Source organism: Aeromonas sp. 61P (assembly GCF_051919545.1).
Classification (GTDB): domain Bacteria; phylum Pseudomonadota; class Gammaproteobacteria; order Enterobacterales; family Aeromonadaceae; genus Aeromonas; species Aeromonas veronii.
Genome location: NZ_JBQBEL010000001.1, coordinates 4,364,198 through 4,421,460, shown reverse-complemented (window position 1 = coordinate 4,421,460; position 57,263 = coordinate 4,364,198). Strand labels below are relative to the sequence as shown.

Genomic DNA, 57,263 nt, shown 5'->3' with positions numbered 1-57,263 from the left:
AGCTCCGGAGCGATACGCAGGTACATGTCGATGTCCAGCGCATTGTGGTGAGTGACGAACGGACGCGCGGAGGCACCACCCGGGATGACTTGCATCATCGGGGTTTCCACTTCCATGAAGCGCTTTTCGTTGAAGAACTTGCGGATACCGGCAACCACCTGGGTGCGGATCATGAAGGTCTTGCGAGACTCTTCGTTGGCGATCAGATCCAGGTAGCGCTGGCGGCAGCGAGCTTCCTGGTCGGTCAGGCCTTTGTGCTTCTCGGGCAGCGGACGCAGCGCCTTGGTCAGCAGGCGGATATCGGAAACGTGAACGGAGAGCTCACCGGTCTGGGTCTTGAACAGGGTACCTTCGACACCCACGATGTCGCCCAGATCCCACTTCTTGAACTGCTCGTTGTAGAAACCTTCCGGCAGGTCGTCACGGGTGACGTAGACCTGGATCTTGCCGGCCATGTCCTGCAGGGTGGCGAAAGAAGCCTTGCCCATGATCCGGCGGGTCATGATGCGACCGGCAATCTTCACCCGTTTACCCAGGCTCGTCAGCTCCTCGGCGCTTTTGTCGTCGAACTCTGCGTGCAGATCGCCAGAGAGGCTGTCGCGACGGAAGTCGTTGGGGAAAGGATTACCCTGGGCGCGCAGGGCGGCCAGCTTGGAACGACGCTCGGTCATCTCGTTGTTGAGTTCGAGAGTTTGGTCGACTTCCGGAGTGATGGTTTGTTCAGACATGGTGATTCCTGCTTGTTTACAGACCTGATTTCAGGCTGGCTTCGATAAACTTGTCCAAGTCACCGTCGAGCACCGATTGGGTATTACGGGTTTCGACGCCGGTGCGCAGATCCTTGATACGGGAGTCATCCAGCACATAGGAACGGATCTGGCTGCCCCAACCGATATCAGACTTGGTCTCTTCCAGGGCTTGTTTCTCAGCGTTCTGCTTCTGAATTTCCAGCTCGTAGAGCTTGGCTTTCAGCTGCTTCATACACTGGTCTTTGTTTTTGTGCTGGGAACGGTCGTTCTGGCACTGTACCACGACACCGGTCGGAACGTGGGTAATACGCACCGCGGATTCGGTTCGGTTAACGTGCTGACCACCGGCACCGGAGGCGCGGTAGACGTCGATCCGCAGATCCGCCGGGTTGATCTCGATATCGATATCGTCGTCGATCTCGGGGTAGACGAACACAGAACAGAAGGAGGTGTGACGGCGGCCACCGGAATCGAACGGGGACTTGCGAACCAGACGGTGAACGCCGGTTTCGGTACGCAGCCAGCCGAACGCATATTCGCCGGTGAACTTGATGGTGGCGGATTTGATACCGGCCACGTCGCCTTCGGAGCATTCAATCAGCTCGGGCTTGTAGCCGTGGGCATCGCCCCAGCGCAGGTACATGCGCAGTACCATGTTGGCCCAATCCTGCGCTTCGGTACCACCGGAGCCGGACTGGATGTCGATATAGCAGTCGGAGCCGTCGTGCTGACCGGAGAACATGCGACGGAACTCGAGATCCACCAGCTTGGCTTCCAGCTGTTCGGATTCGGCGATGGCTTCGTTGAAGGTCTCTTCGTCTTCCCCTTCCACGGCCAGGCTCACCAGCATCTCGACGTCATCCACGCCCTGGGTCAGGGTGTCGATGGTGCCGACCACGTTTTCCAGCGCAACGCGCTCTTTGCCCAGCGCCTGTGCGCGCTCGGGTTCATTCCATACGTCCGGCTGTTCCAGCTCGGCGTTGACCTCTTCTAGACGCTCTTTCTTGGCGTCATAGTCAAAGGTACCCCCTAAGAAGCTCGGTCCGCTCAGACAGCTCCTTAAGTTTATTTAATACGGGATTAACTTCGAACATCGTGAAAACTCTCAGGGTCGATGTGATTTAAAAACGGGATATTCTAGCCAATTGTGGAAGGAATAAACAGGGTTGCCTTGGCTTGTGCGGCTCATGCCGTCAATTTCTGGTGCACTTTTCTCCACCTCGGTAGAAAATATCGCCCGCAGACCCATTTTCAGGTTCAGTTTTGGCCATTCGGGTCGCTAATGACTACGTGTAGTGTTGTGCAATTTAGGGAAAAACCCGCTCCTCACCTCAATAAGAAGAACACATGATGAAAAACCTGTCACTCAAGCAGAAGATACTGTTGTCAGTGGTGATCGCCCTTTCGTTGGTGATTTTGTTGCTCTCCTGGCAGAGCTATAGCAGCCAGAAGTCCCTGTTGCTGCAAGGCAGCCAGGAGCAGTTGCAACGGCTGGGTACCCAGCAGGTCGAGCGTGTCAGCGACTGGCTCGCAGCCCGTCGTGACGTGATCCAGGCGCTCGGCAACAAGGCCGGTGCCGAACCCCTCAATGCCTTGCAACAGGCACAAGTCTCCGGCCGTTTCCAGCTCACCTATTTCGGTGAGAGCAGCGGCAAGATGAATGACTCCGATCCCTCCATCAACCGCGATGGCTACGACCCGCGCTCCCGCGGCTGGTATCAGGAGGCGATGAGCAAAGGTGGCCTGATTGTCACCAAACCCTATCTCGACGTGGCTTACAACATCATGGTGGTGACCCTGGCCCAGCCGGTTTCTGGCGGGGTAGTCGGTGGTGACCTCTCCATCGCCTCGCTGGTGGAAGACGTGACCAAGATGCAGCTGCCTGCCGACGGTTTCGCCATCATGATGCACAAGGATGGCACCATCATCGCCTACAAGGATGCCGCCAAGGCGATGAAACCTGCCAGCGAGATCGACAACGATCTGACCAATGCGCTGATCGAGCAGAGCAAGTCGAGCAAGGATCTGGTTCCGGCCTACTTCGACAACGAAGGTCGCGACAAGCTGCTGTGGGCGGCTGATATCCCCGACACGGATTGGGAGCTGGTGCTGGTGCTGGACAAGGCCGCGCTGGAAGCGCCGCTCTCTTCCCTGCTGATGACCCAGCTGGGGATGGCGCTGCTGGTGCTGGTGGGTAGCATCCTCGCTATCTCCTGGCTGGTCAGCATGCTGCTTGGCCCGCTCACCAAGGTCTCCCAGGCGCTGGCCCGCATTGCCGATGGTAACGGTGATCTGACCCAGCGCATCAAGATCGACGCCAACGACGAAGTGGGTCAACTGGCCAACAGCTTCAACCGTTTCGTCGGCAGTCAACATCAGCTGATCGGCAATATCCGTCAGCTGGCCAACGAGTTGAACGCCGATGCCGAGCGCAGTCTGGTGACCAACCAGGCCGCGGTGGACGAGTTGCAGCGTCAGCAGCAGGAGGTGACCATGGTCGCCACTGCGGTCACCGAGATGGCGAGCGCCACCATGGAGATCGCCGGCAACGCCGAGAACACCGCCGCTGCTGCCCAGCAATCTGCCCAGAGCAGTGAGCAGGGCAAGATGCTGGTCAACAAGACCCGCCAGTCCATCAATGGTCTGGCTGAAGAGGTAGGGCAGGCGACCGAGGTGATCGGCGAGCTGAGCCGTCACGCGCAGGCCATTACCAGCATCCTCTCCACCATTCAGGGGATTGCCGAGCAGACCAACCTGCTGGCGTTGAACGCAGCCATCGAAGCGGCCCGCGCCGGTGAGCAGGGTCGTGGTTTTGCGGTGGTGGCTGACGAGGTGCGGGTGCTGTCGCGCCGTACCCAGGACTCCACCCAGCAGATCCAGTCCACCATCGAGACCCTGCAACAGACCACCGCTCGTGCGGTGAGCCTTATGCAGACCAGTCAGGGGCTGGCGGACAACAGCGTGCAGGATGCGGATCAGGCGGTGCGCGCACTGGAAGAGATCACCAGCGCCATCTCCCTCATCTCCGACATGGCGGGTCAGATCGCCACTGCCGCCGAGGAGCAGACCCAGGTGACCGGCGAGATCACCCAGAACACCACCGCCATCAAGGATGTGAGTGACGAGATCACCGCCGCCGCCATGCGCGATCTGGATCAGGCCCACAGCCTCAAAGGGCGTGCAGCTGACCTTAACCAGCAGGTGTCGACCTTTATCCTGTAAGGTGCAATTATCGGCCTGTTCCGGCTGACGTAAACAAGCCCCGCCCTCTGTCGAGTGCGGGGCTTTTTGTTGTTCGGAGGAGTACGGGATGTGGGGACTTCGGGTCTTCTGAGTTGCTCGCGGGTCACCCCGGTGCCGGATACGAGCCCCGGCTCTGCCTGCGTCAGCTGGCGAGTAGAGAACAAACAAAGAGCCCACCGAAAGGTGGGCTCTAATCATATACGTCTGACTGAAAGGGAATTACAGGAATGGCATCGCCATAAACAGCTTGATCACCATGGCGTTGATGATGTCGATAAAGAAGGCGCCCACCATGGGCACCACCAGAAACGCCAGGTGGGAGGGACCGAAGCGCTGGGTAATGGCCTGCATGTTGGCAATCGCGGTCGGGGTGGCCCCCAGGCCAAAGCCGCAGTGACCTGCCGCCAGCACGGCCGCATCGTAATTTTTGCCCATCACCCGGAAGGTGACGAAGATGGCGTAGAGCGCCATCGCCACTGTCTGGGCGGCCAGCAGAATGAAGATGGGCAGAGCAAGGCTAGCCAGATCCCACAATTTCAGGCTCATCAGTGCCATGGCGAGGAACAGCGACAGGCTGACGTTGCCCAGCAGGGAGACCTCGCGATCGCTCACCTCATGCCAGTTCAGCAGGGTCAGGACGTTGCGCAGCAGCACGCCGACAAACAGCACGCAGACAAAGATCGGCAGCTCGAAGGCGCCCCCTTTGAGCGATGCCGAGAGCAGCTCGCCTCCCTTGAGGCTGATGGCGATCAGCGCCAGCGTCTCGATGACGCTGAAAGTGGTGAGGGGGCGCTCCATATCGGGCATTTCGAAGCCCTGGGGGGCCTCATCCTGATTGTGCTCCTCACCGGGCACCTGCACTTTCTTCACCAGATAGCGAGCGACGGGACCACCGATCAGGCCGCCCAGCACCAGACCGAAGGTGGCACAGGCGATGGCGAGCTCAGCGGCGGATTGCACGCCGTATTTCTCGGAGAAGGTAGCACTCCAGGCCGCCCCGGTGCCGTGGCCGCCGGAGAGAGTGATGGAGCCGGCCAGCAGTCCCATGTGGGGATCTAGACCGAGCAGGGTCGCCAGACCGACGCCCAGACTGTTCTGCACCAGCAGCAGGCCGGTGACCACCATCAGGAAGGTAACCACCGCCTTGCCGCCGCGTTTCAGGCTGGCGAGATCGGCGGAGAGGCCGATGGAGGCGAAGAAGGCCAGCATCAGCGGGGTTTGCAGGCTGGTATCAAATTGCAGCTCCATCTGCAGGGTGGAGCGCAGCAGCAGCAGTACCAGCGCGACCACCAGGCCGCCGGCTACCGGTTTGGGGATGTTGAAGGTACGCAGCAGCCCGACTCGGGTAACCAACACCCGGCCAAGCAGCAATACCAGAGTGGCAGCGACCAGCGTTGCGTAGGAATCAAGTTGTAACATTCAGTACTCCCATGTTGATTGGCTGTGTCTTTCATAGCAAAAGACTTACAGATTCAGCCGGGATGAAAACAGTGTGGCTTATGTGCCAGCAAAGAAGGGGAAACATCTCCCCGCCCCAGGAAAGATGGGGCTTGTGCGGGCCTGAAATGCTCAGGCATCCAGATGAGATTTTAGTAAAATCCGGCGGATTGTAGCAAAAAGCATCGTTTAATTCCATCTTCGTCGTATTAATGCTCGTTTTAGTGGTTTATTGTGACATTTAACACTATGTAGGTAGAGGGCAGAAAAGCCGAAAAGGGTGCATGGAACGGCTGTCATTTAGGGCGCCAGTCTCTATAATTCGCCGGTTTCCGCTGCACGCAGAGGCGCTGGCGGGCGTTGACATTGTGGTTCACCCCGACATGGTTCATGTTCCGGCGGTGTTCACTTCATCAAGAGGAGAGGGTGTGAAGAAGTCTATCTACATTGCCTACACAGGCGGCACCATTGGGATGCAGCGTTCCGATCACGGCTACGTGCCGATGGCGGGCTTTATGGAAGACTGTCTGGCGCGGATGCCCGAGTTCCACCGCCCCGAGATGCCGGATTACCATATCCACGAGTATGCGCCCCTCATCGACTCCTCCGACATGACCCCGGCGGATTGGCAGCGCATCGCCGAGGATATTCGCGACAACTACGACAAGTACGACGGTTTCGTCATTTTGCACGGCACCGACACCATGTCGTTCACCGCCTCGGCGCTCTCTTTCATGCTGGAAGATCTGCACAAGCCGGTCATCATCACCGGTTCCCAGATCCCGCTGGCCGAGCTGCGCTCCGACGGCCAGCAGAATCTGCTCAACGCCCTCTACATCGCGGCCAACTACCCGATCCACGAGGTGACGCTGTTCTTCAACAACCAGCTCTATCGCGGCAACCGCAGCAAGAAGGTGCACGCCGACGGCTTCCACGCCTTCGACTCCCCCAACTATCCGCCGCTGCTCAATGCCGGGATCGCCATCTCGCTGGAAGCGGGTGAGCTGGGTGTGCCCTCCGAGCGGCCGCTGGTGCTGCACGACATCACCCCCCAGCCCATCGGCGTGGTGACCCTCTATCCGGGGATCTCCAGCGAGGTGATCGCCAACATCCTGCAACAACCGGTGAAGGCGCTGATCCTGCTCTCGTTCGGGGTCGGCAATGCACCGCAAAACCCGGCCATGCTGGCGCTGCTTTCCGAGGCTTCGGCCCGCGGCGTCATCATCGTTAACCTGAGCCAGTGCCTGCACGGCAAGGTCAACATGGGCGGCTATGCCACCGGCAATGCCCTGTCGCGGGCCGGGGTGATCTCGGGCTTTGACATGACCGCCGAAGCTGCGCTCACCAAGCTCCACTTCCTGTTGAGCCAAGACTTACCCTCCCACCGTATTCGCGAGCTGATGCAGCAGTCCCTGCGCGGGGAGCTGACGCCCTGAGAAACTGTCCGCGACCTTACTGCGAAGCCGTGATCAAGGCTCATGTGCTGCTCGGAATCCTCATGTATGTATATACACTCCGGTTCCTGCGCTGCTCTTCACCTTGCTGACGTCTTCTCGCTACAGGTCGTGAACAGCTTCTGACCTCCCTACCATGGGGAGAGTGGAAAAAGAGGGGAGCCATCATGGCTCCCCTCTTTGCTGTGGTAGCTGCGAGCGGCCTGCCGGGTCAGGTTCAGTGGTTGAGGTCGACCCGCACTATCTCTTCCTCGTCGCGATACTGACGCTTGAGCTCGCTCTTGCTCTTCATCACGATCTCGCCGTCGCGGCCGATGTTCATATGCTCCGGGTTGTCGAGATGCATCGCCTGCCAGGCCATCACGGCTTGCAGGGAGGTGGCCTTCTGCTCGTCGGTGAGGGGCTTGCCATCGGGCCACTTGCCAAGCTCGACTGCGGTCTTGAGCCGCTCGTACACCTCTTGTGGCATCTGCCTGATTGCTTGCAAAAACTCACCCTGTTGAAACGACATTTGGCCTCTCCTTGAACTATTGAGCCATAAACTTCGGGGTCAGCCCGGCAGATCCTGGCGGGCTATGCCGGTAGATCCTGGCGGACTACGCCAGCCATCTGCTCCATCACCCGCACTACCTGACAACTGTACCCGAATTCGTTGTCATACCATACGTAGAGCACACAGTGATCCCCCTCGGCGATGGTCGCCTGGGAGTCGACGATGCCCGCATAACGGGAACCTACCATGTCGGAGGAGACCAGCTCGGTACTGGCGCTGAAGTCGATCTGGCGGTGCAGGGCCGAGCTTAGCGCCATCTGCTGCAGATAGGCGTTGAGGCTCTCCCGATCGGTGGCCTGCTCCAGCGACAGGTTGATAATTGCCAGCGACACATTGGGGGTCGGCACCCGGATGGCGTTGCCGGTCAGCTTGCCCTTCAGTTCCGGCAGCGCCTTGGCCACCGCCTTGGCGGCGCCGGTGCTGGTCATCACCATATTGAGGGCGGCGCTGCGACCGCGGCGCTCGCCTTTGTGATAGTTATCGATGAGGTTCTGATCGTTGGTGTAGGAGTGGACCGTCTCCACGTGGCCGTGGCGAATGCCGTAACGCTCCTGCATCACCTTGAGCACAGGGGTGATGGCGTTGGTGGTACAGGAGGCGGCGGAGATGATCCTGTCACCCGGGCCTATCACTTCATGGTTGACCCCGAACACCACGTTTTTCATCTCCCCCTTGCCGGGAGCGGTCAGCAGCACCTTGCCGGCACCGCGCGCCTTCAAGTGCTCGGAGAGGCCTGCCTCGTCACGCCAGACGCCGGTGTTGTCGACGATCAGCGCATCGTGAATGCCGTAGGCGGTGTAGTCGATGTCGGCCGGGCTATTGGCGTAGATCACCTGAATGAAGGTGCCGTTAGCGATGATGGCGCTGCGCTCCACATCCACCTCGATGGAGCCGTTGAAGGGGCCATGCACCGAGTCGCGGCGCAGCAGGCTGGCACGTTTCTCCAGATCTCCGTCGCGACCGCCACGTACCACGATGGCGCGCAGGCGCAGCGGATTGGCGGCGCCGGTGCGCTCGATCAGCAGGCGGGCCAGCAGGCGGCCGATACGGCCAAAGCCGTAGAGCACCACGTCGGTCGGCTGCGGCATCTGGTTGCGGCCAAGGGCCGGTGCCAGTCGCGCTTGCAGATAGTCCTCGAGCCCCGCCTCATCCTGATGATCCCGCCAGTAGCCGACTGCCAGCTTGCCAAGGTCTACCTCGGCGGCGGTGGGTTTGAGGGCAACGATGGCCTGAAGCAGGGGGAAGCTTTGCTGGATGGGGAGGGGAGCGCCCTGGTGGCGGCGGACGACCCGGTGGGCCTTGAGGATATCGATGGTGGAGGCGTTTTGCAGCGGGCGGCCGTAGAGGGTGATCTCGACCCCTTGTTGTCGGTAGAGGCGACCAATCAAGGGCTGCATGGCTTCGGCGAGCTCCTGGCTCTCCTGCCACGCTTGCAAGTAGTGCTCGTGGGTCATTGACCAGATCCTTTATTTCACGTTGTTGGTGTAAATAGAAAATTCGTCGAATGCAGATCAGTGTAGGGGTGTATATTTCGTTATATTATTCTGCAATCGCGGCCTTATATGGCGCGCGCATTGTAATGGATATGTAACCGGTTTGCTAGCCGGAGGTGGCCCGTAAAGGTGCCAGTTGTTACCAGCCCGCGTTACCAACAAGATGTGAACCATGGCCAATTTCCCCCTGCGACAGACCTTCATCATGCTTTCAGTCGGCCTTGCCGTGGCTGGCTGCAATGACGATCGGATCCACAATATCTGCAGCAACCATGCCGAGCTCTGTCAGGATCTGGTGGACGATGGCTGGTGCCGCTACGAGCGTACCGATGTGATCCGCAGTCGCTTCTATCTCAAGGAAGAGGGGACGGATCGGCGCAAGTATGAGCTGATGCGTAACCTTGAGCGCTATCTCAAATGTGCCGAGCGCTCCACCAACATCGAGTACAAGAATGCCCGTGAGCAGAAGAGTCCACGGGTCGAGGGCATGCTGGCGGCCGGGGATCAGTTGGCCCAGCTCGATGCGGCGACCCGCAATTCACAAGATCCCTACCTGCTGCTCTGGCACTGGACCAACAACACCAACGAGCTGGCTCGCCAGCAGTTTATGGCGCTGGAAGGCACCAAGGCGCTGGATGAACCCGAGTTGCAACTGGCGCTCGGCGGTATCTACGCCAAGAGCGACCCCGAAAAGGCCATTGCCACCCTGCAGCACGGGCTCTCCCTCTATCAGGAGGGGGACAAGGTGAACAGCCGCATATTCACCTCCCTCAGCACCCTCTATATGGGCCAGAAACAGTATGGGCTGGCCTATCTGTGGGGCAAGGTGAGCGAGTCGTTTCAGGATAGCCCCGAGGTCTCAGCCAAGCGTTTTGGCATCTACCACACCCTGAGCAAGACAGAGCAGGATGGTTACGATGTGCGGGCTGCCGAAATTGTCGAGCAGCTCAAGCATGGCAACTACCGGCCCTGATGCAGTGATGACGACGTTCTCTCCGGCCAGCTGCTGGCCCAATCCGTTCGATCTCTCTTTCGTTCATGGCGAGGTACGTACCGATGGCCGTACTCTGGAGCGCCTCACAGTGCGCGCCGTGGTGCCCCGTGGTGACGAGCTGCTGCTGGTGCACTCCCGGGTCAATGGCGATCTGATGTTCCCCGGGGGCGGCATTGAAGCGGGGGAGAGCCACCATGTGGCACTCGCTCGCGAGCTGCTGGAGGAGTGCGGTGCCGAGCTGCGGGAAGTGGGGGGCCTGCTTGGCGAGACCCGTGAATATCGCGCCGCCCGCGAGCCGGGGTTTGATGCCTACTGTATCCGCTCGCTCTACTACTTGTGCCGGATTGGCGATCAGCTGGTGGCCCCGCAGCCGCAGCCCTACGAGATCCGCCTTGGCTTCGTGCCCGGCTGGTTTGCCCTCGACGAAGCGTTGCAGACCAACAAGACCCAGCTGGCGGGGCCCTGTCCCCAGTGGACGGCGCGAGAGACCCGGGTGCTGGCCCAGCTGCAACGCTGGCATCAGCAGGGGATCTTCGACCACGGCTACTGAGTACATCAAGCCGAAACGGTCAGTGATACCAACAAAAAGAGCGCCAATAGGCGCTCTTTTTTATTGTGAGGGTGGCGGTTACTTGGCCACTCTGTCGTGCGAGATCATTTGACCTCTTCGCCCTTGGCTTGCAGATCAGCATGGTAGGAAGAGCGAACGAAAGGACCACAGGCGGCGTGGGTAAAGCCCAGCTCCATGGCGACATCTTTCAGCTCGTCAAACTCTGCTGGCGGTACGTAGCGCTTGACCGGCAGGTGGTGGCGGCTCGGCTGCAGATACTGACCCAGGGTCAGCATGTTGACGCCGTGGGCGCGCAGATCCTTGAGCACCTCGACGATCTCTTCGTTGGTCTCGCCAAGGCCCATCATCAGACCGGACTTGGTCGGTACGTGGGGGTGCATCTCCTTGATGCGGCGCAGCAGCTCCAGCGACCACTTGTAGTCGGCACCCGGGCGGGCGACGCGATACATGCGCGGCGCGGTTTCCAGGTTGTGGTTGAAGACATCCGGCGGGGTCTCGCGGAACACCTCCAGTGCCTGCTCCATCCGGCCACGGAAGTCTGGGGTCAGGATCTCGATGCGGGTCTGCGGGCTGTGCTCGCGGATCTCGCGGATGCAGTCGGCGAAGTGCTGGGCACCGCCGTCGCGCAGATCGTCGCGGTCCACCGAGGTGATCACCACATACTTGAGGTTCATCTCCTTGATGGTCAGCGCCAGCTTCTTCGGCTCTTCCGGATCGAGTGCCAGCGGGCGGCCGTGGGCCACGTCGCAGAAGGGGCAACGACGGGTGCAGATGGCGCCCATGATCATGAAGGTGGCGGTGCCGTGGTTGAAGCACTCCGCCAGATTGGGGCAGGAGGCCTCTTCACACACCGAGTGCAGCTTGTTTTTGCGCAAGGTGCTCTTGATGTGTTCGATCTTCTGGCTGGAGGGGGGCAGCTTGATCCGCATCCAGTCCGGCTTGCGAAGGAGTTCTTCGTTGGGATCCGGCATGAATTTCACCGGGATCAGGGCCATCTTGTCGCCATCGCGCAGCTTGACGCCCGGCTCCATACGAACGGGTTTGCTCATGATTCACTCTCGGTGTTTGTTATTGTTTGATAGCCAATCAGGCGGGCCAACTCGGCCACCAGAATGGATTGCGCCTCGGCCACGCTCTGCGGGCCGCCCAGGGCGCTGGTCTGGGTCATGGCCATGCCCGCATAGCCGCACGGATTGATGTGCAGGAAGGGGGTCATGTCCATGTTGATGTTGAGGGCCAGCCCGTGGAACGAGCACCCCTTGCGGATGCGCAGACCCAGCGAGGCCAGTTTTGCCTCCATGCCAAGGTCATTTTTCACATAAACCCCGGGGGCATCGGCCTTGGCATAGGCCTGGATATCGCTTTTGGCGAGGGTGTTGATGATGGCTGTCTCCAGCGCGGTCACCAGCTCGCGAACCGAGAATTTGCAGCGGCGGACATCCACCAGTACGTAGAGCACCAGCTGGCCCGGGCCGTGATAGGTCACCTGACCGCCGCGATCGCTCTGCACCACCGGGATATTGCCCGGATTGAGCAGGTGTTCGGCCTTGCCGGCCTGGCCCTGGGTGTAGACGGGATCGTGCTCGACCACCCAGAACTCGTCCGGGGTATCGCTGGTGCGGTTGTCGGTGAAGGCTTTCATGGCGTCCCATACCGGCTGGTAGGGGCGGCGACCCAGCTGCCTGACAATCAGGCTGGACTGGGCGGGGATCTGGGATGACATGGCGTCCTCGCGGCGTGCTGCGGCCAAAAACAGTCGCCCCGCAGAACGGGGCGAGAGAGAAATTACAGTACGTATTTCACCAGCTCGATCTTGCCAAGGGCGTGGTACATCGCTTCGATGTGCTCTTTGCTCTGGGCAGTCACGGTCACGCGGACCGAGTGGTAGTTGCCCTTGGAGCTGGGCTGGACTGTCGGGCTGTAGGTGCCGGGGGCGTGCTGCTGCAGCACTTCAACCACCATTTCCGGCAGTGCCGGGTCGGCAACGCCGAGTACCTTGAACGGGAATTTGCAGGGAAACTCCAGCAGTTCATCAAACTTGGTATTCATTTACTCACCTTTTGCGTCATCACCGGGATGACTTCATCTTGGATGGCTAGTGGCCGATGGCCCGTGGAGGCCGCCATTTCAAGTCTATATGGGCACGACTCATAACTATATGGGCGCGGCCCGGACCGGGATCAAGGCCAGGATCGGTCAGACAAGGATGGAAGTGCTGCTTTTTACCACAAATCAGGGTAAGGCGGAACCTGCAGTTTACAGGGTTATTCACTGCTTTTGTCCGTCACAGACAGCAGCGGCGCCTGTTGGCGCCGCTGTTTGGTGAGGATTGTGCGTTGGATTACTTGAACCAGCTGGTGACCAGCAGTACCAGGTAGTCCCACAGACGGCTCATCAAGCCACCTTCCTGCACCTCTTCCAGGGCGACCAGCGGCACCTGCTTGATCTCTTTGTCGCCCTGCTTCAGGAACACGGTACCGACGCGCTGCCCCTTGGCCAGCGGCGCTTTCAGCTCGCTGTCGAGCTGGAAGTCAGCCTTCAGGTTGTTACCCTGACCGCGGGTGACCAGCACGGAGACATCTTTGTCTACGCCCAGTTTCACTTCCGGTTTGTCGCCCATCCAGATCTTCTGGGTGACCAGCTCGGTGCCTGCCTTGTACGGGGTCAGGCTCTGGAAGAAGCGGAAGCCATAGGTTAGCAGTTTTTTGCTCTCGGCGGCGCGGGAGGCTTCGCTGCTGGCGCCCAGTACCACGGCGATCAGGCGCATGCCTTCGTTGTTGGTGGCAGAGGAGACCAGGTTATAGCCGACCTGGCTGACGTGGCCGGTCTTGATGCCATCCACTTGCAGGGATTGATCCCACAGCAGGCGGTTGCGGTTGTGCTGGGTGATGCCGTTGAAGACGAAGGATTTCTGGGAGTAGATCTTGTACTCCTCCGGCAGGTCGCGGATCAGCGCCTGACCCAGACGGGCCATATCGTGAGCGGTACTGTAGTGACCTTCCGCATCCAGGCCGTGCGGGTTCATGAAGTGGCTGTCATTCATGCCAAGCTTGGCGGCCCAGCTGTTCATCAGGCTGGCGAAGGAGTCGGTGCTGCCCGCCAGGAATTCGGCCATGGCGACGCAGGCATCGTTGCCGGACTGGATGATGATGCCCTTGTTGAGATCATCGACGGAGACCTGCTTGCCCACCTCGATAAACATCTTGGAGGAGTCGGAGTAGTTCTTGGACCAGGCGTTCTGGCTGATGGTCACCATGTCGGTGCGCTTGATGTTCCCCTTCAGCAGCTCCTGGCCGATGATGTAGGAGGTCATCATCTTGGTCAGACTGGCGGGCGGCAGACGCTCTTCGGCGTTCTGCTCGGCCAGCACCTGACCTGAGTAGTAGTCGATCAGAATATGGGCCTTGGCGGAGATCTCCGGCGCGGCGGGAACCACCATGGGCATGGCATTCGGGGTCGGTGTCGGCACCGGCGTATTGGCCTGGGCGGTTACGCTGATCAGTGAGGCCAGAAGAACTGAACGGGCAAATTTGGACATCTTGAAATTCCTGCGAGCCAGATGGGGATAAAATGCGGGCCTAACTATACCAGATGCGCCCGCAGGTTATAGCCCGAGATGGCGATCAGAACTGGTTTTTTATCCATCACTCCCTGTCATCACGCCATAAAACGACGTGATGACAGTGAGTAAGCGGTTAGTCACATCCGCAGCAAAGGGGAGCGATCAGGGCACGATAAAGGCCTGTTCCAGCCCGCCCTGACGTACTTTTTCCAGCACACTTGCCTGCTGGTCGGCGGCGACCGGGCCAATCAGCACCCGGAAAATGGCGCCATGAGAATCGATCCGGTAAGGCACGCCGTAACGCTGGGTCATCACCTTGCCCATCGCCTCGGCCCGATCCCGGGAGCCGCTGGCCAGTACCTGGATCATCTTGCCATCACCACTGCTGGCTGGCGCTGGCTTGACAGGTGCCGCTTTGGCGGGCGTGGCCGCGGGCGCCTTGACGGGAGTCGGTTCGGCAGTGGGAGTGGCCATCGCCAGCGCAGTCGGTTCACCCAGAAAACCATCTTGCGACAGTGTGTTGGAGGCCGCAGCTGGGGTGGTCGGAGTCATTTCGATGGGCTTCATCGGCTCCATGATCACCATCTGATCCGGGGTGTCGCTGATCAGTTCCAGCCGTACTCGGGCCTCACCGCTATCGACCATCTCCAGCTGCTTGGCCGCTGCGTAGGAGAGATCGATCAGGCGCGGGCTGTTGAAGGGACCGCGATCATTGACCCGCACTATGGTCTCCAGCCCGTTGTCCAGATTGGTGACTCGCACATAGCTCGGGATGGGCAGGTTGCGGTGGGCGGCACTGAACAGCTTGCTGTCCAGCACATCGCCGTTGGCGGTCTTCTGGCCGTCCAGATCCGGCGACAGCCAGCTGGCGGTGCCCTCTTCGCTGTAGTGTTTGATGTCGCGCCACACCTCATGCTTCTGCTTGCCGATCCAGTAGTCCCGGTTGCCGCTGGCACTCAGGGGCTCGGGGCGCGGAATGGCGCCGGTGGCTTGCGGGATCTCGATAACGGGTGGCTTGCTGACCGGTGCTTGCGGCTCGACGGGGGCGCTCTGTTCCGGCTGGCTGCTACAGGCGGCCAGCAACAAGCTCAGGCTGAGCGGGAGGAGTTTGTGACGAAGATGCATACGCTTCCTGAATGGCTTGGCTAAGTTGATACACCGCCATCGCATAGAGTGGGCTGCGATTGTAACGGGTGATCACATAAAAGTTATGCCGTGCGACCCAGTATTCCGGTCCATCGGCTTGGGCAAACGCCAGCAACTTGACCGGCGTCTGTGGGGCCAGCGGCGTGGCGAGCTCAATCCCTGCCGCCGCCAGTTCTGACCACTGTTGTGTTAACTCGGGCTCAGGCCTGAGTAGAGGTTCGACTGCCATCAACCCGATCTGGGCCGGTTCTACCACGGATTCGCCCCAGCGCCACTGGTGGCTGGCAAAATAGTTGGCCACGCTGCCGATGGCATCGACCGGGTTGGCAAACAGATCCCGCTTGCCATCCCCGTCAAAGTCGACGGCGTAGTGGCGGTAGCTGGAGGGCATGAACTGCCCCATCCCCATGGCGCCGGCATAGGAGCCCTTGAGGGTATCGAGTTGCCACCCTTCCTCTTTGGCCAGCACCACCAGCTGGGCAAACTCCTTGGCAAAGAAGTCCGCCCGCTCCGGGTAGTGAAACCCCAGGGTGTAGAGGCTATCGAGCACCGGATGACGGCCCATCTGGCGACCGTAGAAGGTCTCGACTCCGATGATGGCCACGATGAGCGAGGCGGGCACCCGATAGGTCTGCTCCGCGCGGGCCAGTGTCTCGGCATGTTGCTGCCAGAACTGCTGGCCGTCACGGATCCGATCCGGGGTAACGAACAGCGGCCGGTAGCGATGCCAGGGTTTGGCTTCCCACGGCTTGCTGATGGTGTCGAGCACCTCCTGCCGTAATTGGGCGCGGGCGACGGCCGCCTGCAGCTCCGCCAGCGGCACCTGCTGCTGGTCGGCGAGCAGGGCCAACCGATCCGGCGCCACGGCGGCGGTCGCCATCGTGGTGGCGAGGGAGAGCAGCAATCCAACCCGTCTCATCAGGCGAGCAGTCTTCTATGAGTCTGGATGGACATCAGGATACCGAATCCGGCCATCAGGGTCACCATGGAGGTGCCGCCATAACTCACCAGCGGCAGGGGCACCCCTACCACCGGCAAGATGCCGCTCACCATGCCCATGTTGACGAACACATAGACGAAGAAGGTGAGGGTGATGGCGCCGCCCAGCAGTCGCTCGAAGCTGTTCTGGGCCTGCATCGAGATAAACAGGCAGCGGCTGATGACGTAGAGGTAGAGCACCAGCAGCAGGGCAACCCCCACCAGACCGAACTCCTCGCTGAATACCGCGAAGATGAAGTCAGTATGGCGCTCGGGCAGGAACTCCAGCTGGGACTGGGTCCCTTGCAGCCACCCCTTGCCGAAGACGCCGCCGGAGCCGATGGCAATTTTGGACTGGATGATGTGATAGCCGCGGCCGAGCGGGTCTTTCTCCGGGTCGAGCAGCATCAGCACCCGCTGGCGCTGGTAGTCGTGCATCAGGAAGAACCAGAGTACCGGCATAAAGGCCAGCATCAGCAGGACCGCCAAGCCGATCAGCCACCAGCTGAGCCCCGCCAGGAAGATGACGAAGAAGCCGGAGGCGGCCACCAGAATGGAGGTGCCAAGGTCAGGCTGCGCGGCGATCAGCAGGGTGGGCAGCAGCACCATGATGAGGGCGATCACCACATGGCTGAACTTGGGGGGCAGCGAGTGGCGACTGAGCCAGGCGGCCACCATGATCGGCATGGAGAGCTTCATCACCTCGGAGGGCTGGAACTTCATAAAGCCCAGATCGAGCCAGCGCTGGGCCCCCTTGCCGATGTGGCCGAATACGTCCACCGCAATCAGCATCAGCACCACCACGGCGAACAGCGGCACCGACCAGCGGGCGTAGAGGGAGGGGGGCAGCTGGGCCAGGCCGATCATCAGAGCAAAGGCGAGACCGCCGCGCACCAGCTGGCGCACGATGGAGTCCATATCCTGACCGGAGGCGGAGTAGAGCACCACCATGGAGAGGGTCATCACGGCCAGCAGACCGAGCAGCAGGGGCAAGTCGATATGCAGCTTGTACCAGATGCTCTGCTGGCGGGCAGAATTACTCATTGGGAGCGACCTCACTCGGTTGGGACGGCTTTTCCGGTGCCGGTGGCAGTTGCGGATCAGGGGGCAGCAGATAGGCATCCAGCATCTGGCGAGCAATGGGCGATGCAGCTCGACCACCACCACCTCCGATGGAGTTTTCCAGTACCAGAGCTACCACCGCTTTGGGTGCCTCGAAGGGGGCATAAGCAACGAACAAAGCGTTATCGCGATGCTCCGCCTTGACCGTCTTGATGTTGTAAACCTGATTTTCCTTCAAACCGACTACCTGGGCTGTGCCCGATTTGCCGCCTGAGGAGTAAGGCGCCTTGGCAAACGAGTGACGGCCACTGCCTTCACTGCCATGGTTGACTCGCCACATCCCATCCTGCGCCACTTTCCAGAAGCTGTCGTTCTTGAGCTTGAGGGCGATATTAGGGTTGATGGGGGCATCGACCACCCCCGCCTGGGAGGCGGTGCTCTTGAGCAGGTGCGGGGTGACGTCGTGACCGTTCTGGGTCAGGATGCTGATCGCCTTGGCCAGTTGGAGCGGGGTGGCGCTCCAGTAGCCCTGACCGATACCGACAGAGATGGTGTCACCCTGATACCAGGGCTGGCGCCAACGGGCCATCTTCCAGTCACGGGACGGCATGACACCCTTGGTCTCTTCATAAAGATCGACCCCTGTGTACTGACCGAAGCCAAACTTGGTCATGTAGCTGTGGATCTTGTCGATGCCGACCCGATAGGCGAGATCGTAGAAGTAGGTATCTGCCGAGACCTCGATGGCGCGATAGACATCGAGCCAGCCATGACCCCAGCGGCGCCAGTCGCGAAACTTCTTGGTGGTACCGGGAATGGAGAAGCTCGGGCCGCCGAAATAGCGGTAGCCCGGGGTGATGGCCCCCTCGTTGAGACCCATGATGGACATCATGGGCTTGACGGTGGAGGCAGGTGCATAAATGCCCTGAGTGGTGCGATTCACCAGTGGCCGCGCCGGATCGTTGAGGAGCGCCGAGTAGTTGGCGCTGGAGATACCAGTCACGAACAGGTTGGGGTCATAGCTCGGGCTCGACTCCAGGGCCAGGATGGCGCCGGTTTTCGGGTCCATCATCACGATGGCACCGCGCTGGCCGGCCAGCAGTTGCTGGGCCTTGAGCTGCATCCGGACGTCGATATTGAGGTAGATATCCTTGCCGGGAATAGGCGGCTGGAACTTGAGGGTGCGGACAATCCGGCCGCGGTTGTTCACCTCGACCTCCTGATAGCCCGCCACACCGTGCAGCTCATCCTCGTAATACTTCTCAACCCCCTGCTTGCCGATATCCTTGGTGGCCGCATAGTTGGCGAGTTTTTCTTCCTTCTCGAGGCGCTCCACGTCACGGGTATTGATCTTGGCCACATAGCCCAAAGCGTGGGTGAGAGTGTCACCAAACGGGTAGTAGCGTTTGAGGTAGGCCTCGATGCTGGCACCGGGGTAGTTATGCTGATTGACCGAGAAGAGGGCTACCTGATATTCGGTCAGCTTCTCGTAGAGGGCGACCGGCTTGAAGCGGCGCTGGCGCTTCACTTCGGCGAGGAACTTCTCCTTGGTGCCTTCCGGCAGACCCAGCAGGGTGATCAGCTGGTCGGCGGTTTTTTCGAGATCTTTGGTCTCTTCCGGCACGATTTCCAGACTGTAGACCGGGCGGTTTTCCGCCAGCAGCACACCGTTGGTGTCATAGATGAGGCCCCGTGGCGGTGCCACCGGCACCACGCGGATTCGGTTGGAGTTGGAGCGAGTCTGGTAGGTGTCGTAGGACTCGACCTGCAGATAATAGAGATTGCCCAGCAGCACCAGCATCAGCACGACGATGCCGATGTAGGCTACCAGGGTGCGCCGGAAGAACAGATTGCCCTCGGCACTGTGATCGCGCATTTCGATGCGTTGTTTCAGCATGCCTTTACCTCAAGACCCTTGGGGGCAATAAGAGCAGGAACTGCATTGTTCACTCTCTGTGATAGGGGTGAATATGAGAGGTGAGACTCCAGAGACGCATGGCTCACTCTCTATGATACGGATGATTGGTGGTGATGCTCCAGGCCCGATAGAGGCTCTCTGCCACCAGCACCCGCACCAGCGGATGGGGCAGGGTGAGCGGTGACAGTGACCAGCTCTGTTCGGCGGCAGCCTTGCACTCGGGGGACAAGCCTTCCGGCCCGCCTACCAGCAGAGCAACGTCACGGCCATCGAGTTTCCACGCCTCCAGCTGGGTCGCCAGCTGCTCCGTGGTCCAGGGCTTGCCCGGAATGTCGAGGGTGACGATGCGTGAGCGCCCCGCAGCCGCCAGCATGGCTTCCCCTTCCTTCAGCAGGATGCGGGGAATGTCGGCATTTTTGCCTCGTTTGCCTGCGCCGATCTCGACGAGTTCAAACGGCATGTCTTTGGGGAAGCGGCGACGATACTCTTCGAAGCCATGCTCTACCCAGGCGGGCATCTTGGTGCCCACCGCAATCAACTGGATCTTCATGGTCGTTACACTTGTGCTCTTATTGCGTATTCATTTGAGCGGCACCGCTCCACAGCTTTTCCAGTTGGTAGAAGTCACGATGTTCATCCTGCATCACATGCACGATCACCGAGCCCATATCTACCAGCACCCATTCACCGCTCAGTTGCCCTTCCACGCTCAGCAGATCCAGACCCGCGTGGCGGGCCTCGCTGGCCAGATGGTGGGCAATGGCGCTGACGTGACGACTGGAGTTGCCGGAACAGATGATCATGGTGTCAGTAATGCTGGATTTGCCGCGTACATCGAGGGTGATGATGTCGCGGCCTTTCATGTCATCGATCTTGTCGATGATAAAGGCATGTAATTCTTGGCCTTGCAATGAGTCTCTCCTGTATTCCGGCGCGCAGCGTTTGCGTCAGGGCGGCGGATTATATCATGGTCACTCCCGTTTCCCATCGGGTGGGGCGGGATTACGACAGGGGCTAGCGGCGGTTGGCGCGGTAGAGCCCCTGTTGATCAATATAGTGCGCAACCGACTCGGGCAAGAGGTAGCGGGTGTCTTGCCCCGCATCCAGCAAGGCCCGCAGTCGGGTGGCTGACAGTTCGATGGGCTGGTTGTCCGCCAGCCAGATATGACCGGCCAGACGCTGATGCAGCGCGTTGGCATCCGTGGTGTGATGGCGCGCCAGCAGCTGTGCCACCTCGGCCGGATAATCCGGTTGCCAGCCCGGCCGCACGCTCACCACCAGATGGGCATGGTCGAGCAGCTCCTGCCAGCGGTGCCAGCTTGGCAGGCTCAGCAGGGAATCCATCCCCATCAGAAAACAGAGCGGCGTATCGGGCAGTTCATGACGCAGCTCGATCAGGGTATCGATGGTGTAAGAGGGCTTGTCCCGTCTTAGCTCCCGCTCATCCACCACAAAGTGGTGGTTCTCCGCTGCCGCCAGCTTGACAATGGCGAGGCGCTGTTCGCTCGAGCAGAACGGATTGGCACGGTGGGGCGGGATATGGTTCGGGATCAGCCGCATCTCGGCCAGCCCGAGGGCATCGCGCGCCTCGATGGCCGGGCGAAGATGGCCGATATGGATGGGGTCGAAGGTGCCGCCAAGCAAACCGACAGGCGCCTTCAGCACGGGCTGCTCTCCATCACCAGCGGCAGCGGGGTGCCATCACGAAAGCCGAGGGCAATGGTCTGCAGCATCAGCCACGCCTGTTCGGTATCGAAGCGGCGCTGGGCATCGTCCAGCTGGGCCATCAGTTGCCACAGTTGTTGCAACTTGGCAAACGGAAGTCGGGTCAGCGCCTGCTGGATCAGTTGCTGGCGGCTCTGCCAGATACGCAGGCGGCTGAAGTGCTCCCCCAGCGGCTGGCCGTTGCGCATCGCCAGCGACAGCTCGGTCAGCTGCTCCAGCTCGCGGCAAAGGGTCCAGGCCAGCATCCCCGGCTCGGTGCCTTCGGCCCGCAGGGCGGCCAGAATGCGCTGGGCCCGGTTCACCTTGCCCTCCAACAGGGTATCGACCAGCTGGAACGGGGTGAAGTGGGCGTGGCGGATAATGGTCTCTTGCAGATAGGTGACGCTGATGGGCTGGGGCGGCGAGAGCAGGGTCAGCTTCTCGATCTCCTGGCTGGCGGCCAGCAGGTTGCCCTCGTAGGAGTGGCACATGAAGTTGATGGCATCCGGCAGCGCCTTGAGGCCGAAACGCGCAAAGCGGGCGCTCATCCAGCGCGGGAAAAACTTGGGCTCCGGATGGTTGACCGGCACATAGGTGCCAATCTGGTAGAGCTTGTCGAACCAGGCTGCCTTCATCTGGGTCTGGTTGAGGCGACCGCCACTCAGCACCAGCAGCAGGTCGGGATGAAGCTGTTTGCCGATTTCGCTGATACGGGCAGCGAGATCCTTGTCCACCTTGGCGGGCAGCTCCAGCTCGATGATCTGGCGGGCGGAGAAGAGGCTCATGGCCTGACAGGCATCGTAGACCTGATTCCAGTCCAGCCCCTGTTCCACCACGAAGGTGTGGCGCTCATCGAAACCCTGCTTGCGGGCGACCTGACGGATGGCATCGATGGCCTCCAGTCGCAACAGGGGCTCGTCGCCAAAAACGAGATAGCAGGGCCGAAGCCCTGCTTTGAGGTGGTCACCAAATTGCTCCGGGTAGATCCGCATCAGAAGCTGACCTGACTCAACTGCCGGATCACCTGATTGGCCGCCTGCTCCTGCATTTCGGTTGAGCTGCTCCTGCTCACGGGAGGAGGCGAGCGCGGCATCCGGCTTGTTGAGGAAGCTGCGGTTGAAGTTGATGGGGAAGACCTGAGTTGGCTTGCCCGGTACCGAGATGGTGAACTGGGTACCAAAGCCCAGCACATATTCGGTGTCCGTCCCCAGCGCGTTGACCGAGGCGACCTGACTGGTGCTGCCTACGCCGCCCAGAGTGAGCACCGGAATGCCCTCCTTGTCGGCCAGGGTCACGCCAGAGGCCTTCAGACGGGTGGTAACCATCCGGTAGAAGTCGCTCTTGTTGTCGCCCACGACCTTCATGGTCATCAGCTCGCTCGGAATGCCGTTGCCGCGCATGTGAAAGCCGCAGCCTTGCAGCAGCAGACCTGCCAGCACGATGGCCATCCAGCGGGTGAAGATGGTGCCCATAGAAAATCCTCTTTGCATTAAGGGAAAGCGGCGGGCGCAGGGCCCGCCGTTATCATCCGTTTGCTGTTACAGATTGGCAATGATCAGTTGGCAGCCAATTAGTTAGCGACAATGTTGAGCTGTCATGGGCCGGTACGTCGTTACCCATGAGTGGCCACACAGTCAGCCAAGGTCGCCAAATGGTATGACATCAGTTGGCAACCGATCAGTTAGCGACAATATTGAGCAGCTTGCCTGGTACATAGATCACCTTGCGCACGGTCAGCCCGTCGGTGAACTTCTGGACGGAGGCATCGGCCATCGCCAGCTTCTCGACGTCGGCCTGGCTGATCTCGGCTGGCACGGTCAGCTTGCCGCGCATCTTGCCGTTGATCTGTACCACCACCAGCTTCTCGGTTTCGACCATGGCCACTTCATCGGCCACCGGCCAGGCAGCGTGATCGATGTCGTCGCCCTTGCCCAGCATCTTCCACAGCTCGAAGCCGATGTGCGGGGTGATGGGGTAGAGCATGACTACCACAGCTTCCAGCGCTTCCTGCATCAGGGCGCGGTCCTGCTCGTCGTTGCCCAGCTTGGAGAGATTGTTCATCAGCTCCATGATGGCGGCGATGGCGGTGTTGAAGGTCTGACGGCGACCCACGTCATCGCTTACCTTGGCGATGGTCTTGTGCAGTTCACGGCGTACCGCTTTCTGCTCGTTGGTGAGAGCAGCTACATCGAGTGCGGCAACGGCGCCACCGGAAACGTGTTCGAAGGTGACGCGCCACAGGCGACGCAGGAAGCGCTGGGCACCCTCTACGCCGGAGTCGGACCACTCCAGGGTCATCTCGGCCGGAGAGGCGAACATCATGAACAGACGGACGGTATCGGCGCCGTAACGCTCGACCATCAGCTGCGGGTCGATGCCGTTGTTCTTGGACTTGGACATCTTGGTCATGCCGGAGTGCATTACCTCACGGCCTTCGTTGTCGATGGCCTTGGTGATGCGACCCTTCTCGTCACGCTCGACCTTGACGTCGGTCGGGCTGACCCAGACGTTGCCGCCCTTCTCGTCTTTGTAGTAGAAGGCGTCAGCCAGCACCATGCCCTGGCAGAGCAGGCGCTTGAACGGCTCGTCGCTGTTGACCAGACCCGCGTCACGCAGCAGCTTGTGGAAGAAGCGGGCGTAGAGCAGGTGCATACAGGCGTGCTCGATACCGCCGATGTACTGATCCACCGGCAGCCAGTGGTTGGCAGCCGCCGGATCCAGCATGCCCTTGTCGTAGTCCGGGGAGCAGTAGCGCGCGTAGTACCAGGAGGACTCCATAAAGGTGTCGAAGGTATCGGTCTCGCGGAACGCTTCCTGACCGTTGTAGGTGGTCTTGGCCCACTCGGCATCAGCTTTGATCGGGCTCTGGATACCATCCATCACCACATCTTCCGGCAGCAGCACCGGCAGTTGGTCTTCCGGCGTCGGCACCACGGTGCCGTCAGCCAGGGTCAGCATCGGGATGGGGGCGCCCCAGTAACGCTGACGGGAGACACCCCAGTCACGCAGACGGTAGTTGACGGTGCGCTTGCCCTTGCCGAGCCCTTCCAGCTTGCTGGCGATGGCGTCGAAGGCGCCCTGAAAGTCGAGACCGTCAAACTCGCCGGAGTTGAACAGCACGCCCTTCTCGGTATAAGCGGCTTCGCTCACGTCGACGTCGCCATCAACCGGCTTGATGACCGCCTTGATGTCGAGTCCATATTTGGTGGCGAATTCGAAGTCACGCTGATCGTGGGCCGGAACCGCCATCACGGCGCCGGTGCCGTAGTTCATCAGCACGAAGTTGGCGACCCAGACCGGTACCTTGCGGCCATCCAGCGGGTGAATGGCATAGAGGCCGGTGGCCATGCCCTTCTTCTCCATGGTGGCCAGCTCGGCTTCGGCGACCTTGGTGTTCTTGCACTCTTCGATAAAGGCGGCCAGCTCCGGATTGTTCTGGGCTGCTTGCAGCGCCAGCGGGTGACCGGCAGCGATACCGACATAGGTGACGCCCATGAAGGTGTCCGGACGGGTGGTGTAGACCTCCAGCTGCTCAGCCTGATCCTCGATGGCAAAGCTGATGTTGACCCCTTCGGAGCGGCCAATCCAGTTGCGCTGCATGGTCTTGACCATTTCCGGCCAGCCTTCCAGATTGTCGATGTCGCTGAGCAGCTCTTCTGCGTAGTCGGTGATCTTGATGAACCACTGGGGGATCTCTTTCTGCTCCACCGGGGTGTCACAGCGCCAGCAGCAGTTGTCGACCACCTGCTCGTTGGCCAGTACGGTCATGTCGTTCGGGCACCAGTTGACGGAGGAGGTCTTCTTGTAGACCAGACCCTTCTCGTAGAGCTTGGTGAAGAACCACTGCTCCCAGCGGTAGTAATCCGGTTTGCAGGTGGCGACTTCACGATCCCAGTCATAACCCAGACCCAGCATCTTCAGCTGGTTCTTCATGTATTCGATGTTTTCGTAGGTCCAGGGCGCCGGCGCGGTATTGTTTTTGATCGCGGCGTTCTCGGCCGGCAGACCGAATGCATCCCAACCTATGGGTTGCAGCACGTTCTTGCCATTGAGGCGTTGATAACGGGAGATCACATCACCTATGGTGTAGTTACGAACGTGCCCCATGTGTAGTCGACCAGACGGATAGGGGAACATGGACAGGCAGTAGAACTTCTCCTTGTCTACCTTCTCCACGGCCTTAAAGGTTTTCTTGGCATCCCAGTGCTTTTGCACTGCTGGTTCGATTGATTGGGGAACGTATTGCTCTTGCATTGGTGACATCCGGATCTGTGAAATGAATAGATAAATCAGCTGGGAAATCGCAATAGAATACCCATATCCTGCGGCGGCAACAACCGCCAGCGTCCCTTGGGCCTTAAGCCGGGCCAGATCAGGGTTTAGTAGAGGAGTTAGAGCCATGGACAAACGTCAAAAAGGGTACGAAGCCTTCATTGCCGAGCTGCAAAAGCAGTGGCAAGAGACTGAAGAGTTCCAGGGGGAGCGCCTCAACCGGATGATTGCCAAGGTGCAGGCCTATCTGGAGGCGGCCAGCGACCTCACTCAGGACGAACTGGCGCTCATCGCCGAGTACGTGAAGCGGGATCTGGGCAACTATGACGAGGGGCGCCATGACGATAGTGCGCAGGTGGAAGAGTCTGCCTTTATGCTGGCCCTCAAAGACACCGCGTGGTCCTGGCTGGCGGATGTGACCGACCGCGCCCAGGTGGAGTGGCGCGAGCTGGCCGACGAGCTGGAGCACAAGGGTGTTTACGAGGCGGGTGACTGGGTGGGGCTCGGGGTCATGGTGTGCGACCAGTGTGGCTGGCGCCATACCGTGCTGCATCCCCAGCAGCTCGATACCTGCCCCGAATGCGGCTGCGCCGAGTATCACCGCGAGCCGCTCTCGCCCTGAGTCATACCATCAATGTGGATGAGATATGTCTAGTCCTGAAATATGTTTACACATTTTCAACTAGCATTTCTCCACTCAGAACCCCCTATGTACCGCATCGGGGGTTCTGTATTTCAACGCATGATGCGGTCGCTCCTCGTTGTAAATATCCTGTAGTGGTCTAATCATCCCGGAGACCCTTTTAGGTGGTACAGTCGCCACCATGACCTGAGGTGTCCAATGACAAGATTACGTCGCTCATTTACTGCCGAATTCAAACTCGAAGCCGCATCCCTGGTGCTCGACCAGGGATATTCTGTCCCTGAAGCCAGCCGTTCACTGGACGTTGGTGAAACCGTACTGCGCCGCTGGGTTCAGCAACTGCAATCCGAACGCGGTGGTACAACCCCCACCGGAAAAGCACTGACTCCGGAGCAGTAAAAAATTCAGGAGCTGGAAGCCCGCATCAACCGGCTCGAGCGCGAAAAGGACATTCTAAAAAAGGCTACTGCTCTCTTGATGGCGGACGAGTTCACACGTACGCGCTGAATAGACCGATTAAGGGAGCAAGCCCCCATCACCTTGGTCTGCTGCGCTTTCGATGTTCCCACCTTCTGTTTTTACGATTATCTGGCTCGCAGGCGGACGATTAACCGTGAGCGCATGCAGCAACGCTTTGAGTTGCGCCGGTTGTTCAAAGCGAGCCGGAACTCAGCGGGCAGCCGTGCCTTGATGTCGATGATGCGGGAATTGGGGTATCAGATTGGTCGATTCAAAGTACGTAAGCTGATGAAGGAGGGCGGGTTGGCATCCAAACAGCCGGGCGTACACACGTTATAAGGTGGCACGGTCAGAACGACCGAATATACCCAATCTGCTGGCCCGCGAATTTGATGTCCAGCAACCCAATCAGGTGTGGTGTGGCGATATCACCTACGTCTGGGCCGGTGGTCGCTGGCATTACCTGGCAGCGGTTCTTGACCTGCACACCCGGCGGGTCGTGGGCTGGGCGATGTCTGACAAGCCTGATGCAGAGCTGGCCATCAAAGCACTGGTGATGGCCTATCAGCAGCGGGGTTGCCCATCCGGTGTGCTATTTCACTCCGACCAGGGCAGCCAATATGGTAGCCGGGCATTTCGGCAACGACTGTGGCGTTATCGCATAACCCAGAGCATGAGTCGGCGTGGAAACTGCTGGGATAACGCCCCGATGGAGCGACTGTTCAGGAGCCTGAAGTCAGAGTGACTGCCGGCTATGGGATATATGAGCTTGCGAGAAGCGAAACGAGATATCAGTTATTACCTGATGGATTACTACAACTGGCGGCGTCCACATTGCCACAATGACGGGATGCCGCCAGCAAAAGCCGAAGATCGGCCTAACCAAGTGTCCGGATTTAGTTGACCACTACACGTCTGGGCTGCACCAGCAGGCGGTGCTCGGCCAATATCCGAAACAGCCTGTCATGCCCTACCTTGAGCCCGCCATCCTCCTGACCCTGCAGCAGATAATGCAGCTTGCGAGTGCCCACCCGCGGTTGTCGCAGTCGAACCTGACGCACAAAGCGCACCACCTGCAGCCCTTGTGCATGGCGCTCGTCGGCGACCCGATTGCGCTTGTAGTAAGCCTGCCGGCTTATCCCCAGAAACAGGCAAGCCCTGACAATGGTCAGCCTTTCGACTTGCCGCTGCGAGAGGACTTGCCGGGTCGTTTTTTTACGATGGAGACGCCGTAGTCATTCTTCAGTACATCGACGACGGCCTCAAAGAACTGGGCCTTCTGACTCATCAGCGCCAGCTGTTGCTCGAGCTCTTTGATACGCTGTTCGGGCGTCTGGTTGTCGGGGTCAGGCATGGTGATGTTCCTGCCGGCACGTACAGAAGCCCCCTGGCTCCAATCTTGCCGACCATGTTTACGCAACCATACCAGAACGGTGGAGCTGCCCTGAATGCCATAACGCACCTGAGCCTGTTTGTAGGTGAGCTCGCCTTTTTCAATCTGCTCGACCAGTACCAATTTAAAAGTCAGCGAGTAATCGCGCTGTGTCCGTTTCACACCTTGTCCCATCGGGTTCTCCATTTATGTCGGGGAAAGGTGTAAACCATATTCAGGACGGGACAGTTGAATGAAGAAGCCGCCTCGCAAGAGGTAATGCCAGTCAGTTAAGCACTCTTATGACTAAATATTCGAGATATTGAATATCAAAAGTAGCTCCATGATTAAGGAGTCAAGTTGGCTCCAACCCTTGCTCTGACTGGCATGCAATAAAAGAGGGAGGCATCATGCCTCCCTCACTCGTTAGCCCTTATACCCCGCGGGTTGGGACTCAAATTCTCTTAACTGACTTGTATTACCTCGCAAGAGGCGGCTTTTTTTATGGCTGTTTGGGGCGCAGAGCGGATGCGGTATCGCTATTTCATCAGCTTCTTCACCTCGTCGCTGGCCAGCGCCTTGTTGAATTTGTCCCGCGCCTCTTTCCCCTTGGCGGAGTTGGTAAAGCAGACGTGGAGGGACTTGTCCTCGAGGATCTTGCCGTTGAAGCCGAGGTTGGCGGCAACGTCCTTGAGTTGGGGATCGCTCTCCAGCAGATAGGTCATCACATTCTGGTCGATGACCGCCAGATCGAGCCGACCGTTGCCGAGCTTGAGCAGGTTCTGGCTGTCCGAGCTGGTGGCGTCAGCCGAGAGCGCCTTGCTGGCCACTTTTTCGTCGAACTCGGTGGTATTCACATAGCCGGTGACAACACCAATTTTCTTGCCCTTGAGGTCATCAAGGCTCTGCCAGGTGATCGGCTGATCGGCTCGCTGGGCAAAGCCGAGGGGGCCGTTACCTATGGGGTCGGAGAAGAGGCAACTGCTCTTGGGGTCGAGATACTCGGGGAAATAACCCAGCACCTCTGGGTTGTTGGTCGCCTCGTCCACGGCCCGTTGCCAGGGATAGAACTTGATGGTCAGCGGGTCGCCAGCCAGGGCAAAGGCTGCGGTCACCACCCGACTGCTCTTGCCCTGTTCAGGCAGGCTGGCGCTGGTGTAAGGGGGCCATTCAAGGCTGGTCAACACCACCGCCTGAGCGGCCGACATGCCGAGCAGGGGAAGAGTGGCCAGGGCGAGGTGCTTCCATTTCAGGCTCATAGAGATAACTCCTTGTGGTCAAACACCCCTTAAAGATAGCCCCCGGTGTCGATTGCGGATGCCAGCCATGGCTGACCGGCATCCGTGCCAGCTATTTATTGTCGATATTCTCCGACTGCCAGAGGGCATAGCCCTTGCCAGAGGCCGTGGTGGGCAGATCAATCTGCATCAGGTCGTTGCCGAGGACAAAGGTGCCCGAGTAGCGGGCGCGCAGATCCTGCGCCAGATCCTTCACCCTGATCTTGCCGTTGAGGCCGATATGGCTGAACACGGTCAGCGCCGGTTTGGCTTCGTTCATTACCCGGGCCGCCTGCTCGGGGGAGGCGAGGTGACCGGCGATCGCCTTGTAGCCGGGGTTGGCCTTCATCTGCTCGGCAGAGGTCATGGAGACGCAGTGCACCAGCAGATCGGCCCCTTTGGCCTGCTTCACTACTTCGGGGCTGTAGCGGGTATCGCCGGAGAGCACCACGCTGTGGCCGTGGTAGTCGATGCGATAGCCGAATGACGGCTTGATGTTGACCCCGTGGTCGTTGTCAAAGGCGGTTACCTTGACCCCGTCATGGTTGTAGACCACCCCGGCGGTGACCTCGTGGCTGTTGATCTCCACCCCGTCCAGCGGCGTTCCCTCATCCTTGACCCGGGTGGCGATGTCGGTGGCGTAGGCCTGCTGCAAGCCACGGGCGAGAGCTGTGGTGCCTTTGGGGCCGTAGAGTTCCATCGGCGCGTGGCGCTGGCCATAGGCCGGTTGCAGCCAGCCGGTCAGCCAGAGATCCGCCAGCCCGTTGGTGTGGTCTGAGTGAAAGTGGGTAAGGAAGAAGGCGTTGACCCGGCCGATGGGGATATGCAGCTGCCACAGGCGAGTGGCGGAGTTGCGGCCAAAATCGAACACCAGCTTCTGGTTGCCCGCCTCGACCAGAGTGCTGTAGCCGCCTCGGCTGATCTGGGGCACCGGAGTGCCGGTGCCGAGCAGGCTGACCCGAAAGATATCGGGCCGGGCCTGAGTTGCTGAGGCAGGGGCATGGTCGTGGTTGCTGATAAAACTGCTCTCGGCAGCCTGACTGACACCGGTAGCCAGCAGACCGACCAGCAGGGCGGCCAGATAGGTGCTTTTCATGGGAATTTATCCTGTGGGGAAGGGACGGCATCACTGTATTGGTAACTAAAAGCTGAATAAATTGGCTAAAATCCATTTCTTACTAAACTTTTGGTTGTGAATCAGGGCCCTGGTCGCGGGCCAAACGGCCTTGAAACGGGCAAAAAGGAGGGGTTGTGGACCGATTGACCAGCATGCGTATCTTCACCCGGGTGGTGGATCTCGGCTCCTACAGCGCGGTGGCGAGCGAAGAGGGGATCAGCGCCCAGATGGTGGGCAAGCATGTGTTGGGGTTGGAGCAGTGGCTGGGGGGCAAGCTGTTTCACAAGACCACCCGCCAGCAGACTCTCACCGAACTGGGCCAGCTGTTTTTGGCTCGCTGCCAGCGGGTGCTGGAGGAGCTGGCACTGACCGAGTCGCTCACCCAGAACCTGCTGGCCGAGCCGGCCGGACGGCTGCGCATCGCCGCTCCCCTCAGCTTTGGCCACCACCGGCTGGTGCCGCTGCTGCCCGCTTTTCTCGACCGCTACCCCAAGCTGGATCTGGATCTGCAGCTCACCCCACGCTGGGTTGATCTGGTGGAGGAGGGATTCGATGCCGCCATCCGCACCCTGCGCCCGCAGGATGAGGCACTCATTGCCCGTCCGCTGCTGACCCAGCACTACCGCCTCTGCGCTGCCCCTGACTACCTCAATCGCCACGGCGTACCCCGTCATCCGGCCGATCTCGCTCGCCACCAGTGCCTGCACGGCAACTGGGGGGAGCACGAGCGTTGGCAATTTGTTGGCGAGGATGGCCAGAGCGAGGAGGTGCGGGTCGCCTCGCGCCTGCGCATCAACCACTGGCCGGCGCTGCTGACGGCGGCGCTCTCGGGGGCTGGCATCACCTTGCAGCCAGCCGAACAGGTGAGTGACCATATCGCTGCGGGGCGTTTGCTGCCGCTGCTTGGCCGCTATCAGAGCCCGGCCAAGACCCTCTACTTCATCTATCCGGCGGCGCGGCGGCAGGTACTCAAGATCACCCTGTTGGGGGATTTTCTGGCCGAATCCCTGCAAGCTGAGCCCGAGCCTGAATAAAAGGCTGCATATTCTCGCCGCCGCGCTTAACCATCGTGCTTAACAAAGGGGCGGAGCAGGCCTAACATGGCGGGATGTTTTTCTAGTCGGGACAAAAGGATATGTCTGGGTTGAAAAAGGATCTCGGGCTCTGGCAGGGGATGGGGCTGCTCGCCACCTCGCTGCTCGGCACCGGGATCTTCGTGGTACCGGCGACCGCCGCCTCGCTGGCGGGCGGGGCCTCGCTCTGGGCCTGGTTGCTGCTGATTGCGCTGGTGCTGCCCATCGCCTTTACCTTCGCTCGCCTCGGCCGTCGCTATCCCCATGCGGGCGGTGCGCCGCACCTGATTGGCCTCGCCTTTGGCAACGGCGCCGAGCGCTTCTCCGCCTTCCTGTTTCTGGCTGTGCTGCCGGTGGGGCTGCCCGCCGCCCTGATGATTGCCGCCGGCTTCTGGCACGCCCTGTTCGAGATGGGGGAGTGGACCCTTTGGGCCATCCAGTTGCTCACCCTGCTCGGGGTCTTTCTGCTGGGGCTGCGCGGGGCGCGCTCCTCCGGCAACCTGCAACTGTTGATAGCGCTCGCCATTCTGGGGCTGACCCTGCTGATCTGGTTCAAGGGGGAGGTGAGCTGGCGCGATGCGGCCCGGCCGCTACCGAGCGCGGATGAGTGGCCCGCCATGGCCACTGCGCTGGCGGTAATGTTCTGGTGTTTCGTCGGGCTGGAAGCCTTCGCCCACATGGGGGAGGAGTTCAAGCGGCCGGAGCGGGACTACCCCATCGCCCTGCTTGGTGGGGTGCTGCTGGCGGGGCTTATCTACTGGATCCACTCGCTGGTGGTGCTCAAATATGGCCTCTACGGCGATGAGGCGAAAAACGCCACTGCCATCCCCTCCCTGCTGGCGCTGTTGTTCGGCCCCACCGCCAAGTGGCTGGTGGCGGTGCTCGGCTACCTCTCCTGCTTTGCCAGCATCAACATCTACATTCAGGGCTTTGCCCGGCTGATCTGGAGCATGGCGCGGGAAGGCAAGCTGCCCGCTTCGCTGGCCGTGCTCACAGCCCGCGGCGCACCGCTGCGGGCGCTCACTCTGGTGCTCGCTATCTGTCTGCTCTGCATCACCCTGATCATCTGGCTGCGACTGCCCCTTGATGAGCTGATCCGCTACGCCAACGGCAACTTCGTGCTGGTCTACCTGCTCTGCATGGCGGCGGGCTGGCGTCTGCTTGGCGGTGTGGGCAAGGGGCTGGCGGGGGTGAGCGTGCTGCTCTGTGCTCTGGTGCTGGTGGCCCTCGCCACTCAGGTGCTCTATGCGGTGGCGCTGAGTCTTGGCTACGGCGGCTTCTCGTTGTGGCGGCGTCATCTGCGCCGCAGTCGTCAGCAGGATGCGCTCCCGCTGGCGAAGTAACGTCTCCCCGATGGTCGAAGAAATGAGAAAGCCCTGATGTTCAGGGCTTTTTGATTCCGGCATATGGGATGTTCATATGAATACTGGTTGGCACGCTATTTGCCGAAAAGTGCGGTGTCGGATCAACTCAACGGCGATTTATAGCCAAAAAAAGTGGGATCCAGCTCCCGTTTTGCTTAAAGTGATCCCTTCCGATCCCGGTGGTCGGAATGCCCGCAAGGATGCCCTTCAGACGTCAACAGGATGGCCTGGCCAGACTGGCTCACAGAGATGTTACTGCTTCGGTTCTCTTCTTCTCTGTCGCCCTTGCGTGACAGCGCTTCGTTCCGTTCAGTCAGCCCAGGTCCTGCGTCACTCTCATCGAGCATTGTCTCCATCTGCTGCGAGTGAATCATGAGCGAATCGGTTTTTGAGATCCATGACTGGACCCTGAGCGTTGACGACAACACGCTCTGTCGTCCCGACCGCGAGGTCTACCTCGAACCCCGGCTGGTCAACCTGTTGCGGTTTCTGGCCCGCAATGCCGGCACCGTGTTTGGCCGCGACGCCCTGATCAACGAGGTGTGGGATGGCGCCGAGGTGACCGATCAGGTAGTGACCCAGTCCATCTTTGAACTGCGCAAGATCCTCAAAGATGGTCGCACCGATGCGACCGACTATATCGTCACCGTACCCAAGCGCGGCTACAAGCTGGTGGCGCCGGTGCGGCCGCAGCAGGTGGTTGCTGTGGTGATGGCGGACGAGCAGCCCGCGTCCGCGGTCAACCCGACTCTCTCTGATCTGAGCCCGCCCACGGCTGATAACGACGATGATGCTCTGCCCAATGTCGCCCCTTTTCCCGCCGGGCCCCTGACCCGCGCCATCTCCACCCATGCCAAGGATGCCCGCAGCCGCTGGAAGATGGTGAGTTTCGATATCTTCGTTGCCATCGTGCTGATCGCCATTGTCAGCATGCTCAGCTACCAGCACACCAGCCCCCAGGTGCATGCCATGCTGGATCCCAATCTGCTGGTGTTCCGCTTCCACTCCGGCATGGATGACAACAACGAGAACGTGCGCCTCGCCGATGGCATTACCCGCGCCCTGATGGGAGAGGTGGCGGTGGCTACGCCGCTGCGGGTGCAGTACGGAGCCACCACTCTGATGGGGGGCATCATGCCCGGCAAGGAGCTGAGTGTGCGGGTCACCCGCCAGCCCCGCGGCACCTATCTCGATCTGGAGTATCGCAATATCAACACCAACCGGGTGCTGTTCAGCCATCAGTACCAGCTCAGTCGCCACAGTGTGCACGGCGTGTTGCAGGCGAGCAGCCAGGATCTGCTGCGCGCCCTCGACCAACCCGATGCCGAGCCGGGGATGGGCTGGCCGACCGATGATGCCTCCCTGATGGCGATGATGGAGGCGCAGTACTACATCAACAGCCGGGATCCGGTCGCCCTCAAGCGCGGCATCGATCTGCTGGAGCAGGCGCTGATTGCCCATCCGGATCAGCCGCTGCTGTTGGCGGAGCGCTATCTGGCGGGCGAGGCGCTGGCCACCCTTGCGGGCAAATCCGAGAGCGAGCGGCTGCAGGGGATTGGCACCCATCTCGCCAGCGTGGTGCAAAACAGCGGCGCCCTGCCAGCCCGGGTGTGGGAGGCGTTGACCCTGCAGGCGATCCTCAACGGCCAGCAACAGCAGGCCAACTATCTGCTGGAGAAGGCGGCGAGTCGCGGCCGCTCGGTGCTCTACTACATACTGCAGGGCAAGCTGGCGGAGCTGGACGGTCGCCCCGAGGCGGCGGGTGATGCCTACAGTCAGGCCTTCCTGATGGAGGCGACCGAGCAGACCTATCTGCTCTGCCAGCAGCTCGGTTTCTACAGCAATATGGAGAGCCTCACCCCGGCTCTGTTCAATGCGCTGGGCCAGAGCAAGGTGAAGCTCTTCTAACACCGCAGTGTTGGTTTTCCCCCGGTCGGTGCGGTTGCCGACCTCATCCACAGGCTGCCTTCGGGCGGCCTGTGCTGTTTCTGCTCGTCTCAATCTGCTTCTTTGCCACCGGGGATAGCCGCTCTGGTACGGCCCGATTTATCCCCCGCAGCTCCCCACTATCTACATCTGCCTTTGTCTTGCCCGCGGCATTCGCTGCACTCGCGTTTGTTCGGCTTCACGCCGCGCACGCAGCTTCTGACATCTGCTCATGGTTGGCGGCGGGATAAGCTGTCCGTCACGACCCATTTCTCATTGCTGACCGGTTATCGCCGTTGCGCTTTACCTCTGAGTTTGGATTGTGATGAGCCGAGCGAAGGGGAAAGCAGGAGGTGAGCGGCCACTCAGGGTGATGATCAGCAGGGCTTCCAAATGGCCGCAAGGGGAGGGGGCGCAATGGAAGCTGCTTTATCCCGGGTTTATCTGGCCAAAAATATCAAGACGGCGAGATAAGGGGGTTATCAAGGGGAAAAAATTGGGCGGAAGGATATCAAGGTTTTATCAAGATGGCTGTGTGATGTGATGTCAATTTACTGTTTTTAAATGGTTTTTATCAAAATCGATGAGACAGCGAAAAAAGTTGGCTCATATTTTTATCCGTTAGCTGGTCTTTATGTTTTCCGGGGATGAGAGGCCTAGTCTGTGCCCATTCTTTGGCGGGGCGTTCCGCCAAATGTGTATGTGACGACCCGACCTTTTATAGAACCGGAGATCTTATGTCCCTAGATACGAGCAAGAAGATTGGCCTTATCGCCTGTACAGGTGTGGTGGCCGGCAACATGATGGGGAGTGGTATTGCGCTGCTGCCTTCGGCACTGGCCACCATCGGCTCCATCTCTGTCTTTAGCTGGGCAATCTGTCTGGTAGGCGCCATGGGCCTCGCCTTTGTCTTCGCCCGCCTGGCTACCAAGAACCCGCAAGAGGGTGGCCCCATTGCTTACGCTGGCGAGATCTCTCCGGTGTTCGGTTTCCAGACCGGTGTGCTTTATTACCACGCCAACTGGATCGGTAACCTGGCCATCGCCATTACCGGCGTCTCCTACCTCTCGGTCTTCTTCCCCATTCTCAACAGCCCAATTCCGGCCGCCGCAGCCACCATCGCTGCCGTCTGGATCTTCACCTTCGTCAACCTGCTTGGCGGCAGCTGGGTGAGCCGACTTTGTACCCTGGGTCTGGTGCTGATCCTGCTGCCGGTTGTCGGTACTGCGGTGATGGGTTGGGGTCATTTTGATGCCACCGTCTACAGCCAGAACTGGAACACTACCAGCGGCAGCGACCTGCATGCGGTCATCAGCGCCGTGCTGATCTGCCTCTGGTCCTTCGTCGGTGTTGAATCTGCCGCCGTCTCTTCCGGCATGGTGAAGAACCCCAAGCGCACCGTACCGCTCGCTACCATGCTGGGTACCGGTATCGCGGGTGTTATCTACATCCTCTCTACCCAGGTGATCAGCGGCATGTTCCCGGCCGGTGAAGTGGCAGCCTCCGGCGCCCCGTTTGCCATGGCCTCTTCCGCCATCTTCGGTAGCTGGTCTGCACCGTTTGTCTCTGCCTTCACCGCCCTGGCCTGCTTCACCTCGCTGGGCTCCTGGATGATGCTGGTGGGCGAGGCGGGCAAGCGTGCCGCCAACGACGGCAACTTCCCGAAAATCTATGGCGAAGTGGACAAGAACGGCGTAGCCAAGAAGGGTCTGATCCTGGGCTCCCTCAAGATGACTGCCCTGATGGTTGGCCTGACCGCCTTCACCTCCCAGTCCGCTCATGCTGCCGATCTCTTCAACGTGCTGACCACAGATGCAGTGCTGCTGACCATGCTGCCCTACTTCTACTCCAGCATTAACCTGATCCGCTTCGAGGGCATGACCTCCCGCAGCATCGGCGCGATGATCTTCTCCGGTGTGGCTTGCGTCTTCTGTCTGGTGGCCCTGATGGGCGCCAAGGGTTCCAACCTCACAGCTACCTTCGTGGTGTCGCTCATCATCCTGATGTTCTACGCCAAAAAACAGGGTCTGCGTCAGCACGACGCCCTGCTGAGCGAACAACCCAGCAACTAATTCCCCCTTTTATCTTCCAAGCGCTCTTCACTCACCATCCCTGATGGAGAGCGCCCCTTTACGTGTGGAGCATTACGATGAATATCATTGCCATCCTCAACCACCTGGGCGTTTTCTTTAAAGAAGAACCCATTCGCCAGCTGCAAGCCTCCCTCGAGCGCAAGGGTTTCGAGGTTGTTTATCCGGTCGATGTGGCCGACCTGCTGAAACTGATCGAGAAGAACCCCCGCGTTTGCGGCGCCATCTTCGACTGGGACAAATACTCTCTGGGCCTGTGCAAGGAGATCCACGATCGCAACGAGAAGCTGCCGATCTTCGCCTTCGCCAACGACCAGTCCACCCTCGATATTCACCTGACCGACCTGCGTCTGAACGTGCACTTCTTCGAGTACCGTCTCGGCATGGCCGATGACATCGCCCTCAAGATGGGTCAGGCCACTCAGGAGTATCAGGACGCCATCCTGCCGCCGTTCACCAAGGCGCTGTTCAAGTACGTGGAAGAGGGTAAATACACCTTCTGTACTCCGGGTCACATGGGCGGTACCGCCTTCCAGATGAGCCCGGCCGGCAGCATCTTCTATGACTTCTACGGCCCGAACGCGTTCAAGGCTGACGTCTCCATCTCCATGCCGGAGCTGGGCTCCCTGCTGGATCACTCAGGTCCGCACAAGGAAGCCGAAGAGTACATTGCCCGTACCTTCAACGCCGATCGCTCCTATATCGTCACCAACGGCACCTCCACTGCCAACAAGATCGTCGGCATGTTCTCCGCGCCAGCAGGCAGCACTGTGCTGGTTGACCGCAACTGCCACAAGTCGCTCACTCACCTGATGATGATGAACGACGTGACCCCGATCTACTTCCGTCCGACCCGCAACGCCTACGGCATTCTGGGCGGTATCCCGCAGAGCGAATTCAGCCGCGACACCATCGCCGCCAAGGTTGCCGCGACACCGGGTGCCCAGGCTCCCCGTTACGCCGTCGTCACCAACTCCACCTATGATGGCCTGCTCTACAACACCGGCTTCATCAAGGAGAGTCTGGATACCCCTTACATCCACTTCGACAGTGCCTGGGTGCCTTACACCAACTTCAGCCCGATCTATGAAGGCAAGTGCGGCATGAGCGGTGAAGCGATGCCGGGCAAGGTGTTCTACGAAACCCAGTCCACCCACAAGCTGCTGGCGGCCTTCTCCCAGGCCTCGATGATCCACATCAAGGGTGACGTGGAGGAAGAGACCTTCAACGAAGCCTTCATGATGCACACCTCCACCTCGCCGCAGTACGGCATCGTGGCATCGACCGAGATCTCCGCTGCCATGATGCGTGGCAACACCGGCAAGCGTCTGATCAAGGACTCCATCGATCGCGCCATCTCCTTCCGCAAAGAGATCAAGCGTCTGCGTGATCAGAGCGAAGGCTGGTTCTTCGACGTATGGCAGCCGGACAACATCGACACCGTCGAGTGCTGGAAGCTGGATCCGAAAGATGACTGGCACGGCTTCAAGGACATCGATGACAACCACATGTACCTGGATCCGATCAAGGTCACCCTGCTGACTCCGGGTATGGGTCGTGACGGCCAGCTGCTGGAGAAGGGCATCCCTGCCTCTCTGGTCTCCAAGTTCCTGGACGAACGCGGCATCGTGGTCGAGAAGACCGGCCCTTACAACATGCTGTTCCTCTTCTCCATCGGTATCGATCAGTCCAAGGCGATGCAGCTGCTGCGCGCCCTGACCGAGTTCAAGCGCGGCTACGACCTGAACCTGACCATCAAGAGCATCCTGCCGAGCCTCTATCGTGAAGACCCGAGCTTCTACGAAGGGATGCGTATCCAGGAGCTGGCCCAGCGCATTCACGAGCTGACCAGCAAGTACCGTCTGCCGGAGCTGATGTTCAAGGCGTTCGACGTACTGCCGGAGATGAAGATGACTCCGCACGCCGCATGGCAGCAGGAGCTGGCCGGCAACGTGGTGGAAGTGCCGCTGCGTGACATGGTTGACCGCATCAGCGCCAACATGATCCTGCCGTACCCGCCGGGAGTTCCGTTGGTACTGCCGGGCGAGATGGTGACCCAGGATTCTCTGCCGGTGCTCGAGTTCCTCGAGATGCTGTGCGAGATCGGTGCCCACTACCCGGGTTTCGAGACCGACATCCACGGCCTCTATCGTCAGGCCGATGGCAGCTACACCGTCAAGGTGCTGCGTTAATCGACAGTGACAACAGTCGAAAGTGACAACAACGGGCCGCAAGGCCCGTTTTTCCCTCCGGAATTCCTGTTCTTATTGCGTGAGTCGCCAATCATGAAGCGAGTGCTCTCCATTCAATCCCACGTAGTCTTTGGCTGTGCCGGCAACAGCGCCGCCGTTTTTCCCATGCGTCGCCTCGGGATCGAGGTGTGGCCGATGAACACGGTGCAGTTCTCCAACCACACCCAATACCGCGAAGGCTGGCAGGGGATGGTGATGCCCGGCGGCCATATCCGTCAGCTGGTAAACGGCCTGGCGGAGATCGGTGTGCTGGCCGAGTGCGATGCGCTGCTGAGCGGCTACCTCGGCTCAGCCGAACAGGGGGAGGAGATCCTGGCGGCGATGGCTCGGCTAAAGGCGCTCAATCCGGCCGCCCTCTACTTTTGTGACCCCGTGATGGGTCACCCCGACAAGGGGTGCATAGTGGCACCCGGCGTCGCCGATTTTCTGAAAACCAGGGCACTGGCCTGCGCCGATATGCTGGCCCCCAATCTGCTGGAGCTGGAACAGCTCACCGGCCGCGATATCCGCAATGTGCCGGAGGCCATCGAGGCGTGCCAGCAGCTGCGCGCGCAAGGGGTCAAGCTGGTGATGGTCAAGCATCTGGGCAAGGCCGGTTTTGCCATGGACCGCTTCGAGATGCTGCTGGTGTGCGATGAGGGGACCTTTCACCTCTCCCGCCCGCTCTACCCTTTTGCTCGCCATCCCATCGGGGTGGGGGATCTGCTGAGCGCCACCCTGCTGGCCAATCTGCTGGCCGGTTGTACCCCGGTAGCGGCGTTCGAGCTTACCAACGCCAGCGTGGATGCCGTGCTGGCTCGCACCTGGCTGGCGGGGGCCTACGAGCTGCAACTGGTGGCGGCCCAGCACGAGATGGCGCTGCCACAGGTCTCCATTCGGGCGACCCGCCTCTAGGCTATTTGCGTCAACAGCAGAAACAACAAAGCCCTGATCATCAGGGCTTTTTATATTTCAGATTCGGGGAGAGGGCTTAGTCCTGCGGGCTTTTGAGCGCTTTGACCACATCCTCTTTGGGCTCCAGCTCCTTGACCTGATTGAAGATCTCCAGCTCCCCTTGCGGACTGACAGTGTAGGCATCGGCATCCTGATAGCTGCCGCTGCCCGCGCTCTCGATGATGACCACCAGCTCGGGCTGCTTGTCGCCATTCAAATCGACCAGTTTCAGCTCCCGGATAAAGCCGTTGCGAGACATCACCTTGCCATCCTGAAACTCATCCAGTGGAAACTGGGCGTTCTGACCCGAATAGAGTCGCACGTCATAGCTGCCGATGGAGGCGGGCTCACCGGCCCCCTGCGCTACCCTGATCACCTGCCCAGAGGGGAGGGTCAGTTGCTTGCTAAATCCCTCTTCGGCTTGTGTTTGTGCCGCCAGCGGCAGGGTCAGCAGCCCTGCCATCATCAATGCTCTGTTCATCTTGCAACCTCTTGCTGTCTCTTGAGTGCGGGCTCCCGGGGAGCCTGCCGTGATGTTGCTACCAGATCTTCACCCGCTTCTGGGGCGGCAGATAGAGCTTGTCCCCCGGCTGGATGTTGAATGCCTCGTAGAAGGCGGGAATGTTCGGCACCACGCCGTTGACCCGGTACTCGGGCGGCGAGTGGGGGTCGGAGCGCAGCAGCATCTGCATCAGCTCGGGGCGATACATCCCCTTCCACACCTGCGCCCAGCCGAGGAAGAAGCGCTGTTCGCCGGTAAAGCCATCCAGCACCGGCGCCTCCTTGCCATCGAGCGACAGCTCGTAGGCCTTGTGAGCTATGGTGAGGCCGCCCAGATCGCCGATGTTCTCCCCCAGGGTAAACTGGCCGTTGACGAACTGGCCGTTGATGGGCTCGAAGCGGTTGTACTGGGCCACCAGACGGCTGGTGCGGAAGCGGAACTCCTTGAGATCCTGCGGTGTCCACCAGTCGCGCATCATGCCGTCGCCGTCGGATTTGGCCCCCTGATCATCAAAACCGTGGCCCATCTCGTGGCCGATCACCCCGCCGATGGCGCCGTAGTTGACCGCATCATCCGCCGTCATGTCGAAGAAGGGGGGCTGCAAAATGGCCGCCGGGAAGACGATCTCGTTGTTGCTCGGGTTGTAGTAGGCGTTCACTGTTTGCGGCGACATGTGCCACTCGTCCCGGTCGACCGGCTTGCCGAGGCGCGCCAGACTGTCTGCGTATTCAAAGGCTTGCGAGCGTTGCAGGTTGCCCACCAGATCATCCGGTTTGATGGTGATGGCGCTGTAATCCTTCCACTTGTCGGGGTAGCCGATCTTGGGGCGGAACTTGGCCAGCTTCTCAAGGGCCTGCGCCTTGGTCTCGGGCGACATCCAGTCGAGCTCCTTGATGCTCTGGCCGTAGGCGGTGCGCAGGTTCTCCACCAGCTGCTCCATCCGCTCCTTGGCCGCAGGCGGGAAGTAGCGGGCCACATAGAGCTGGCCGACCGCTTCACCCAGATGATCGTTCAGCACCCCGAGCGCCCGCTCCCAGCTGGCCCGCTGCTTGGGCGTGCCGCTCAATGTGGTGCCGTAGAAGGCGAAGTTGGCGCGGTCGGTCTCGCTGTCAAGATAGGGGGCGTAATCGGTCAGCAGTTGCCACTTGAGGTAGGCCTGCCAGTCGGCGATGGGAGTCTGGGCCATCACCTGATCCAGCGCGCTCAGATAGGTTGGCTGACCGATAATGAGCTCCGGCTGGCCAGCAATGCCCGCGGCATTGAGATAAGCCTGCCAGTCGAGATGGGGGGCGAGCCCTGCCAGTTCGCTGGCGGGGCGCTTGTTGTAGTTCTTCTCCCGATCCCGCAGGGCGACGTTGTCCCACTGGATGGTGGCGAGCCGGGTTTCGAGGGCCAGAATCCGTTTGGCCTTGCCGCTCGGGTCAGACTCACCGAGGCGGCTCAGCATGGCGGCGATATGCTGCTGGTACTTCTGGCGCAGGGCCTGACTCTCGGGATCCTGCTTGAGGTAGTAGTCCCGATCCGGCAGCCCCAGTCCCCCCTGATAGAGGTAGACCGCATAGCGGTCGGGGGACTTGGCATCGGCGTCGATCCAGATGCCGAACGGCGCGCCGCCGCCCATGCGGCCCGACTGGGCAAAGGCGCGGGCCAGCGCAGCCTGATCACCGATCCGGTCGATATCGGTCAGCGCCGTTGCCAGCGGGGTGAGCCCCTTGGCGTCACGGCCTGCCTGATCCAGATAGCTGGCGTAGAGATCGCGGATCTGCTGGGTCGGCGTGCCGGTGGCGGCCTCCTGCTTGGCCAGCCCCTCGACCAGCACCCGCACATCGGCGAGGGATTTGTCCCGCAGCATGTAGAAGGCGCCATCGGCGGGGCGATCGTCGGGGATCTTGGCGGTGGCGAGCCACTTGCCATTGACGTAACGGAAGAAGTCATCGCCGGGTTTGACCTGGGTGTCCATATTGGCCAGCGCCAGCCCGGAGTGTTTGGGGGAGTCTTGCGGTGCCTGACTGCAGCCAGCCAGCAGTGCCAGTCCAATCAGGCCGGCCAGTAAGCTTTTCTTATTGTTCATCTTGTTTGATTCCAATTCGGATTGTTTGCTTCCCTGCCCATCTTCCTTGCTCCAACCGGTTGTGCGACCGCCTTGCGGCCAGCTTGGTGGAGAGGGCGGGCGAGCCTCACTCTAGCAGCAGGGTTGCAGCTTGATAAGCCCGACTCTGCTAAGATCGGCCGGTCCGTTTTGGGGAAGCCTATGATTTCTCATCTTTATTCTCGCTTTTGTCTGACTATGCCAGCGCCGGAAGGTTCCACCGGTCTGCTGGTGGCCTTCAGTGGCGGCCTCGACTCCACCCTGCTGCTGGTACTGGCGGCGCAGTATGCCCGCGAGCACAGCCTGCCACTTCGCGCCCTGCACGTGCACCACGGCCTCAGCCCCCATGCCGATGAGTGGGTCGCTCATTGTGAAGCCGTGTGTCAGCAATTGGCGGTGGAGCTGCTGGTCGAGCGAGTGACTCTGGCCCGCGGCAATGGCGAGAGTCTGGAGGCGCAGGCCCGCACCGCCCGTTACCAACGGCTGACCGCCCGGATGCGGGAGGGGGAGTGGCTGCTCACCGCCCACCATCAGGACGATCAGCTGGAGACCCTACTGCTGGCCCTCAAGCGCGGCGCCGGTCTGCGCGGGCTGGCGGGGATTTTGCCAAGCCAGCCCTTTGCTGGCGGCCTGTTGCTGCGGCCGCTGCTCGATATGAGTCGCGCCGAGCTGGCCGAGGCGGCAGCGAGCCTCCCCTTTGGCTGGGTGGAGGATGAGAGCAATCTGGACGTGAGTTATGACCGCAACTTTTTGCGCCAGACACTTATCCCCCAGCTCAAGGCGCGCTGGCCAGCCATGGCCCAGACCGCTGCGCGCAGCATGGCCCTGTGCGCCGAGCAGGAGGCGCTGCTGGATGAGCTGGCCGAGAGCGACTGGCAGCTGGCGGGCGAGGGGGAGGCGCTCCATATCGGCCCCTTACACGCCCTTTCACCGACTCGGCGCAACAACCTGCTGCGCTACTGGATCCGCCGTCAGGGGGGCGAGATGCCATCCCGTGAGCAGCTTGCCCGGCTGTGGCAGGAGGTAGCGCTGGCGCGCGGCGATGCCAATCCCCGGCTCAACTGGGGGCGCCAGAGCTGCCGCCGTTTTCAGGAGCGGCTTTATCTGGTGAGCCCTGACCTGCAACCCTGTCATCAGGTGTTGCCGCTGACCGTGGGTGAGCCGCTGACCCTGCCGGACGGGCTGGGTGAGCTGGTGGTACGCATGGCGGAGTGCGGCGATGGGCTGTTGCGTTCCCCCCGAGCGGACGAGCCGCTCTCGGTGCGCTTTCAGGTGGCGCCCGGGATCCCCCTCAAACCGGTGGGACGGGGCGGTAGTCGGCGGATGAAGAAGCTGCTGCAGGAGTATGGCGTGCCTTCGTGGCAGCGGGGGCGCATCCCCATCCTCTACTATGGCGAGCAGGCGGCGGCGGTAGTGGGGCTCTTTGTCTGCGACGGTTTTATGGCGCAGGGGGCCGGGCTGGTGTGCCACTGGCAGGGAAGCGGTGCCGCCCCGGTTTTGCCCGAGCAGGATCTTTCCTGAGGTGATCGGTGTGAGCGGGGACCCCAAAAAAAGAAGCTCCGGTCACATGGCGCGCATGTGCCGGAGCAAAGAAGAGTTCGGGATTATTCGTTAGGGCTGGCCTTGCCTGCTTTCTTGCGGGCGTAGAGGTGACTGTCGGCCGCCTCGTAGAGGCTCGGCACATCGACCCCGGATTGCCAGCTGGCGGCGCCAAGGCTGCATCCGACCGAGAAGGTGCTGAGCTCCTTGTTGGTCATCAACATGTGCTGCAGTCGCAGCCAGACCGGGCGCCACGCCTCGGGTTCGGCCGGTTGCAGCAGCAGGGCAAATTCATCTCCCCCGAGCCGGAAGGCTTGATCCGTGCTGCGGATACACCCCTTGAGCAGCTGGGCGAAGCGGCTCAGCACCAGATCCCCCACCGGATGACCCCAGGTGTCATTGATCTGCTTGAAGCGATCGAGATCCAGCAGCACCAGCACCAGACCGTGGGGCTCGCGGCTGTGCTGTTCGATGGCGCGACCGATGGCCTCGTCAAAGTAGGAGCGGTTGCCAAGGCCGGTCAGGTGATCGAGCCGGACCAGCTGATCCAGTTTTTCCAGCCGCAGATAGAGGGGGAGCAGCAGGCAGAGCAGCTGATGGTATTGCATCAGTACCCGTTGCTGGCTGCCGCTCATCGGATGTTCCAGCTCGTAGTGGAGCTGGCCGAGCAGCTGGCCATGCTGACCGCGCAGTTCGAACGGATAGTTGTGCAGGTTGAGGGTGGCCAGCGGCGGGTGCTGGATCAGCACATGGGGCTGGCCACAATCGAGGTAGAGACCGTGGATCCTGACAATTCTTGCCGCACGATCGGCAAAAGTTGTCAGCAGATCGCCGAGATCGCTCTGCCCCAACAACTGCTCGAGCAACTGGTTGCGTTCAACGCTGGGCAACGGCGTGAGCCGCTCCATCTGGCGAACCCACTGCTCGATGCCATGGCTAAAGCCATTAAGTGACGACGTATTTTCCATGGTCTTCCACCTGTAACACCTGACTACTGTCTCCTCCCTGCAATTGGCATGCCCAATATATCTTTCCTGCCCGCCAGATCGGCTGACTAAGCTTAAGTCGATAAAAGGAGAGGGAAATTTGTACACCGACCTGTTGATCCTGCTGTTCGCCGCCGTCCTGCTGGTGGCAACTTTCCGGCGCCTCGGCTTGCCGGTCATCCTCGCCTACCTGATTGCCGGCGTATTGCTCGGCCCCCACGGGCTGGCGGTGATCACCGGCCAGTCGATCATGCAGACCATTGCCGAGCTCGGGATCGTCTTTCTGATGTTCTCGCTGGGGCTGGAGTTCTCCCTGCCGAAATTACTGGCGATGCGCCGATTGGTGTTGGGGGTCGGGATGTTGCAGGTGCTGCTCACGTCACTGCTTTTCTTCGCCATCGGCTGGTGGTGGGGGTTGGGTCTGGCCCAGTCGCTGGTGGTGGCGGGGACGCTGGCGCTCTCCTCGACGGCGGTGGTGATCAAGCAGCTCGGCGAGCAGAAGCAGCTCCATACCCGCCGCGCCCAGCTGGGGGTGAGCGTGCTGCTGTTTCAGGATCTGGCGGTGGTGCCCCTGCTGGTGATGATCCCTATCCTCGCCCAGCCGGAAGTGCAGGGCAGCGCTTTGGCCGCCGAGATCGCCTGGGCCACCCTCAAGGGGCTGTTTGCTCTCTTCACTCTGCTGGCGGTGGGCAAGTGGTTGCTGCCGCTGCTGTTTCACGAGGTGGCGCGGGCCCGCTCCGACGAGCTGTTTGTACTGAGTGCCCTGCTGGTGGCGCTGCTGGCTGCCTACATGACCCATTCGCTCGGGCTGTCGATGGCGCTGGGGGCGTTTCTGGCGGGGATGATGTTGGGGGAGTCCCACTACCGTCATCAGCTTGAGGTAGACATCAAGCCCTTTCGCGATGTGCTGATGGGTCTCTTCTTTATCACCATCGGCATGGCCATGGAGTGGGAGCTGGTGGCGCGGGCTTGGTGGCAGGTGCTGATCTGCGTGGTGCTGCTGGTGCTGTGCAAATCCCTGCTGGTACTGCTGGCCGGGCGGCTGATGGGGGAGCGAAAGCGCGACAGCATGGCCGCCGGCATCATGCTCAGTCAGGTGGGGGAGTTCGGCTTCGTGCTGCTGGCGCTGGCGCTCCACCACGGCTTGCTGGATCAGCAACTGGTCTCCCTGCTGATCGGCATCGGCATCATCTCCATCGCCATGACCCCTTGGCTGGTGACCCAGGCCCATTCGCTGGCCCGCAGCCTGACCGATCCGGCGCTGCTGACTCGCTCCGAGGTGGCACAGTCGGGCCTGAGCAAAAACCAGCATGTCATCATCGCCGGCTTTGGCCGAGCGGGGCAGACCTGTGCCCGCTTTCTCAAGATCGAGGAGATCCCCTTTCTGGCCCTAGACCTCGACCCCGAGCGGGTGAGCGAGGCCAAGCTGGCGGGGGAGCAGGTGGCCTTCGGCGATGCCAGCCGCCGCGATATTCTGCTGGCCGCCGGATTGCTGCGGGCGCGGCTGGTGATCATCACCTTCGATGATCGCAAGCGGGTGGAGGCGATGCTGGCACTGATCCGCGAACTGGCGGGGGATCTCAAGGTGCTGGTACGTACCCGGGATGACAGTTTTCTGGAGCAGTACAAGCAGGCGGGGGCGTTTGAGGTGATCCCCGAATCCCAAGAGGGGGCCCTGATGCTGGTCTCCCACCTGCTGCTCAACTGCGATATCCCCATCGGTCGGGTGATCCGCCGGATGGAGCTGGAGCGCAGCAGCCAGTATCGCTTCCTGCACGGCTTCTACTGGGGGGATCAGAGTGCCAGTAATCTGGAGGCAGATCAGCTGCTCGAACGCCTCCATCCGCTTTTGCTGCACGATCAGGCGTGGGCGGTAGGCCGTGAAGTGCGCGAGTTGCCGCTTGATGAGGTGCGGATCAAGGAGGTGCAGCGCGGGGATCAGAGTCTGGAACCCAGACCCGAGCTGGTGCTGGCGGCCGGTGATCGGCTGATCCTGTTTGGTACCGTGGTGGCGATGGAGCAGGCGGAGCAGCGTTTGCTGGAGGGGCGCTGAGTCCCCTCGCACTCATCGGCCGCCCCCTTTACTCCCGCTCTTTTGGTAGCCCTTCGATATCGAGGAAGGCGACGACTCTCTCCCGCTCCCTCAGAGTGTCCTGATAGCCCAGCTTGATCAGCTGTTGGCAATAACCCGGATAGAACATCAGAAAGCTCGCCAGACTGCTGGTCTCATCCCCCTTCACGCCCAGCACCCGCAACAGGCGGCGCAACTTTAGCGGCAGTTTGCGCAGGTAGGCCAGTGCGATGGTGTCGAGATCCTGACTCGGTTTCAGCACGCAGGTCTCCACCCGTTTCAGCTTGAGGCGATTGCGCTCTCGCTCAGGGATAAGATCCAGAGTCTGGTTGATGCGCCACAGCCGCTCCAGATCGGAGTTGAGGGTGTCGGTAAAGACCGTATCGAGCAGATGGCTGGCGATATTGGAACTGGTGAGATGGCCGTGGTGATGGGTCGGTGCCGAGTGCGCTGGCGGATCCAGGGTGATCAGCAGGATTCGCTCCGCACCCAGATGGATGGCGGGGCTGAGCGGGCTCAGCTGGTGGATGGAACCGTCGCCGTAGAACTTCTCGCCGATCCGGGTGGCCGGAAAGACAAAGGGCAACGCCGAGGAGGCGAGCAGGTGCTCCGATGTAAGCACGGTGCGCACCCCGCGACGTCTGGCCCGCTCCCAAGGATGGTGGTCGGCCCGCCCCTGAAAAAAGGTGGTGGATAGGCCGTCATCGTAATCCGACGCCGTGATGGCCAGCGCCTCCAGACTGCCGTAGAGGATGTTGTCATCGATGCGGTGATAGTCGATGAGTTGATCCAGCAGGCGGTGCAGCGGCGCGTTGTCAAAGAGGTGAAAGGCGTGGTTGGTATGGGGATTGATTAGCCCCGCTGACCCCTCGTACATCAGCCGCCACAGCAGGCGCCCCGGGTGAAAATCGAAGATGTGGTGAGTCTCGAAGCGGCGCCAGACCCACTCCAGCTTGCGCACCCCCAGATGGAAGCAGGAGGCGTAGCAGGCCAGTGCGGTGACATTGATGGCCCCCGCCGAGGTGCCACACAGGATGGGAAAAGGGATGCCGAGATTGCGCGGGTAGAGCTCCGCAATCGCTTTGAGGGCGCCGACCTGGTAGGCGGCGCGAGCACCGCCACCGGTGAGCAACAACGCTGTATTGGGTCTGGCCATATGCTGGCGCCTTATCGTGTTCTGACAAGAATGTTCCCACTGACAAGTTAACTATAAGGCGCTGTATCAAATATAAAAACGGGCGCTTGCCCGTTTTTTTCATGGCCCCATGTCAAAGGGCTTGGTGAGGATTTTCCGGCCGCGCCAGCTGATCGAAGGCGGCGAATACCGGGGCACTGGCAAGAATGCGACCGTGGCCCAGACCCCGGGTGCTTACCAGCCGGGTATGACCATCCTGACTGGCCCGCAAGGAATCGCCGTGCGGGGCAAATCTGTCCTCCTCGTCATGCACGATTATTGCCGCACCGCTGCGACTGGCGAGGCGACCCAGCGGGTCGACCGTGCTCAAGGGGTGCTGGTACTCTTGCTCAATCTCCTTGACCACCGCATCGAACAACCGGATGGAGTAGCCGGAGCGCGCCACCATGCCGTAGAGCTGGGGCACATAGTCGAGCACCGGCGAAATCAACAGCAGCGGCAGGGTATCGATACCCGGCTGACGGCTGGAGAGGGTGACGGTGCCCCCCATGCTATGGGCGATGACCCCGTGCAGCTGACCTGCTTCGCTGGCCAGCCTGGTTGCCAGCTCGTCGAAGGCGCGTACGAAGCGGGGCAGGTGGCCTGTGTTGCCTGCGCTCTGGCCGTGGGCCGGATGATCGTAGGCAATGGCGGTGAAACCCTGCGCGGCGATATGGCTCATCAGCGGATAGAACTGGCTGGCGCTGCCGGACCAGCCGTGCATCAGTAGCCACAGCGGCCCCTGACCGAGCCGATAGCTCATCAATACCCCTTCGCTGGTATGGACGGCCTGCTTCACCAGACCGGCAGGTTCGTGGTCATCCCGCTGGTTGCGCTGGGGGGTGAGCAGCAACTTGCTGGCGGTACGCTTGGCATGGGTGGGGGCGAGTCTGTGGTACAACCGGGTGCCTATCCCCAGCAGCCATTTGCTCGGGCTGAAGCGGCGGGTGTTGAAGTAGATCTTGCTGCTCATGGTCATCCTGTGGTTTTTATGTGCGAACGGTCGTGCTTTTTTGTCGGTTTTTAAAAATTAGTGTTGAACGGATGCCAAAACATCAGCGCCAGCTGCTCAGCAGAGCGTCCACCTCGGGCCAGAAGTGGCGGGCCGGATCCTGACACAGTTCGAGATCGTTGAACACCTGATCCGCCAGATAGAGGCCATAGAGACGGTAAACGGCGCGCCAGGGATCCATCCCCTGTCGCCACTCGCCTGCGGCCTGACCTTGCTCCACCTGACGGGCCAGATAGTCGAGCCAGAAGCGCACCAGTTGCCGGGCGGCTTGCTGCACTAGGCTCTTTTGCTCATGGCCATCCTGCGCCGAGGTCCAGGCATCGAGGAACATGCAGCGTCCGGCGAAGCAGTGGTTCCACGCCTGCCAGGCCCGCAGCAGGGCGATCAGCTTGTCGTGCTGGCTTTGGTGCTCCTGCTGGCGTACCGGCTGGATCACCCGCAGCCGGAACACCTCTGCGGCGTACTCCAGCACGGCGATCTGCAGATTGTCGCGGGATTGAAAGTGGGCAAACAGGCCGCTTTTCGACATTTCGCAGGCGCTGGCCAGCGAGCCGATGGTCAGGCTCTCCAGCCCTTGCTGGCTCGCCTGCTCAAAGGCAGTCTGCAAAATGTTTTCCCGGGTCAGGCGCCCCTTGCTCATCACTCTCTCCTCGTTGATGCTGGCAGCATAAAGTACGATCGTGCTAATTGTCGAGCAACAAATAGCCAGCATGGCTGGCTATGTCGTCTCGTGCGTGTCATTGCGCGCGGGTTTCAGCTCTCCTTGATATCGAGCTGTTGCAGGGCGATAACCGCCTGAGTGCGGTTCTTGACCCCCAGTTTTCTGAAGATGGCGGTGATATGCGCCTTGATGGTGGCCTCGGAGACGTTGAGCTCCCAGGCGATCTGTTTGTTGAGGCTGCCGTCGCGCAGCATGATCAGCACCTTGTATTGCTGGGGGGTGAGGCTGGCCAGCTTGCTGGCGAAATCGGGGCCATCTTCCGATTCGGGATGGAGCGAGATGCCTTCCGGCACCCAGTTATCCCCCCCGATCACCGTATTGAGGGCGTTGACCAGCTCCTTCATCGGCACCGACTTGGGAATAAAGCCGAGCGCTCCGAGCCGCAACACCTGCTGGATGATGGCCGCATCTTCCGAGGCGGAGACCACCACGATGGGCAGGTCGGGATACTGGCCGCGCAGGTGGGCCAGCCCCTCGAAGCCGTTGGCCCCCGGCATCTTGAGATCGAGCAGCAACAGGTCAACTTCGGGGTGCTCGCCGAGCAGGCTGGTCAGGCTGTCGATGGAGTCCGCTTCCAGCAATTGAGCGTCGTTGATGGCCATGTGCACCGCTTGGTAAAGGGCGCCCCGAAACAGGGGGTGGTCATCTGCGATGACGATGGTAAATTGGCTGTCCATATTTCGGTTAATGGCTCACATTGTTGCTAACTGATTGTTTTGAAAAATCAAACTAGCATCGCTCACCAAGAGGGTCAAACCCGCCGGTGTGCAAATGTGAAGCGACCATCGGATGTTTTGCCATCAAGGGCAGACCGGCCGGTCGCAGGCAACTCATGCAGGAGGCAACAGATGGGATCCTTGGTATTGGCGGTGGGCACCGGCTCCACCTGGGCGATGCGGGCAGCACTGGTGCTCGCCATGAGCGGGCTGACATGGCAGGAGCAGGTGTTCGATCTGGAGGATGCCAAGTCGCTGGCGCGGCTCAAGCGGCTGGCACCGGCCGGTTTGGTGCCCTGGCTCGAACACGATGGCGTGCGGGTTCACGACTCGCTGGCCATCGCCGAATATGTTCACGAGCTCTGTCCCGACCGTCAGCTCTATCCCGTTTTCCTGGCCGAGCGGGCACTGGCTCGCAGCCTCTGCGCCGAGTTGCACGCGGGATTTCGGCAGATCCGTTCTCTGCTCCCCTTTTTTCTTGGGGCGCCAACCCGTATCGATCCCCCGGTGGAGGCGGTCGGTGAGCTGGCTCGCTTGCAGGAGATCTGGTCGCAGGCGCGGGGCCCCTTCTACTTTGGCGAGGCGGGCATTGTCGACGCCTTCTATGCCGTGATGGCCTATCGGCTGGCCAGCTACGGCATCCTGTTGCCCGGTCAGTCCGGAGCCTATCAGCAGGCGCTGCTCTTTTGGCCTCTGTGGCAGGAGACCCTGCTCAAGGCGCGGTTGCAGTGGCCGGTGGCGGCGCGCCAGTCACAGTGAACCTTGGCAGATAGATAAACGAGAGAGGAGAGCCAGTGGCTCCCCTCTCTGTTGCTGGTATATATGGCCCAAGAGTTACTTCTGCCGACCGGCAAAGACCACCACCACCTTGTCATCCCCCTTCTCCCGCACGAAGGCGTAGGGGGCATCCGAGAGTTTCTGGTGGCTGCCTGCCGCAATGGCCGGATGGGCGGCGCGGAACTGGCCCAGTTGCTGCCAGTGCTTGACCAACTCGGCCTTGTCTCCGCTGGCCAGCTCCTGCCAGTTCATGTCGGAGCGCAAGCCTTGATCGAACACCCCGCCATCCTTGGCGAGCCCGCGGCCGGACTCGTCGCCGTAGTAGAGCTGGATGCCGCCCGGCAGCAGCATAAAGCTGTTGGCGACCCGGCGCTGTAGCGGCACATCCTGATAGTCGCCAAAGAACAGCTTGGTGTCGTGGGAGCTGATGTAGCTCAACACGTTGAACTCGGGATCCTGATTGATGCGGCTGGCGTAGCTGGCATAGGTGGGCTCGGCGCTGGCCATGCACTGGGCCTGGGGCAGGGCGAACTCGCGCTGATAGTCGAAGTTGATCAGGGAGTCGAAACCGTTCTGATACCAGAAATCCTTGGCCACCCCGTGATCCCACACCTCACCCACCATGTAGAAGGGCAGATCGTCGAGGGCCTTGCTCGGGTTGTTGGTCTTCCACTCCTTGAGTGCAGCGGTGCCCGCCTGCTTGAGCTTGGCCCACACTTCGGGCTCCAAATGCTTGACGGTGTCGGCGCGGAAGCCGTCGATGCCAAAGCGGCGCACCCAGTCGGTGTGCCAGGCGATCAGGTAGTCGCTCACGGTAGCATCGGGCAGTGCCTTGGCGAGTGTATCCTTTTTCGCCGCCAGCAACGGCGGCAGCCCTACCGGTTTGGTCGATTCGGTGAGAAAGTCCGGCAGACCCGCCACCGAGCCGGTCACATCGTCGGTGCCTGGCTGTGGGTAGCCGGGCAGACCGGCGCGCACCCAGTCACCACTCCACCACTTGTTCCACGCGGGTGATTGATAGTCGATGAACTGGTTGTAGCCATGCCAGTTGAGGCCGCCGCTCGGTCGCCACTGGTTCCAGACGGTCGGCAGTTTGCCGCTGTTCTGGGTGAGATCGGTGAGCCCCAGATCTTGCAGATCGGCGAGGGTGGCGTAACCGGCGTGGTTCATCACCACGTCGAGGATGATCCGCATGCCGCGCTTGTGGGCCTCGTCCACCAGGGTTTTCAGGCTCTCTTCATCGCCGTAGTTGGGGTCAATCTTGGTGAAGTCGAGCGCCCAGTAGCCGTGGTAGGCGTAGAAAGGGAAGTTGCCTTGCTCGCCACCGCCGATAAAGCCGTGAACCTGCTCCACCATGGGGGTGATCCAGATGGCGTTCATGCCGAGGCTCTTGATGTAGTCGAGCTTCTCGGTCAGCCCCTTGAAGTCGCCGCCGTGCCAGGTGGCCACCTCATCCTGTCCATCCTTCTGGCGGCCGAAGCTGTGGTCGTTGGCGGGGTCACCATTGTGGAAGCGATCGGTCAGCAGGAAATAGACGCTCGCCTGATCCCAGCTAAATGGTGCTGGCTTGGCTGCCTTGACCGGCTCGAGCAGCAGCAGGCCGCCGCTCTCTTTGCTCGGGGTCAGGGTCAGCTTGCCCTGTTTGACCACCGCCTCCTGTTTCGAGTAGACATCCCGCAGTCGGGTGCCGTCGGGCCAGACCCCTTTGAGCGACACCGTGACCGGGCCGCCATCCCAGCTGATGCAGGGCTCTTGTGGTGGCTGGCGTTTGAATTCGCTCTTCTTGGTCGCCCGCAGCACCTTGAGGCTGGGGGTATCTGGGTTGAAGCTGAACTGATACTCCCCGGCCAGCATCACCCGCAGGGTAAAGCTTTGATCCTTGCTGCATTTGTCCATGGGCTGGGCGGTGCCGAAGGGGAGTGGCTTGCTCTCGTTCGGGCCAAAGCTGGTGCCGCAACTGTTGCCTGCGTCGCTGATGCGGATCTGGTGGCTCCCCTTGGCAAGGGGATGGGTCAGCTCCACCGTGCCCTTGTCCAGCGCGATCGGGGTCGCGACCGGTTGACCATCCACATAGAGGCGAACCTCGGGAGCGGCCAGCGCCTGTTGGGTGAACAGAGGGGCGGCCAGCAGGGCGAGCCAGAGAGGGGATAAGTGATGAGCACGACGCATAAGCCATTCCTTGAGCAGGGCAGTTCGGACAAGGGCCCATTCTAGGAGCAGCAAAGCGCGCCTTGGATCGGCAAAATGCCGATTTGTGACATCAGTTCAAATGGTTACGTTTTCAAGCCGAGGAAAGTGTGACGGAGAGGAGAGGGACGCTCTGTCGATAAAAATAGCGGCCATAAAAAAATGCCGGTCAGGTGACCGGCATTTGGTGTGTCAGGCATCGTCGTCACATCAGACGGTGAAGAACTTGAAGTTGACGAAGGCCACCGCGATGAAGGAGGCCACCATGCCGCTGATGCAGAGCACAGCAGGGCGGATAGCGGGCCAGCGATGGGTCAGCAGAATGATGGCCAGCAGGGTCGGGTAGAGCCCGAACATATAGCGCGGCATGGCGTTGAGGCCGGTCATCAGCGGGATGGTGCAGCAGATGAACATCAGGGTCGCTTCGGCCCAGCGCTTCTGGCTGAACAGGTAGCCGTTCAGGCACCAGCCGAAGATCACCATGATGGAGAGGTAAGCCTTGCGGCCGCCCAGCTCGAAACCGCTCAGCCACCAGTCCAGCGGGCTGTCCATGTAGCGACCCCAGGCCACCTGAATGTGCTTGAACGCCATCGCATCACCGGTCAGGTGATAGAGGTAGACCATGTAGGCGAACAGGCCAAAGGGGATCATCCAGAGGGTGAACACCACCTTGAAGGCGCGCTCGGTGAAGCGGAAAAATTCCCGCCAGCCGTAGGCCTGCAGCGCCAGGATCAGCACCGGGAAGACCATCATCACCCCCAGGTTGCGGGTGGCGGAGATACAGACCCCCAGCACGGCCACCATCAGCCACTGCTCTCGATAGGCGAACAGGAACATCCCCAGCATCAGCGCCATAAAGGTCGACTCGGTATAACCGGAGACGAAGTAGGCGGAGAAGGGGGAGAAGGCGAGCAGCCAGACGCCGAAGCGGGCGGTATCGTCCCCCAGCTTGAGCTGACGCAACACCAGCAGCATCAGCGGCAGGCTGGCGAAGAAGGAGATATTGGTAACAATAATGAGGCCGATCAGGCTCTCGACATTGAACAGGTTGGAGATGGCACCGGAGACCATCGGATAGAGCGGCATAAAGGCCCAGTTGGCCGCATTGCCCTTGCTCAGCCAGCGCGGGTAGAGATCGTAGCCATTTTCGATGATGCGCTGGAACCAGACGCAGTCGAACTGACAATAGGCCTGCAGCGGGCCGATGTCGGGGGAGCCATAGAGCTGGACACCGAAGTAGCCCATGCCATACAGCGTCACCCGGCTCAGCATGAAGGCGGCGATGATCATCAGCCAGTCACGACCGCTGATGCGCAGTGACGGGCGATAGGGGAGTGCAGCCCCGGTTAGCGGGGCAGTATTGGTCATATCATTCATCAGGCAAAAACCCAGACTCGAGAGAGAACGTAAGTGAGGACGGTAACGGTCAGGGTGGCGATGACCACCGGCAGCAGACCGGAGAGCCCCGCAAACAGCAGGCCGCTCAGGATCAGGTTACACACCGCCAGCGAGAAGAGGGCAACCAGCAGAAACTTGCTGGCGGCTCCCTGCTTCTGGAAGGTGATGTAGCGGTGACCAAAGAAGGAGAACCAGAATGCGATGGCAAAAGCCAGCGTGGTAACCAGGTGCTCCGAGATGGTGGGCCAGGTATGAAACAGTGCGATGGAGGTGCCAAGGTCGACGAGGGTAGCACCCCCGCCGACAAAACCGAAACGTACCAGCCGCCAGAATTCCTCGCGGGAGATCATTGAGGCGCCTGCTCCTGCTGATCTTGCGGGTTGCTGTCAGCGCTCTGCGGTTTGGCCGCATCCTGCTTGGCATACTGGCCATAGACCCCTTCAATGAGGTAGACCGGGCGCTGTTTCACTTCCACGAACATGCGGCCGATGTACTCGCCGATGATGCCGAGCGACAGCAGCTGGATACCGCCGAGGAACAGCACTACGGACATCAGGGAGGCGTAACCGGGCACGTCGATGCCGAAGAAGACCACCTGGGTCACGATCTTGAGGATGTAGAGGAAGGCGACGAAGGAGACGCCGACACCCACATAGCTCCAGACCCGCAGCGGCCAGCTGGAGAAGCTGAGCAGACCGTCGAGCGCGAAGTTCCACAGTTTCCAGTAGTTGAATTTGGTTTCACCGGCGTGACGGGCCGGGCGCTCGTAGGGGACGCCAACGGCACGGAAACCGGCCCAGGCAAACAGACCCTTCATGAAGCGGTTGCGCTCGGGCAGCAGCTTGATCGCCTCGACCACGCGACGGTCGATCAGGCGGAAGTCACCGGCGTTCTCCGGCAGCTTGGTGCTGGTGGAGAGGGCGTTGAAGAAGCGGTAGAAGCCACCGGCAGTCAGGCGCTTCATCGGGGTATCGGCACTGCGATCGACGCGGATGCCGTAGACGGTGTCATAGTCACCGGTCTGCCACAGTTTGACGAACTCCAGGATCAGGGCGGGCGGGTCTTGCAGATCCACGTCCATCGGCACGATGGCATCCCCTTTGGCCTGATGCAGACCGGCGGTCAGGGCCGCTTCTTTACCGAAGTTGCGTGCCAGGTTGACCAGGGTTACGCGCGGATCGCGGGCGATGGCCTGCTCGACCACTTCACGGGTGCGGTCACGGCTGCCATCGTTGACGAATACAATTTCAAGCTGGTCTTTCAGCGGGGCCAGTTCGTTGTCTATCGCGTTGATGAAGGCATCGATGCTCTCTTCCTCGTTGTAAACGGGAACGACCAGAGAGAGTCGAAAATCTGGATGCGACATAAGAACGTCCTTATTTGGGATAGTTGTTTTTATAAAATGGTATTCGGGGCAAGGATCACTGGGCTACGGTCAAACGTACCGACTGCACATTGATGGGAGTAGGTGCCGAGAGCGCCAGAAAATTGGGGCGCTTGGGATCTGCCGTGAGCGAGTCGCCGGGCAGACTGAGGCGGATTTCGTTGATGCCCGCTTTGGCCAGTTTCACCGTGGTGGTGAAGTCGTGACCCAGCGCCACTTTCAACAGAGCACCGGCTTCCGGGCTGTTGATGCGGGCCTGTACGGTCAGCTGATCCGGATTGGCCGCCTGCTTGGGCAGCACAAAGTAGAGACCGCCCTGACCGCTGAGCAGGGTACCTTCGTCGCTCGGCTTCTTGGCCCAGCCTTCGCTGGATAGAAAGCGGCTTGGCTTGGTCAGATTGAGCTCGTTACCCGGCTGATAGGTCATGCTGGAGTTGTGTTCCCAGAAGCGGGTCTTGCCTTCCAGATAATAGAGTTTGTAGGCCAGGCTCACGTTGGGGTGAGCAGCCAGATAGAGGGTGTAAAGATAAAAACCGCTTAACGCCAGAATGGCAGTCAAAAAACCGAACTTTTTGTACGTCATATCACTCTCTATGCCTGACAGAATGGGTAGGCCGATGTCGCGCATATGCTAATCCAATTGCAAAAAAAGCATAGTGGATCACAAAAAAATATTTGGTCACATATTAACCCCTTTTTACCCCTGTTCCAAACGTTGCTGTTTCCCGGTTAAACAGGTCTGGCGGGGCGCAGGTTGCCAGTGGCGCTCCGGCAGGGCAATTGGTAAATAGAAGCGCTTTGCTGCGTCATTTTCTAGCGGATGCGATAGTCATCTGGCCTCTATCGCCATTTTGCAGGGGGCGATTTATGATGACTCACCTATTCGTCAAGGATGACATATGAAGTGGCTCTCTTGCTGTCTGCTGCTTGGATTATGGGCGCCAATGGCATTGGCCAAGGCCCTGTGTCCCGAGCCCATTCAGGTCGGTTACGATAACTGGCCCCCCTACCATTATTACGAAGCCGACTCACCGCAAGAGGTGCGCGGTTATGCCGCCGAGGTGC

General features: G+C 60.5%; 47 protein-coding genes and 4 pseudogenes (2 of these 51 running past the window's edge). 16 read left to right on the top strand and 35 right to left on the bottom strand.

From position 1 onward, the window contains the following. Both lysS and prfB read right to left on the bottom strand, forming a co-directional pair. A protein-coding gene (gene lysS, locus ACTG2O_RS20490) for a lysine--tRNA ligase (protein ID WP_005335201.1) crosses the window boundary here: on the bottom strand, window positions 1-728 show its start. Its footprint begins 808 nt before the window's first position; 728 of the gene's 1,536 nt are visible here — the first part of the coding sequence; the start codon lies at window positions 726-728; the stop codon falls past the left edge of the window. Window positions 729-744: 16 nt separating this feature from the next. Then, window positions 745-1,843, bottom strand: a protein-coding gene (prfB, locus tag ACTG2O_RS20485; RefSeq protein ID WP_100645262.1) for a peptide chain release factor 2 whose coding sequence is annotated in 2 segments (ribosomal slippage) — window positions 745-1,767 and window positions 1,769-1,843 — 1,098 coding nt in all. Because the reading frame shifts where the segments join, the coding sequence is not laid out codon by codon here. Between the two features lie 256 nt (window positions 1,844-2,099). Here prfB and ACTG2O_RS20480 point away from each other — a divergent pair. Next, entirely contained in the window at window positions 2,100-3,971 is a 1,872-nt protein-coding gene (locus ACTG2O_RS20480) for a methyl-accepting chemotaxis protein (protein WP_439976679.1), read from the top strand. A 240-nt stretch (window positions 3,972-4,211) separates the two neighbouring features. Here the strand turns inward: ACTG2O_RS20480 and gltS are convergent, their stop codons facing one another. Beyond that, window positions 4,212-5,411 (bottom strand): sodium/glutamate symporter, encoded by a 1,200-nt coding sequence (gene gltS, locus ACTG2O_RS20475; RefSeq protein WP_005348115.1) that lies wholly within the window; start codon window positions 5,409-5,411, stop codon window positions 4,212-4,214. Between the two features lie 446 nt (window positions 5,412-5,857). Here gltS and ansA point away from each other — a divergent pair, with 446 nt between their 5' ends. Further along, window positions 5,858-6,865, top strand: coding sequence for an asparaginase (gene ansA / locus ACTG2O_RS20470; RefSeq protein WP_005354141.1), 1,008 nt, complete (start codon window positions 5,858-5,860; stop codon window positions 6,863-6,865). Between the two features lie 235 nt (window positions 6,866-7,100). Here ansA and ACTG2O_RS20465 read toward each other — a convergent pair whose 3' ends face one another. Both ACTG2O_RS20465 and ACTG2O_RS20460 read right to left on the bottom strand, forming a co-directional pair. Further along, window positions 7,101-7,394, bottom strand: coding sequence for a YeaC family protein (locus ACTG2O_RS20465; protein ID WP_042061025.1), 294 nt, complete (start codon window positions 7,392-7,394; stop codon window positions 7,101-7,103). A 62-nt stretch (window positions 7,395-7,456) separates the two neighbouring features. After that, a complete protein-coding gene (locus ACTG2O_RS20460; protein WP_088868630.1) occupies window positions 7,457-8,890 on the bottom strand; it encodes a glyceraldehyde-3-phosphate dehydrogenase in 1,434 nt (477 codons plus the stop codon). Between the two features lie 211 nt (window positions 8,891-9,101). On the opposite strand from ACTG2O_RS20460, the gene ACTG2O_RS20455 reads away from it, so the two are divergent. Together ACTG2O_RS20455 and ACTG2O_RS20450 are read left to right on the top strand one after the other, a co-directional pair. Next, on the top strand, window positions 9,102-9,902 hold the full coding sequence (locus ACTG2O_RS20455) for a DUF2989 domain-containing protein (RefSeq protein WP_040066801.1): 801 nt from the start codon (window positions 9,102-9,104) through the stop codon (window positions 9,900-9,902). Window positions 9,903-9,909: 7 nt separating this feature from the next. Next, a complete protein-coding gene (locus ACTG2O_RS20450; protein WP_139409040.1) occupies window positions 9,910-10,473 on the top strand; it encodes an NUDIX domain-containing protein in 564 nt (187 codons plus the stop codon). A 104-nt stretch (window positions 10,474-10,577) separates the two neighbouring features. Here ACTG2O_RS20450 and lipA read toward each other — a convergent pair whose 3' ends face one another. The 14 genes and pseudogenes from lipA to leuS form a co-directional block, all read right to left on the bottom strand. Continuing rightward, window positions 10,578-11,543, bottom strand: a complete 966-nt coding sequence (gene lipA / locus ACTG2O_RS20445; RefSeq protein WP_005335190.1) for a lipoyl synthase — start codon at window positions 11,541-11,543, stop codon at window positions 10,578-10,580. Further along, on the bottom strand, window positions 11,540-12,217 hold the full coding sequence (gene lipB / locus ACTG2O_RS20440) for a lipoyl(octanoyl) transferase LipB (RefSeq protein ID WP_040066806.1): 678 nt from the start codon (window positions 12,215-12,217) through the stop codon (window positions 11,540-11,542). The genes lipA and lipB overlap by 4 nt, the downstream gene beginning before the upstream one ends. Before the next feature lie 62 nt (window positions 12,218-12,279). Continuing rightward, window positions 12,280-12,543: a DUF493 family protein YbeD gene (gene ybeD / locus ACTG2O_RS20435; RefSeq protein ID WP_005335178.1), complete on the bottom strand. Its 264-nt coding sequence runs from the start codon at window positions 12,541-12,543 to the stop codon at window positions 12,280-12,282. A 292-nt stretch (window positions 12,544-12,835) separates the two neighbouring features. Continuing rightward, the gene (locus ACTG2O_RS20430; RefSeq protein ID WP_005335176.1) at window positions 12,836-14,032 is read right to left on the bottom strand and encodes a D-alanyl-D-alanine carboxypeptidase family protein; all 1,197 of its coding nucleotides are present in this window, start codon (window positions 14,030-14,032) and stop codon (window positions 12,836-12,838) included. 186 nt (window positions 14,033-14,218) lie between these two features. Next, a complete protein-coding gene (locus tag ACTG2O_RS20425; RefSeq protein WP_439976562.1) occupies window positions 14,219-15,181 on the bottom strand; it encodes a septal ring lytic transglycosylase RlpA family protein in 963 nt (320 codons plus the stop codon). Then, window positions 15,123-16,121 (bottom strand): lytic murein transglycosylase B, encoded by a 999-nt coding sequence (gene mltB, locus ACTG2O_RS20420; protein WP_201994425.1) that lies wholly within the window; start codon window positions 16,119-16,121, stop codon window positions 15,123-15,125. Before mltB ends, ACTG2O_RS20425 begins: the two co-directional genes overlap by 59 nt. Then, on the bottom strand, window positions 16,121-17,224 hold the full coding sequence (gene rodA / locus ACTG2O_RS20415; RefSeq protein ID WP_005335170.1) for a rod shape-determining protein RodA: 1,104 nt from the start codon (window positions 17,222-17,224) through the stop codon (window positions 16,121-16,123). The genes mltB and rodA overlap by 1 nt, the downstream gene beginning before the upstream one ends. Next, window positions 17,217-19,139, bottom strand: a complete 1,923-nt coding sequence (gene mrdA, locus ACTG2O_RS20410; protein ID WP_005335168.1) for a penicillin-binding protein 2 — start codon at window positions 19,137-19,139, stop codon at window positions 17,217-17,219. Before mrdA ends, rodA begins: the two co-directional genes overlap by 8 nt. A 103-nt stretch (window positions 19,140-19,242) precedes the next feature. Then, window positions 19,243-19,710, bottom strand: a complete 468-nt coding sequence (gene rlmH / locus ACTG2O_RS20405; protein ID WP_236285482.1) for a 23S rRNA (pseudouridine(1915)-N(3))-methyltransferase RlmH — start codon at window positions 19,708-19,710, stop codon at window positions 19,243-19,245. Between the two features lie 19 nt (window positions 19,711-19,729). Continuing rightward, the gene (rsfS, locus tag ACTG2O_RS20400) at window positions 19,730-20,071 is read right to left on the bottom strand and encodes a ribosome silencing factor (protein ID WP_005335165.1); all 342 of its coding nucleotides are present in this window, start codon (window positions 20,069-20,071) and stop codon (window positions 19,730-19,732) included. Window positions 20,072-20,174: 103 nt separating this feature from the next. Further along, window positions 20,175-20,825 carry a nicotinate-nucleotide adenylyltransferase gene (gene nadD, locus ACTG2O_RS20395; RefSeq protein WP_439976561.1) on the bottom strand — a complete coding sequence of 217 codons (651 nt, stop codon included), beginning with the start codon at window positions 20,823-20,825 and terminating at the stop codon, window positions 20,175-20,177. Then, entirely contained in the window at window positions 20,819-21,856 is a 1,038-nt protein-coding gene (gene holA, locus ACTG2O_RS20390) for a DNA polymerase III subunit delta (RefSeq protein ID WP_042054737.1), read from the bottom strand. Before holA ends, nadD begins: the two co-directional genes overlap by 7 nt. Continuing rightward, window positions 21,856-22,336 (bottom strand): annotated as a pseudogene (locus ACTG2O_RS20385) (LPS-assembly lipoprotein LptE). The gene holA and the pseudogene ACTG2O_RS20385 overlap by 1 nt, the downstream one beginning before the upstream one ends. Window positions 22,337-22,541: 205 nt before the next feature. Further along, window positions 22,542-25,118 carry a leucine--tRNA ligase gene (leuS, locus tag ACTG2O_RS20380; protein WP_439976560.1) on the bottom strand — a complete coding sequence of 859 codons (2,577 nt, stop codon included), beginning with the start codon at window positions 25,116-25,118 and terminating at the stop codon, window positions 22,542-22,544. A gap of 145 nt (window positions 25,119-25,263) precedes the next feature. Between leuS and ACTG2O_RS20375 the strand changes: the two genes are divergently transcribed. Then, the gene (locus tag ACTG2O_RS20375) at window positions 25,264-25,758 is read left to right on the top strand and encodes a zinc ribbon-containing protein (RefSeq protein WP_005335155.1); all 495 of its coding nucleotides are present in this window, start codon (window positions 25,264-25,266) and stop codon (window positions 25,756-25,758) included. Between the two features lie 75 nt (window positions 25,759-25,833). Here ACTG2O_RS20375 and ACTG2O_RS20370 read toward each other — a convergent pair. Next, a pseudogene (locus ACTG2O_RS20370) lies at window positions 25,834-25,926 on the bottom strand (integrase core domain-containing protein); the annotation flags it as partial. 51 nt (window positions 25,927-25,977) lie between these two features. Between ACTG2O_RS20370 and ACTG2O_RS20365 the strand changes: the two are divergent. Next, a pseudogene (locus tag ACTG2O_RS20365) lies at window positions 25,978-27,142 on the top strand (IS3 family transposase). 7 nt (window positions 27,143-27,149) lie between these two features. Here the strand turns inward: ACTG2O_RS20365 and ACTG2O_RS20360 are convergent. The 3 genes and pseudogenes from ACTG2O_RS20360 to ACTG2O_RS20350 all read right to left on the bottom strand — a co-directional run. Beyond that, window positions 27,150-27,805: pseudogene (locus ACTG2O_RS20360) on the bottom strand (IS3 family transposase); the annotation flags it as partial. Window positions 27,806-28,149: 344 nt separating this feature from the next. Then, the gene (locus ACTG2O_RS20355; protein WP_236285287.1) at window positions 28,150-28,869 is read right to left on the bottom strand and encodes a substrate-binding periplasmic protein; all 720 of its coding nucleotides are present in this window, start codon (window positions 28,867-28,869) and stop codon (window positions 28,150-28,152) included. Between the two features lie 91 nt (window positions 28,870-28,960). Continuing rightward, on the bottom strand, window positions 28,961-29,983 hold the full coding sequence (locus tag ACTG2O_RS20350) for an MBL fold metallo-hydrolase (protein ID WP_439976559.1): 1,023 nt from the start codon (window positions 29,981-29,983) through the stop codon (window positions 28,961-28,963). Window positions 29,984-30,138: 155 nt separating this feature from the next. On the opposite strand from ACTG2O_RS20350, the gene ACTG2O_RS20345 reads away from it, so the two are divergent. The 6 genes from ACTG2O_RS20345 to pdxY all read left to right on the top strand — a co-directional run bounded on the left by ACTG2O_RS20345 (window position 30,139) and on the right by pdxY (window position 39,603). Continuing rightward, entirely contained in the window at window positions 30,139-31,038 is a 900-nt protein-coding gene (locus ACTG2O_RS20345) for a LysR family transcriptional regulator (RefSeq protein WP_236285290.1), read from the top strand. A 101-nt stretch (window positions 31,039-31,139) separates the two neighbouring features. Next, window positions 31,140-32,420, top strand: a complete 1,281-nt coding sequence (yjeH, locus tag ACTG2O_RS20340) for an L-methionine/branched-chain amino acid transporter (protein WP_439976558.1) — start codon at window positions 31,140-31,142, stop codon at window positions 32,418-32,420. Window positions 32,421-32,813: 393 nt separating this feature from the next. Then, on the top strand, window positions 32,814-34,349 hold the full coding sequence (gene cadC, locus ACTG2O_RS20335) for a lysine decarboxylation/transport transcriptional activator CadC (protein WP_439976557.1): 1,536 nt from the start codon (window positions 32,814-32,816) through the stop codon (window positions 34,347-34,349). 755 nt (window positions 34,350-35,104) lie between these two features. Beyond that, window positions 35,105-36,439, top strand: a complete 1,335-nt coding sequence (gene cadB / locus ACTG2O_RS20330; RefSeq protein WP_005338486.1) for a cadaverine/lysine antiporter — start codon at window positions 35,105-35,107, stop codon at window positions 36,437-36,439. Window positions 36,440-36,516: 77 nt separating this feature from the next. After that, window positions 36,517-38,649, top strand: a complete 2,133-nt coding sequence (locus tag ACTG2O_RS20325; protein ID WP_157161219.1) for a lysine decarboxylase CadA — start codon at window positions 36,517-36,519, stop codon at window positions 38,647-38,649. A 93-nt stretch (window positions 38,650-38,742) separates the two neighbouring features. Then, entirely contained in the window at window positions 38,743-39,603 is an 861-nt protein-coding gene (gene pdxY / locus ACTG2O_RS20320) for a pyridoxal kinase PdxY (protein ID WP_439976556.1), read from the top strand. A 76-nt stretch (window positions 39,604-39,679) separates the two neighbouring features. Here pdxY and ACTG2O_RS20315 read toward each other — a convergent pair whose 3' ends face one another. Further along, on the bottom strand, window positions 39,680-40,123 hold the full coding sequence (locus ACTG2O_RS20315) for a PliI family lysozyme inhibitor of I-type lysozyme (protein WP_439976555.1): 444 nt from the start codon (window positions 40,121-40,123) through the stop codon (window positions 39,680-39,682). 58 nt (window positions 40,124-40,181) lie between these two features. Next, window positions 40,182-42,215: a M13 family metallopeptidase gene (locus ACTG2O_RS20310; protein WP_439976554.1), complete on the bottom strand. Its 2,034-nt coding sequence runs from the start codon at window positions 42,213-42,215 to the stop codon at window positions 40,182-40,184. Window positions 42,216-42,395: 180 nt separating this feature from the next. On the opposite strand from ACTG2O_RS20310, the gene tilS reads away from it, so the two are divergent. Continuing rightward, window positions 42,396-43,754, top strand: a complete 1,359-nt coding sequence (gene tilS, locus ACTG2O_RS20305; protein ID WP_439976553.1) for a tRNA lysidine(34) synthetase TilS — start codon at window positions 42,396-42,398, stop codon at window positions 43,752-43,754. Between the two features lie 83 nt (window positions 43,755-43,837). On the opposite strand, the gene ACTG2O_RS20300 is transcribed toward tilS, so the two are convergent. Beyond that, window positions 43,838-44,740, bottom strand: coding sequence for a GGDEF domain-containing protein (locus tag ACTG2O_RS20300; protein WP_076492864.1), 903 nt, complete (start codon window positions 44,738-44,740; stop codon window positions 43,838-43,840). Window positions 44,741-44,858: 118 nt separating this feature from the next. On the opposite strand from ACTG2O_RS20300, the gene ACTG2O_RS20295 reads away from it, so the two are divergent. Further along, entirely contained in the window at window positions 44,859-46,811 is a 1,953-nt protein-coding gene (locus ACTG2O_RS20295; protein ID WP_005338473.1) for a monovalent cation:proton antiporter family protein, read from the top strand. Window positions 46,812-46,839: 28 nt separating this feature from the next. On the opposite strand, the gene ACTG2O_RS20290 is transcribed toward ACTG2O_RS20295, so the two are convergent. From ACTG2O_RS20290 to ACTG2O_RS20275, 4 genes are all read right to left on the bottom strand, one after another. Then, window positions 46,840-47,985, bottom strand: a complete 1,146-nt coding sequence (locus ACTG2O_RS20290; protein ID WP_005347843.1) for a patatin-like phospholipase family protein — start codon at window positions 47,983-47,985, stop codon at window positions 46,840-46,842. A 112-nt stretch (window positions 47,986-48,097) separates the two neighbouring features. Beyond that, entirely contained in the window at window positions 48,098-48,976 is an 879-nt protein-coding gene (locus ACTG2O_RS20285) for an alpha/beta hydrolase (RefSeq protein ID WP_439976552.1), read from the bottom strand. An 82-nt stretch (window positions 48,977-49,058) separates the two neighbouring features. Continuing rightward, entirely contained in the window at window positions 49,059-49,655 is a 597-nt protein-coding gene (locus ACTG2O_RS20280; RefSeq protein ID WP_236285300.1) for a TetR/AcrR family transcriptional regulator, read from the bottom strand. A 113-nt stretch (window positions 49,656-49,768) separates the two neighbouring features. Continuing rightward, window positions 49,769-50,413 (bottom strand): response regulator, encoded by a 645-nt coding sequence (locus tag ACTG2O_RS20275; protein WP_005338467.1) that lies wholly within the window; start codon window positions 50,411-50,413, stop codon window positions 49,769-49,771. 171 nt (window positions 50,414-50,584) lie between these two features. On the opposite strand from ACTG2O_RS20275, the gene ACTG2O_RS20270 reads away from it, so the two are divergent. Next, window positions 50,585-51,211: a glutathione S-transferase N-terminal domain-containing protein gene (locus tag ACTG2O_RS20270; RefSeq protein ID WP_439976551.1), complete on the top strand. Its 627-nt coding sequence runs from the start codon at window positions 50,585-50,587 to the stop codon at window positions 51,209-51,211. 75 nt (window positions 51,212-51,286) lie between these two features. Here ACTG2O_RS20270 and ACTG2O_RS20265 read toward each other — a convergent pair whose 3' ends face one another. From ACTG2O_RS20265 to ACTG2O_RS20245, 5 genes are all read right to left on the bottom strand, one after another. Beyond that, on the bottom strand, window positions 51,287-53,398 hold the full coding sequence (locus ACTG2O_RS20265) for an alpha-amylase (protein ID WP_439976550.1): 2,112 nt from the start codon (window positions 53,396-53,398) through the stop codon (window positions 51,287-51,289). A gap of 228 nt (window positions 53,399-53,626) precedes the next feature. Next, entirely contained in the window at window positions 53,627-54,793 is a 1,167-nt protein-coding gene (locus tag ACTG2O_RS20260; RefSeq protein ID WP_236285303.1) for a hypothetical protein, read from the bottom strand. After that, window positions 54,793-55,164 (bottom strand): GtrA family protein, encoded by a 372-nt coding sequence (locus tag ACTG2O_RS20255; RefSeq protein WP_439976549.1) that lies wholly within the window; start codon window positions 55,162-55,164, stop codon window positions 54,793-54,795. The genes ACTG2O_RS20260 and ACTG2O_RS20255 overlap by 1 nt, the downstream gene beginning before the upstream one ends. Further along, a complete protein-coding gene (locus ACTG2O_RS20250) occupies window positions 55,161-56,180 on the bottom strand; it encodes a glycosyltransferase family 2 protein (protein WP_184232612.1) in 1,020 nt (339 codons plus the stop codon). Before ACTG2O_RS20250 ends, ACTG2O_RS20255 begins: the two co-directional genes overlap by 4 nt. Window positions 56,181-56,235: 55 nt before the next feature. After that, window positions 56,236-56,781 (bottom strand): hypothetical protein, encoded by a 546-nt coding sequence (locus ACTG2O_RS20245; RefSeq protein WP_041202288.1) that lies wholly within the window; start codon window positions 56,779-56,781, stop codon window positions 56,236-56,238. Between the two features lie 316 nt (window positions 56,782-57,097). Between ACTG2O_RS20245 and ACTG2O_RS20240 the strand changes: the two genes are divergently transcribed. Next, window positions 57,098-57,263, top strand: the start of a protein-coding gene (locus ACTG2O_RS20240) for a substrate-binding periplasmic protein (protein WP_279489000.1). 599 nt of this gene lie beyond the right edge of the window; the window shows 166 of its 765 coding nt (coding positions 1-166); its start codon is at window positions 57,098-57,100; the stop codon falls past the right edge of the window.

Excerpts from the sequence above, each read along its gene's own strand:
- rlmH (WP_236285482.1), bottom strand. The coding sequence starts at position 19,710 with ATGAAGATCCAGTTGATTGCGGTGGGCACCAAGATGCCCGCCTGGGTA.
- ACTG2O_RS20480 (WP_439976679.1), top strand. The coding sequence starts at position 2,100 with ATGAAAAACCTGTCACTCAAGCAGAAGATACTGTTGTCAGTGGTGATC.
- ACTG2O_RS20350 (WP_439976559.1), bottom strand. The coding sequence starts at position 29,983 with ATGAAAAGCACCTATCTGGCCGCCCTGCTGGTCGGTCTGCTGGCTACC.
- ACTG2O_RS20315 (WP_439976555.1), bottom strand. The coding sequence starts at position 40,123 with ATGAACAGAGCATTGATGATGGCAGGGCTGCTGACCCTGCCGCTGGCG.
- mltB (WP_201994425.1), bottom strand. The coding sequence starts at position 16,121 with ATGAGACGGGTTGGATTGCTGCTCTCCCTCGCCACCACGATGGCGACC.
- holA (WP_042054737.1), bottom strand. The coding sequence starts at position 21,856 with ATGCGGATCTACCCGGAGCAATTTGGTGACCACCTCAAAGCAGGGCTT.
- ACTG2O_RS20425 (WP_439976562.1), bottom strand. The coding sequence starts at position 15,181 with ATGCATCTTCGTCACAAACTCCTCCCGCTCAGCCTGAGCTTGTTGCTG.
- ACTG2O_RS20450 (WP_139409040.1), top strand. The coding sequence starts at position 9,910 with ATGACGACGTTCTCTCCGGCCAGCTGCTGGCCCAATCCGTTCGATCTC.
- cadB (WP_005338486.1), top strand. The coding sequence starts at position 35,105 with ATGTCCCTAGATACGAGCAAGAAGATTGGCCTTATCGCCTGTACAGGT.
- lipA (WP_005335190.1), bottom strand. The coding sequence starts at position 11,543 with ATGAGCAAACCCGTTCGTATGGAGCCGGGCGTCAAGCTGCGCGATGGC.
- mrdA (WP_005335168.1), bottom strand. The coding sequence starts at position 19,139 with ATGCTGAAACAACGCATCGAAATGCGCGATCACAGTGCCGAGGGCAAT.
- pdxY (WP_439976556.1), top strand. The coding sequence starts at position 38,743 with ATGAAGCGAGTGCTCTCCATTCAATCCCACGTAGTCTTTGGCTGTGCC.
- ACTG2O_RS20250 (WP_184232612.1), bottom strand. The coding sequence starts at position 56,180 with ATGTCGCATCCAGATTTTCGACTCTCTCTGGTCGTTCCCGTTTACAAC.
- ACTG2O_RS20325 (WP_157161219.1), top strand. The coding sequence starts at position 36,517 with ATGAATATCATTGCCATCCTCAACCACCTGGGCGTTTTCTTTAAAGAA.
- lipB (WP_040066806.1), bottom strand. The coding sequence starts at position 12,217 with ATGTCATCCCAGATCCCCGCCCAGTCCAGCCTGATTGTCAGGCAGCTG.
- ybeD (WP_005335178.1), bottom strand. The coding sequence starts at position 12,543 with ATGAATACCAAGTTTGATGAACTGCTGGAGTTTCCCTGCAAATTCCCG.
- leuS (WP_439976560.1), bottom strand. The coding sequence starts at position 25,118 with ATGCAAGAGCAATACGTTCCCCAATCAATCGAACCAGCAGTGCAAAAG.
- ACTG2O_RS20245 (WP_041202288.1), bottom strand. The coding sequence starts at position 56,781 with ATGACGTACAAAAAGTTCGGTTTTTTGACTGCCATTCTGGCGTTAAGC.
- gltS (WP_005348115.1), bottom strand. The coding sequence starts at position 5,411 with ATGTTACAACTTGATTCCTACGCAACGCTGGTCGCTGCCACTCTGGTA.
- ACTG2O_RS20460 (WP_088868630.1), bottom strand. The coding sequence starts at position 8,890 with ATGACCCACGAGCACTACTTGCAAGCGTGGCAGGAGAGCCAGGAGCTC.
- ACTG2O_RS20300 (WP_076492864.1), bottom strand. The coding sequence starts at position 44,740 with ATGGAAAATACGTCGTCACTTAATGGCTTTAGCCATGGCATCGAGCAG.
- ACTG2O_RS20430 (WP_005335176.1), bottom strand. The coding sequence starts at position 14,032 with ATGTCCAAATTTGCCCGTTCAGTTCTTCTGGCCTCACTGATCAGCGTA.
- ACTG2O_RS20355 (WP_236285287.1), bottom strand. The coding sequence starts at position 28,869 with ATGAGCCTGAAATGGAAGCACCTCGCCCTGGCCACTCTTCCCCTGCTC.
- ACTG2O_RS20290 (WP_005347843.1), bottom strand. The coding sequence starts at position 47,985 with ATGGCCAGACCCAATACAGCGTTGTTGCTCACCGGTGGCGGTGCTCGC.
- ACTG2O_RS20270 (WP_439976551.1), top strand. The coding sequence starts at position 50,585 with ATGGGATCCTTGGTATTGGCGGTGGGCACCGGCTCCACCTGGGCGATG.
- ACTG2O_RS20260 (WP_236285303.1), bottom strand. The coding sequence starts at position 54,793 with ATGAATGATATGACCAATACTGCCCCGCTAACCGGGGCTGCACTCCCC.
- cadC (WP_439976557.1), top strand. The coding sequence starts at position 32,814 with ATGAGCGAATCGGTTTTTGAGATCCATGACTGGACCCTGAGCGTTGAC.
- ACTG2O_RS20275 (WP_005338467.1), bottom strand. The coding sequence starts at position 50,413 with ATGGACAGCCAATTTACCATCGTCATCGCAGATGACCACCCCCTGTTT.
- ACTG2O_RS20455 (WP_040066801.1), top strand. The coding sequence starts at position 9,102 with ATGGCCAATTTCCCCCTGCGACAGACCTTCATCATGCTTTCAGTCGGC.
- rodA (WP_005335170.1), bottom strand. The coding sequence starts at position 17,224 with ATGAGTAATTCTGCCCGCCAGCAGAGCATCTGGTACAAGCTGCATATC.
- ACTG2O_RS20280 (WP_236285300.1), bottom strand. The coding sequence starts at position 49,655 with ATGAGCAAGGGGCGCCTGACCCGGGAAAACATTTTGCAGACTGCCTTT.
- ACTG2O_RS20285 (WP_439976552.1), bottom strand. The coding sequence starts at position 48,976 with ATGAGCAGCAAGATCTACTTCAACACCCGCCGCTTCAGCCCGAGCAAA.
- tilS (WP_439976553.1), top strand. The coding sequence starts at position 42,396 with ATGATTTCTCATCTTTATTCTCGCTTTTGTCTGACTATGCCAGCGCCG.
- yjeH (WP_439976558.1), top strand. The coding sequence starts at position 31,140 with ATGTCTGGGTTGAAAAAGGATCTCGGGCTCTGGCAGGGGATGGGGCTG.
- ACTG2O_RS20310 (WP_439976554.1), bottom strand. The coding sequence starts at position 42,215 with ATGAACAATAAGAAAAGCTTACTGGCCGGCCTGATTGGACTGGCACTG.
- ACTG2O_RS20265 (WP_439976550.1), bottom strand. The coding sequence starts at position 53,398 with ATGCGTCGTGCTCATCACTTATCCCCTCTCTGGCTCGCCCTGCTGGCC.
- ACTG2O_RS20465 (WP_042061025.1), bottom strand. The coding sequence starts at position 7,394 with ATGTCGTTTCAACAGGGTGAGTTTTTGCAAGCAATCAGGCAGATGCCA.
- ACTG2O_RS20375 (WP_005335155.1), top strand. The coding sequence starts at position 25,264 with ATGGACAAACGTCAAAAAGGGTACGAAGCCTTCATTGCCGAGCTGCAA.
- ACTG2O_RS20255 (WP_439976549.1), bottom strand. The coding sequence starts at position 55,164 with ATGATCTCCCGCGAGGAATTCTGGCGGCTGGTACGTTTCGGTTTTGTC.